A 56889-nucleotide genomic window follows, 5' to 3' on the forward strand; every position below is an offset into this window, starting at 1 on the left:
TGACCGCGCTCACCGTCGACCACCACCGCGGCAGCGAGGAGCAGCAGCCCGGCTGGGACTACCACGACCCGGAGACGGTCGACCCCGAGCTCGGCCTGATGGACACGCTGCCCACGTTCCGCCGCACGCTGCACCGGGCGGGACTGGAGGAGCACGTGGTCGCCCTGGTCGGCCGCTCCCCGCAGATCGCGCGGTTCTGGAACTCCCCCCTCGCCCTCGTCTTCATCGACGGCGGCCACACCGACGAGCACGCGACCGCCGACTACGAGGGCTGGGCGCCGCATGTCGCCGAGGGCGGTCTGCTGGTCATCCACGACGTGTTCCCGGACCCGGCGGACGAGTTCACCGGCCAGGCCCCGTACCGCGTCTACATCCGCGCCCTCGCCTCCGGCGCCTTCACGGAGGTCTCGGCCACCGACTCGCTGCGTGTGCTGCGGCGCTCGGGGGCGGGGATCTGAGCGGTCCCGCGAAGGGATTCGCCAGCCGAACGGCGCAGGCCACCACCCATTGGGCCGCACACGGGCCGTGGGGTGGCGTGCCCGGCAGCTAGGGTGGCAGACGTGTCGTACCGAGGCCCCGAATTCGATGACCTCCAGCCCCGACGCCCCCGCCGCGGGGCGCTGACCGTCGCCGTCGCGGCGCTGGTACCGGGCGCGCTGCTCGGGTGGCTGGTGTACGAGGCGGTGGGTGACTCCGAGGGCTCCGGCGGTACGCCGGGACAGGCGTCCGGGGCCTCGGCGAGCGCACATCCCTCCTCGCCCGCCTCCCCGGCCGATGCGCCCGCCTCCCCGACCGATACGTCGGTCTCCGACGCCAAGGAGCCGAGCGCCTCCCCGACGCCCACGGCCGCCGGTCCCCTCAAGGGCAAGGTCGTCGTCATCGACCCCGGTCACAACCCGGGCAACTTCCAGCACACGGCCGATATCAACCGCAAGGTGCACATCGGTACGAACTGGAAGGAGTGCGACACCACGGGCACCTCCACCAACTCCGGGTACACCGAGGCAAAGTTCACCCTGGACGTCGCCCACCGCCTGCGCACACTGCTGCAGCAGCAGGGCGCCACGGTGAAGCTGACCCAGGACGGCGACCGGCCGTTCGGGCCCTGCATCGACGAGCGGGCGCGGATCGGGAACGCCGCGAAGGCCGACGCCGTGGTGTCCATCCACGCGGACGGGTCCGGCGCCGGGAACCGCGGGTTCCATGTCATCCTCCCGGCGTCCGTCCACAAGGGCGCCGCCGACACCCGGCCGATCGTCGGGCCGTCCCGCGACCTCGGCGAGCGGATCGCGGGAAGCTTCGTACGGGCCACCGGCAGCGCACCGTCCAACTACGTTGGCAACGGCACCGGTCTCGTCACGCGTCAGGACCTGGGCGGTCTCAATCTGTCAACAGTTCCGAAGGTGTTCCTCGAGTGCGGCAACATGCGCGATAGCAAGGACGCGGCACTGCTGACCAGCGGCGCGTGGAGGCAGAAGGCGGCGCAAGGGATCTCTGATGGAATCGTGAGTTTCCTGCGCGGGTAGTCATCAGCGGGCTGATCCCGGCGGACAGCGCGATCGTACGGACGATAGTGTCATCCGTACGATGAGGGGCCACCCCCGCGCTTCACACCGCGGCCTGACGGCGACATGGTGACAGCGACGCCTCCACCGATGACGAGACGACCTACGAAGGACCTGAAGTGAATATCCGCTCCCTCACTCGAGGCGACGGCGTGGTGATCGGAGCAGCGGTGTTGCTGTTCGTCGCGTCGTTCCTCAGCTTCTACTCGTCCGACGGTGCTCCGGACGGCTTGGACATGCCCAGCCTGTGGGGCAGCGGCCCGGTGCTGATGAGCGTCGTACTGGCGGGTCTCATCGGCGCCGCGCTCGTCGTCGTCGGCCGCGGGCTGCCGCAGGCCCCGAAGGTCGCAGGGCTCGACCTCGGCCAGTTCGGCGTCGCCTTCACGGTGTTCGCCGCATGGAGCGCGCTCGGCAACGTCTTCGATCCGGCGAGCGCCGCCAACAACTTCGGCGGTGACTCCTCCGACGGCCCCGACGCCGGCACGGGTCTGATCCTCGCCCTCGTGGCCACCCTGCTCATGGCCGCCGCCGCCGTCGCCACCCCCCTGGTCCCCGCTCTCAAGGGCACCCTCCTCCCGGCCCCGCGCCCGGCCGCCCCGCAGCCCTACGGCGGTCAGCCGCAGGGTGGTTACGGCTACCCGGGCGCCCAGCAGCCCGCCGGATTCGGCGGTCAGCCGCAGCCGGGTCAGCCCGGTCAGCCCTACGGCGGCCAGCCGCAGCAGGCCCAGCAGCCGCAGCCGCCGGCCGGGGACTTCTCCCCGTTCTGGTTCGCGGTGCCGGTGCCGCGGCCGCTGTTCCCGGAGGACGGCTCGCCGACGCCGATCGCCGAACTCGCCCCGGGCACCTGGTACCTGGCCGTCGAGCAGCGCGGTCCGGCGCTGGTCGCGCAGACGCAGGACGGCCGCCGGGGTGTCCTGCAGGACACGACCGGTATCCAGCGCGGCTGACGTCGAGCCCGTAGCCGCACGGCCCCTCGCCCTTCCGGGCGGGGGGCCGTTGTCGTACAGTCGCCCCTCGGGAAACTGACACCTCGTCAGGAGGCGGTATGCGGCTCGGTCTCGCCCTCGGCTACTGGGGCCGCGGCCCCTCCCCCGACCATCTGGCGCTTGCGCGGGAGGCGGAGCGGCTCGGGTACGACTCGGTGTGGACGGCGGAGTCCTGGGGCTCGGACGCGTTCACGCCGCTCACCTGGATCGCCGCCCACACCTCAACCATCAAGCTGGGCACGGCGGTTGCCCAGATGGCGGCCCGCTCGCCGACGACCACCGCCATGCACGCCCTCACCCTCGATCATCTCTCCGGTGGCCGGATGCTGCTGGGGCTCGGGCTGTCGGGGCCGCAGGTGGTGGAGGGGTGGTATGGGCGGCCGTTCCCGAAGTCGCCGCTGACCGCAACACGGGAGTACGTCGATGTCGTACGGCAAGTGCTGCGGCGCGAGGCGCCCGTTGAGCTCGACGGGCGTTTCCACCCCCATCCGTACCGCGGGCCGGACGCTACCCGTATCGGCAAGGCGCTGAAGCCGATCACCCATCCCCTCCGGCCCGACCTCCCCGTCCTCATCGGCGCCGAGGGGCCCAAGAACGTCGCGCAGACCACCCGCATCGCCGACGGCTGGCTGCCGTTGTACTGGTCGCCGTCCCGGCCCGAGGTGTACGGGGAGGCCGTCACCGACCTTCCCGAGGGCTTCCTCGTCGCCCCGATGGCCCGCGTCCAGGTCTGCGACGACGTCTCCGAAGGGCTCCTCCCCGTCAAGGCCATGCTCGGCTTCTACATCGGCGGCATGGGGCACGCGGCCCGTAACTTCCACGCCGACCTCATGGCGCGCATGGGGTACGAGCAGCAGGCCCACCGGATCCAGGATCTGTTCCTGTCCGGCCGCCGGGAGGAGGCGATACTGACCGTCCCGGACGCCTTCGCCGACGAAATCTCCCTCGTCGGACCACGCGAACGCATTGCCGAGCGGCTGGAATTGTGGCGGAAAGGCCCGGTGACCGACCTGCTCGCCCTCGCTGCGGACCCGCACACGCTGCGGGTGCTCGCGGAGCTCAACGCAGATCGCGGCTGACGCAATAGTTCGTTGCTCTCGCCCCAGGAGACGCAAATCAAATCGAATGCGTGACCTTTGCGGGTGGGCACCGTTGGGTGCGATGACGGGTTTTCGGGAGTGGAGTCGGGCGGGGTGACGGGGTGGGCGGGCTGAGGGAGGTGGCGAAGCCATTCGTCGCGCCCGGCCCGACCGGTGTCGCGGTTCGCACCCGCCTCAAGCACCTGACACCCAGCGACGAAAACGTGCTGCGCCTGGTCGGGGCGCATCTGGGTGCGCTCGCCTCGCGCGATCTCAAGCGCCGCTGCCAGGCCGGTCTGGAGCACTCCACCGACACGTGGGCTGCACGCAAGCGGGAGCTGACACCCGTCTCGTCGTCGCGCTGGGCGGGCAGTATCACCAAGGCGTCCCACGATCAATGGGCGCTAGCTCGCCGTGGCCAGCTGGCGCATATCCAGGGCCTGGAAGCGGGCATCCGGACCATCGTGCATAGGCTGTCCCTGCCCATCGGGGAGAAGGGCTCCAACCAGGCGCCGGGCGGCTACCGGTCCCGGCAGGAGTGGTTCGCCAAGTCGCGTCGCCTGCACGTGCTGGAGGATCGGCTGGAGCATGAGCGGGCCGACCGCGAGGCCGGGATCGTACACGTGGTGCGCGGTGGCAAGCAGTTGGCCCGCACCCGGCACCATCTGGACGCCGCCCAGCTCACCGAGCCGCAGTGGCGCCAGTACTGGGAAGCGGCACGCTGGTTTCTCGCCGCCGACGGCGAGTCTGGGAGGCAATGCGGCAACGAGACCATCTGCGTCAGCCCGGAGGGTGAGGTGAGGATCAAGCTGCCCGCACCGCTCGGGCATCTGGCGAATGCCCCGCATGGTCGGTACGTACTCGCCTGCCACGTCACCTTCCCGCACCGCGGCACCGAATGGGCCGACCGCGTCGAAGCCAGACGGGCCGTGGCCTACCGCATCCACTACGACACAGGCCGGGACCGCTGGTACCTGACCGCCTCCTGGCAGATCCCGCCCACCCGGACCATTCCCATGGCCACCGCCCTCGCCGATGGCGTGATCGGTGTCGATACCAACGCCGATCACCTTGCCGCCTGGAGCCTGGATGTCCACGGCAACCCGACCGGCGCCCCACGCCGCTTCTTCTACGACCTGTCTGGTACGCGAGATCACCGTGACGCGCAAGTCCGCCACGCCCTCACCCGGCTGCTGCACTGGGCGAAAACCTGCGGCGTGAAGGCAATTGCGGTTGAGGACCTGGACTTCGGCGGGGACAAGACCCGCGAAAAACATGGCCGCAGGAAGCGATTCCGCCAACTCATCTCCGGCCTGCCCACCGGCAGCCTGCGTGCCCGGCTGACCTCGATGGCCGATCAGATGGGCATCGCGATCATCGCTGTTGACCCGGCCTACACGAGCCGCTGGGGCGCCGAGCACTGGCAAAAGCCGCTCACCTCGACTACCAGGAAGACCACTCGCCACGACGCTGCCGCCGTGGCGATCGGAAGGCGCGCCCAAGGACACCCGATCCGGCGACGGACGGCACCGCCCCACGACGACCGGAGCGATCGTCGTGGGCATCGGACCGTCCAGGCCCGACCGGTCATCCCCGGGCGTGAGGGAACCCGCCGCCGCATTCCCGGACCACGGACACGATCCGTGCGCGCCGGATGCGGAGCGAACGCGGAAGACCAGAACGCCCAAGACCGTCCGGGGCGTTCGACTGAGCATGAGTTCTGGCAACAGGACTCACTCCCGCTCAGCCTTTAGGAACGGTACGAGGAGGAGGCGCGGCGGATCCAGGAGCTGTTCCTCGCCGGCCGTCGGGAGGAGGCCGTACGGGCGGTGCCCGACGCGTTCGCGGACGAGATCTCCCTCGTCGGCCCGCGCGAACGCATCGCACAGCGGCTGGAGTTGTGGCGCAAGGGGCCGGTGACCGACCTGCTGGTGCTGTCCCCCGACCCGCACACCCTGCGCGTGCTGGCCGAGCTCAACTCCTGGCAGCTCAGCGGAAGATGGCGACCGGGTCGAGGGTCAGCTTCCCCTTCTCCTCGTCCCAGGCCAGGACCTTGCCCAGGCAGCGGGCCGTGAACTTCCCCGTGTAGTAGTGCTCCTCGCGGAAGTCGCCACGGCCCTGGGACTCGAAGCACATGATCTCCACGTGTGCGCCGGTGCCGTACGAGGCACTCAGACGTACGCCGTTCTCCTCACGTTTCGCGGTGAATCCGCCGGTGACGGAGACGTACGCCAGCCCCAGGGCACTGAGGGGAATCTCCCCGTCGGGGTATCTGCGGCTCAGCCGGTCGGCGCTCTCCCGGTTGAGGACGAGGTCGCCCTCGACGAGGTCGGCGTCCACCACGCGGTCCTCCTTGCGCATGGCGTCCATGACCACCCCGATGACGTTCATGGGGTTGGCCTCGCGGAGGTAGGTGGTGACCTGCTCCCGGGTGACGCCCCGTTCCGCCTTGCCCATCCAGAAGAAGAGCTTGCCCCACAGCCCGTAGTTGTTCTGCACCTGGAGCCGGTGGGCCACCTCCTGGCTCAGGGACTGGGCGAAACCGCCGACCTCGTAGATGTCCATGACCCGCTGCTTGTGCAGGTAGAAGCACATGTCGAGGTGCGTCCCGCCGCGCTTGCGCCGCCGGCGCAGGCGCTGCCACCCGTACCCGAGCACGATGGCCAGGCAGGCCGCCGTGCCGGCCCAGACGAGCAGCCACGGCCACCACAGGCCCCACCACTGACCATCAATGACACCCACGGATCTCCTTGAACGCGTCGGAGAGGGAGGAGAGGTTGGCGTCGACCATGCGGCCGCCGGTCGCCGTGGCGGCGCGCTCAAGGGCTGCCGCGTCGGCCTCTCCGAAATGGACGGGGAAGGTGGGCACCGCCTTCGCGTCGCTGCCGAGGGAGCTGTGGCGGCGCAGGAACTCGTCGTAGGTGATGCCGGCGTTGTTCTCGCCGTCGGTCATCAGCACGATCGCGACGGGGCGTGCGGGCTCGTCGCGTACGGCGGCGGTGGCGATGCGGTAGCCGCGGTCGAGGGCGGTCCATACGGCGGTGGCGTCGTCGTAGCCGCCGTCGGCGACCGTCTGGTCGAGACTTCGCAGATCGGCGTCGCCGCGTACCGTGACGGTGCGTTCCTCCAGTACCCGGCCGCCGAACCGGACGACCGTGAGGCGCTCGCCCCGGTAGAAGCGGGCGAACTTGCCGGTGGAGGTCTCGTCGGCGCCGCTGAGTCCGGCGAAGGCGGCGCGCAGGTCGGCCATCCGCTCGCCGCGCATCGAGGTGGAGAAGTCGAGGACGAAGACGACCTGGTCGGCGGTGCGGCTCTTGGGGTCGCCGTAGTCGGTGATCAGTTGCTCGACGATGGAGAGGCTGCCGGGGAAGGAGAGCGCGTTGCCGACGTCCGCCCGCAGCGGCTCGGAGGGTTCGACGTCCTGGTTGACCGGGCGCCGGAAGGTGCGTTCCATGAGCTTTCGTTGCGTGTCGGCGCTCAGCAGCCAGTCCACCACCCTGCCGTACGCCGACCGCTGCTCCTGGTCGAGCAGCAGCAACGGGAAGTCGGAGAGCACCATGCCGTCGTCGGGGTGCACGATCTGCAGTGGACGGCCCCGCCTGTCGTCGGCGTTGAGCGACAGCAGCTCCGCCTCGTGCGCGATCAGCGCGTTGGTGTCGCCCGGCTTGCCGAGATAGGCGGCGATCAGGTCCCGGGAGCTGGCCGCGGTGAGGGTCTGGCCGGAGCGGAAGCCCCGCAACCGGTCACAGGAGACGTCCTCCTCGCGCAGTGCACGTCCGGTGCCGGCGGCGGCGGTGGCGACCCCGACGAGTGCGGCGCGGCCGGTGTCGCTGCGCCGGGGATCAGCCATCCCGAACCGTACGGTGCCGTCGGCGGCGGCGTCCGCCACGTCCGCCCACGAGATCCGGCCCTCGGGGGCGGCCTCGCGCAGCTTGCCGGCGATGTCGGGTTCGAGGCCGACGACGACCGGCGAGCGCATGATCGGGGTGGACTCGGGCCGGGTCAGGCGGCCCTCGGAGTCCTGGACGCGGAGCAGGAAGGAGCGGTCCGAGGCGAGCCACGCCAGGTCGTGGTCCGGGCCGCCCGGGTATTGCCCTGCGAGGTCCGCGTTGGCCTCGTACTCCATCTCCAGCTCGACTCCCGTGTCCTCCTCCAGCTCGCCCAGCAGTGGCGCGATGTCGGCGAGTTCGGGGCTGGCGAGGACGCGCAGGGTGACCGGGTCCTGGTCCTGTGTGCAGGAGGTGAGGCCGGCGAGCAGGACCAGGGTGAGCAAGGCGGTCAGGGCGCGTCCGAGCCTGGTCATGACGGGTCGTCCGGGTTGGGCGGCGGGCAGTCGCCGACGTAGTTGATGATGTCGTCGAGGACCTGCAGGCCGGGTTCCAGTGCCTTGGTCTGGTCGGGGTTCGGGACCGGCACCTGGACGCCGTGGTCGCGCAGGTAGTCGTCCAGTTGCTCGCTGGCGCCGTTCTCGCCGGAGAAACGGATCCGGAAGCCCAGTTCCAGGGCCCGCTGACGCAGTTCTGCGTCCTCCTCGATCAGCTCGACCAGCCGGTCGCCCTGCGGGCTGAGGGAGATGAGCTGCGGCTCGGTGAGCGCGTACGGCTTGGGGTAGAGCAGGACGCGGGTGGTGTCCTGCTTGCCGTCCTTGCGCTGGTGGGCTATCTGGTGGGCCAGGAACTGGTGCTCGTAGATCAGGGCGATGGGCGCAAGGTCCTCACCGAATGCGGAGAAGTAGCTGTCGGCCTGCTCGTCGGCCCACATGCCCTGCAGGGTGACCAGGGGTTTGATCTCCGCGGCGATCCGGTCCACCTCCTCCTTGGCGCGCTTGGGGTTGTTGGGGTGGTTGGAGCCCGGGGTCTTGTCGTCGTTGGCGACGAAGGCGAGCATGCTCAGATAGGTGCCGGCGGAGTTGGACTCGCAGACGTTGGACGTGCGCACCAGGACGCTGCCGCTGTTGCTGCGGTTGCCGGGGGCCACGTCGTCGTAGCCGATCCCGTTCCAGGTGTCCGCCTCTTTGCCCTTGCCGTCCGCGGGGCCGTCCTTGGGGTTGTCCGGGTCGGGGTCGTCCACGCCGTTGAGCAGGGTCATGAACTTTTCCATGTCGAGGTCGTAGTAGAGCGTCCCTTTTCCGCCCTGCCGCTCCGCCACGCCCGCCTTCACCAGGGTCTCCGCGTAGTCGCGGAAGCTGCCGAGGGCCAGCGGGGAGACGAAGGGGCGCACCGTCTGGCCGGTGTCGTCGGGCCGGTCCAGGATCAGCTTCGCCGCGGGCTGGCCGGACGGGAAGACCACGTCCAGGCCCTTCAGGGACCGGGTGGCGATACCCCGGGAGCCGAGGCGGCGGATGTCCACGCGGATGCCGTGCTCGAGTAACAGCCGTTCCACTTCGGGGTCTTTGAAGTAGTCGGACTTGGAGGCCATCCGCGACTCGATGACCGTGATGCGTTCGAACGGCCGGAGCGCGTTGCCCGAGATCGTCAGGGACAGCAGTCCGGCGAGGGCGAGCGGCAGCGCGGCGACGACGAGACGCGGGACGCGGCGGTGTGTGGTTCGGCGGGTGGTGAGTCTCGGTTCCTCGGTCGTGGATGTTCTGTCGTCGGACAACGGCCCTCCTGCCGCTCAAGGGGGCAGGATCATCAAAGACCCCAGAGAACACCCTCCCCTGGAGCGGCCAACTCCACTCGAACGACGGACGAATGACAGCCGACCGCGGTGCGGCGGCAGCCGGGTTTCAGCCAGGCGCGAGTGGCAACCCGGAGGGTATGTCCCCTCGATATCGCAACGGTGCCAACCAGGCCGGTACGGTCATCGCGATCGTCGCCGACATCATGGCCCTCATCCTGGGCCTGTGGATCCTCATGTACCTGCTGGACGCCAACCCCGCCAACGACTTCGTGCAGTTCGTGCACGACGCGGCGCGCTGGCTGGCCGGCTGGTCGCACGACCTGTTCACGTTCGACGAGGCGTGGGCGCGCGTCGTCGCCGGGTACGGGCTGGCCGCGGTCGTGTACCTGTTCGTGGGGCACGCGATCGCGGGCCGCATGCACCGGCAGCACTGAGCACTCAACGCCGTGAGCTGCGCGCCCTCAAAGGGGCGCGGGGCTGTGCCGCTCTGCGGCTCCGCCGCGTGGGCGCGACCAGCCACACGCGACCAGCCGCAGACGGCCCGCACCCGCCACCCGGCAGAACCCACCGGCGCTGTCGGCCTCCCTCAGCCGCAGCAGTCCGGGTCCAACCCCGCCGGCAGGCGATCGCCGCCGAAGACCGCGCAGGTGGCCTCGTGCCCGCCCAGCGCGGCGACGGCGAGCAGCAGGGAGCCGGCCGTCCAGGTGGTGAGCTCGCGCGGCCAGATCGCGTCGTCGTCGAAGACGTAGCCCGTCCAGTACAGGCCGGTCTGCGGATCGCGCAGGTGCTGGATGGACTGCAGGATGTCCAGCGCGCGGTCGGACTCGCCCATCGCCCACAGGGCCAGGGCGAGTTCGGCCGATTCCCCACCGGTCACCCACGGGTTGGGGACGACACAGCGCACCCCGAGGCCGGGGACGACGAAGCGGTCCCAGCCCTCCTCCATACGGGACTTGGCCTCCGCGCCGGTCAGGGCGCCGCCCAGCACCGGGTAGTACCAGTCCATCGAGTAGCGGTCCTTGTCCAGGAACCGCTCCGGGTGCCGGCGTATCGCGTGCCGCAGCATGCCCACCGCCAACTCCCAGTCGGGCTGTGGCTCTTCACGCTGCTCAGCGATGGCGAGTGCGCAGCGCAGCGCGTGGTGGATCGAGGAGCTGCCGGTGAGCAGCGCGTCCGCGGTGGACGTGCCGTCGTCCTCGCGCTTCCAGCCGATCTGCCCGCCCGCCTGCTGGAGGGCCAGCACGAACTCGACCGCCGAGTACACCACCGGCCACATGCGGTCCAGGAAGGTGTCGTCGCCGGTCGACAGGTAGTGGTGCCAGACGCCTACGGCGACGTAGGCGACGAAGTTGGTCTCGCGGCCCCGGTCGGTGACGTCGTGCGGGTCGCCGTCGGCGTATGCCGCGTACCAGGAGCCGTCCTCGTTCTGGTGCGTCGCCAGCCACAGGTACGCCCGCTCGGCGGCCTCGTGCTCGCCCGCCGCGTCCAGCGCCATCGCGGCCTCGACGTGGTCCCACGGGTCGAGGTGGTGCCCGCGGAACCACGGGATCGCCCCGTCCTCGCGCTGCACGGCGAGGATGCCGGCGACGGTCGCGGCGGCCTGCTCGGAGGTAAGGACCCCGGGCAGGACGAGGTGTTCTGTCCGGGGAGTGGTCACTTGGCGTCCACCCGGGGCAGGTGCGGCTTGGTCGCGTACGCCACGAAGCTCTTGCCGATCAGCGGGTTGAGCGCCTGCTCGGCGACCCTGGTCGCGAGCGGTTTCTTCATGATGTCCCAGACCAGCAGCTTGTGGTACGCCCGCACCGGCAGCGCCTTGTCGTTGTCGACACCGAACGCGCACTTCAGCCACCAGTAGGGACTGTGCAGGGCGTGCGCGTGGTGCGTGCCGTACGGCTTGAGGCCGGCCTCGCGGATCTTCGCGAGCAGCTCGTCCGCCTTGTAGATGCGGATGTGGCCGCCCTCGACCTCGTGGTAGGCGTCGGACAGGGTCCAGCAGACCTTCTCGGGGCCGTAGCGGGGGACGGTGATCGCGATCCGCCCCCCGGGCTTGAGCACGCGGACCATCTCGGCGAGGACGCCCTTGTCGTCCGGGATGTGCTCCATCACCTCGGAGATGATCACGACGTCGAAGGACTCGTCCGGGAAGGGCAGCGCGAGGGCGTCGCCCTCCATCGCGGTCGCGGTGGCGCCCTCCGGGGCCTCCCCCGCCTCCTTCATCGCCGCGAACCACTTGGCGACCTCGCGGATCTCCTCACCGTTCTGGTCGAGCGCCACGACCTGCGCGCCGCGCCGGTAGCACTCGAACGCGTGCCGTCCGGCACCACAGCCGAGGTCCAGAACGCGGTCGCCCGGGGCGAGCGGGAACCGGGAGAAGTCGACGGTCAGCACGTGGCCCTGCTTTCGCGGTCGGATACAACGTCAACAACTTCTGCGGCCGCGGAGCGGCCGGGAACCGGGGTCGCGGAGCGGCTCGGTGCCAGGACCGCGGAGCGGCCGGGCTCCTGGCCGGCGGAGCCGGCGATGGCCTCCCGGTAGCGGGCCACCGTGCCCTCCGCGGCCCGCGCCCAGGTGAAGTGCCGCAGCACCCGCTCACGCCCCGCCGCGCCGAGGCGTGCCCGCAGGTCCGCCTCGCCCAGCAGCCGGCTCAGTCCGGCGGCCAGCGCCCCCGCGTCGCCGGGCGGCACCGCCAGGCAGGTCTCTCCGTCCCGTCCGGCGACCTCGGGAATCGCCCCGCCGGTCGTGGCGAGCAGCGGCGTCCCCGTGGCCATCGCCTCGGCGGCCGGCAGGGAGAAGCCCTCGTACAGCGACGGCACGCACGCCACCTGCGCCGAGCGGACCAGGCCGACGAGTTCGGCGTCGGAGATGCCCTTGACGAACTCGACGGCACCCTCGAGGCCGTACCGCTGGACGGCCTGCGCGACCGGCCCCTCCTCGGGCCGCTTGCCGACGACGACGAGATGGGCGTCGGGATGCTCGGTGCGGACCTTCGCCAGCGCCTCGACGAGGAAGACCAGGCCCTTCAGCGGGACATCGGCGCTGGACGTGGTGACGATCCGGCCCGGGATCTGCCGTACCGACGGATCCGGCGAGAACAGGTCCGTGTCCGCGCCGATGTGGACCACGTGGACACGGTCCTGCCGTACGCCGAGGTGGTCGACGATCTCCTGGCGGGACGTACCGGAGACGGTGAGGACCGACGGCAGGCGGCGCGCCACGCGCTTCTGCATGCGGGTGAAGGCGTACCAGCGGCGTACGGACAACCGCCGCTGCCAGCCCTGAGCCGCGTCGAGCTCCAACTGGCGGTCCACGGTGATGGGGTGATGGATCGTGGTGACGAGCGGGGCGCCCACCTCACCCAGCAGCCCGTATCCGAGCGTCTGGTTGTCGTGCACGACATCGAACTCGCCCCGCCGGGCGCGCAGATGACGGCGGGCGCGCAGCGAGAAGGTCAGCGGCTCCGGGAAGCCGCCGGTCCACATGGTCGCCACTTCGAGTGCGTCGATCCAGTCCCGGTACTCGTCGCGCTTCGGCGTGCGGAAGGGGTCGGGCTGGCGATAGAGATCGAGGCTGGGCAGCTCGGTGAGACGCAGTCCGTCGTACCCCTCGTCGAGGACGGGGTAGGGCTGGGCGCCGACGACCTCGACGCGGTGGCCGAGGCGGGCGAGTTCGCGGGAGAGGTGCCGGACGTAGACGCCCTGGCCGCCGCAGAACGGGTTTCCCTTGTAGGTGAGGAGTGCGATACGGAGCGGTCGCTCGCCGTCGGCGGCCAGGTCCCCGGGGGACTCCGCCTGACTGGCCTCAGCGGTCACTCTGGGCCCCCTTCTCACTGCACTGTCCCGCGAGATTACGCCGGGACGCTAATCTAGAACAAGTTTCAGACTTGATCGTTCAAGAGGCTCTGAATCTACCGGCAGGTAGGGCCGCCGTGAGCGGTGGATCAGGTGATTCACGCCACGACGGGCACGACCCGGCCGGGCCTGCCATGCTGACTGATTGCACGCCCTCACGGACTGTCACGGAAACGGGATCCATGCCTGCGGAAGCCAAGGTGGAAGCCAGGAGCGCGCGGTCCGCCGCGCCCGCGACCCCGCCCCTCACCGAGCGGCAGGAGGCGCGCCGGCGCCGCATCCTGCGGGCGAGCGCACAGCTGGCCAGCCGGGGCGGTTTCGACGCGGTGCAGATGCGCGAGGTCGCGGAGTCCTCGCAGGTGGCGCTGGGCACGCTGTACCGCTACTTCCCGTCGAAGGTGCATCTGCTGGTCGCCACGATGCAGGACCAGCTGGAGCACATGCACGGCACGCTGCGCAAGAAGCCGCCGTCGGGCGAGACGGCGGCCGAGCGGGTCGCGGAGACGCTGATGCGGGCCTTCCGCGCCCTGCAGCGCGAGCCGCATCTGGCCGATGCGATGGTCCGTGCGCTGACCTTCGCGGACCGCAGTGTGAGCCCCGAGGTGGACCAGGTCTCCCGCCAGACGACGGCGATCATCCTGGACGCCATGGGCCTGGCCGACCCGACCCCCGCGCAGCTCTCCGCCGTCCGCGTCATCGAGCACACCTGGCACTCGGCGCTGATCACCTGGCTCTCGGGCCGCGCCTCCATCGCCCAGGTGAAGATCGACATCGAGACGGTGTGCCGCCTGATCGACCTGACGGACCCGGACACCGGGGCATAGGCACACGAAGGACCGTAGACACACGAAAAACCTACGAGACGGGTTCCCTTCGCCGGTATTACCCGGATCAGGTAATGGGGGTCGCCGTCCGGCCCGACTACTGCCTTCCGGCCTCTCAGCCCGACCGTCGACGTCGGCCACGGCGGATGCCGAAGCATCTCGCCACAGTCGGCTACTCCGGTCGAACTCCCTCACTCGTCCCGTAGGCCACTACCAGGATATAACGCCCAACGCTATACGGAACCCCGCAAGGGGGACTTTTTTCAGCCCTCCGGTGGAACCTCAGCCCTCCGGCGGAAACACCGGCTCCCCGCTCCCCAGCAGCGTGATCATGATCGCTTCGACCGGGCAGCCTTCCGCCGCCGCCAGGACCTTCTCGTTGGCGTCGGTCTCCGGTTCGACGGGGTGGGACTGGCGGCCCGCGTCGAGGCGGAAGGAGCCGGGGGCGTGGTGGAGGCACTGGGCGGAGCCGATGCACAGGGCGCGGTCCACCTCGACCTGCCAGCGGTCGCCCATGGCCTACGCCTCCCAGCCGGCCGGCAGATGGATCATCTTGTGCTCCAGGTACTCGCCGTATCCCTCCGGGCCGAACTCCCGGCCCAGGCCCGAGTTCTTGTAGCCGCCGAACGGGCCGAGCATGTCGAGGCTGAAGGTGTTGACCGAATAGGTGCCGGTACGGACCCGGCGCGCGATGTCGATACCGTGCTCGACGTCGGCCGTCCAGACACTGCCGGACAGTCCGTAGTCGGAGTCGTTCGCGATCTTCACGGCGTCGGCCTCGTCGTCGTACGGGAGCAGGCAGATCACCGGGCCGAAGATCTCCTCGCGGGCGATCCGCATCGAGTTGTCGACGTCGCCGAAGAGGGTGGGTTCCACGTACCAGCCGCGCTCCAGGCCCGTCGGCCGTCCGCCGCCGGTGAGGATCTTCGCGCCCTCCTCCTGTCCGATGCGGATGTAGTCGAGGTTGCGCCGCTGCTGACGCCGGGCGACCAGCGGGCCCACCTGGGTGGCCGGGTCCAGCGGGTCGCCGACGACCAGTGCGCTCGCGGCGCTCGCGAAGGCGTCCGCGAACTCGTCGTAGCGGGAGCGGGGCAGCAGGATGCGCGTCTGGGCCACGCAGGCCTGCCCGTTGTTCATCCAGGCCGCCGGGACGATGCCCGCGACGGCCGTGCCGACGTCCGCGTCCGGCAGCACGACGGCCGCCGACTTGCCGCCCAGCTCCAGTGTCACGCGGGTGAGGTTGCGGGCGGCCACCTCCATCACCCGCTTCCCCGCGGCCACCGAGCCGGTGAAGGAGACCTTGTCGACACCCGGGTGCCCGACGAGGTACTCGCTGACCTCGCGGTCCGCAGGCAGGATCGACAGCACGCCCTCGGGCAGCCCGGCCTCCTTCGCGATCTCGCCGAGGAGGTAGGCGTCGAGGGGTGACTCGGGGGACGGCTTCAGCACCACCGTGCAGCCGGTGAGCAGCGCGGGCGCGAGCTTGGCGGCGGCGACGAACTGCGGGACGTTCCAGGGGACGACGGCCGCGACGACCCCGACGGGCTCGCGCCGCACGAGGATGCGCCCGAGGACGCCGTCGCGCGTCTCCTCGTATGTGTAGTTCCGGGCGACCGTGATCGCCGCATCCCAGACCATCATCGCGCCGAGCGCCTGGGCGAGGACGCTCCAGGAGTACGGCGATCCGTTCTCGGAGGAGATCACGCGGGCGAGCTCCTCGTGGCGGGCGGCGATCCCGTCCTTGATGCGCGTGACGACCTCGATCCGCTCGTCGAGGCTCATCCGCGGCCAGGGCCCCTCGTCGAATGCCTTCCGCGCCACCGCGACCGCCCGGTCCACGTCCGCCGGCGAGGCGTGCGGCACCCGCCCGATGACCTCTTCCGTGTGCGGCGAGATCACCTCGATGACGTCCTTGCCCAGGGGGTCGGTCAACTCCCCGCCGATGTACAGCTGTCCGTGTTCCACGAGCTCGGTCATGGGCGACTGCCTCCCCGGGAGCTGACTCTGACGGTTCATCAGATATCGGAACTGATACCAGTTCCATTCCGAGGAGTCCACAGGGCGGTCAGGCCCGCAGGCCGGAAGGGTCCGCACGGGAAGGTGACTTGGGCTCCCATCGAAACCCGTTCTAGTTATAGTGGCGAGAACGCGGCGACAGGGGAGCCCATGACACAGGTCAGCGACCACGGCGGAGGCGTCCGGTCTCTCCGGGTCCCCATCCCGGACAACCCCCTGGGCCACACGCTCGTGTACGTCGTCGACACCGACCGCGGTCCGGTACTGATCGACACGGGCTGGGACGACCCGGCGTCCTGGGACACCCTCGCCGAGGGGCTGACCCTGTGCGGTACCTCGCCGGACGAGATCCACGGCGTGGTCATCACCCACCACCACCCCGACCACCACGGACTGTCGGGCCGGGTACGGGAGACGTCCGGCGCCTGGATCGCGATGCACGCGGCGGACACCGCGATCGTCCGCCGCACCCGCGAGACCCAGCCCGGCCACTGGTTCGCCTACATGACAGCCAAGCTCACCGCGGCCGGCGCACCCGAGGAGCACGTGGCCCCCCTGCGCAGCGCCCGCCGCGCACCCTGCCGGCCTCTCCCCCGCCCTCCCCGACCGGAGATCGTCCCCGGCGAACTCCTCGACCTCCCCGGCCGCCGCCTGCGCGCGATCTGGACCCCCGGCCACACACCGGGCCACGTCTGCCTGCACCTGGAGGAGCAGCACCCCGCCCGCCTTCCGGGCCACGGCCGCCTGTTCTCCGGCGACCACCTGCTGCCCGGGATCACCCCGCACATCGGCCTGTACGAGGACCCGGACGACGCCACTGTGACCGACCCCCTCGGCGACTACCTCGACTCGCTGGAACGCGTCGGCCGCCTCGCCCCCGCCGAGGTCCTCCCGGCCCACCAGCACGCGTTCGCCGACGCACCGGCCCGCGTACGGGAGTTGCTCACCCACCACGAGGAGCGGCTCACCGGCCTGCTGAACCTCCTGACCGCCCCGCTCACTCCCTGGCAGCTCGCCGAGCGCATGGAGTGGAACCGCCCGTGGGACCAGATCCCGTACGGATCGAGGAACATCGCGGTCTCGGAGGCGGAGGCCCATCTGCGGCGGCTGGTGAAGCTGGGGCGGGCGGAGGCGGTGCCGGGGAGCGAGCCGGTGGCGTACGTCGCGGTGTGAACCCGGCCCGGATTCCGGGGCCGGCCTCCGGGGCTGTACGGAGCATCCACAGGCACCCCTCAACCCCTTCCGTACGGCCCGGTAGAGTGGCCGAGTCGTCATCACACCTGTATGGGGGGAAGCCGGTGCAATTCCGGCGCTGACCCGCAACCGTGAGCCGCTCCTGAAGGGCGGTGAGCCGGACTGCCCCGCACGGTCGTGACCGGCTCACGTGCACCGGCAACCGGCCGGTGTGCGGGCACCGTCGAGGCATACGGAGCCGAGCCGCCCGGGGTGTCCCGTGCTGCCCGGCTCCCAGCAGGGAAAGGCACCCCGCCGATCATGAACGTCCGCCGCAGTGCAGCGGTCCTGGCCGCCACCGCCGTGATCGGCGTCGCCGCGACCCCGGTCGCCCAGGCCGCCGACCCGTCCCCGTCGCCGTCGGTGGTCTTGCCCTCCGGCCTGTACGGCACGTCCGACCCGACCTACGACGGCGTCTGGCGGCAGTCGCTCGCCCTGCTCGCCCAGGACACCGTGGGCCTCGAGCCCACCGGGAAGGCCACGGACTGGCTGGCCCGGCAGCAGTGCGACAACGGCGGCTTCGCCGCCTTCCGGGCCGAGCCCGCCAAGGACTGCGACGCCAAGACCATGGTCGACACCAACAGCACGGCCGCCGCCGTCCAGGCCTTCGCCGCGGTCGGCGACTACGACGCCGCCACCGGCAAGGCGGTCGACTGGCTGAAGTCCGTGCAGAACGAGGACGGCGGCTGGGGCTACACCCCCGGCGGCCCCAGCGACGCCAACTCCACCGCCATCGTCATCGGTGCCCTCACCGCGGCGGGCGAGAAGCCGGACTCCGTCGTCAAGGACGGCAAGTCTCCCTACGACGCCCTGCTGAAGCTGGCCATCCCGTGCGACGCGAAGGACGGCGGCGCCTTCGCCTACCAGCCCGACAAGAAGGGCAAATTGGCGGCCAACGCGGATGCGACCGCGGCGGCCGTCCTGGGCGCGCTGGGCAAGGGCCTCGCGGCCGAGGCGGGCAAGAAGGCGGAGTCCACCTGCGCCGACGCCAAGACCCCCGAGCAGGCCGCCGCCAACGGCGCCGCCTACCTCACCAGGACCCTCGCCAAGGACGGCCACCTCACCTCCGCCCTCCCCGGCTCCGAGGACCAGCCCGACTACGGCAACACCGCCGACGCCGTGGTCGCGCTGGCCGCGCAGGGCGGCGCCGCCCAGGCCGCCAAGCCGCTGACCTGGCTGGAGCGGAACTCCGCCGACTGGGCCGAGCAGAGCGGCCCCGCCGCCTACGCCCAGCTGATCCTCGCCGCCCACGCGGCCGGCGCCGACCCGAAGGACTTCGGCGGCACCGACCTGGTGGCCCAGCTCAACGCGACCGGCCCGACCCCGCAGCTCCGGTCCGAGGACCGGGCCGTGGCGAAGGCCGAGGAGAAGGACGACGAGGACGAGGGCCTCACCTTCGGCGTGTGGTGGTACGTCGGTGTCTTCCTCGTCGTCGGCATCGGCATCGGCTTCCTGCTCAGCGGCCGCAACAAGAGGCGGTAGCCGTGAGGTTCCGCCGTATCGCCGCCCTGCTCCTGGCCGCGCTGTTCCTCCTGCTGAACACCGGCCAGGCGCAGGCCACCGGCTACCGCTACTGGTCGTTCTGGGAGCACGACGGCGACGCGTGGACGTACGCCACCCAGGGCCCGTCCACCGCCCGTCCCTCCGACGGCGACGTCCAGGGCTTCCGCTTCTCCGTCAGCGAGGACTCCCAGGACTCCGCCCAGCCCCGCAACACGGCCGGCTTCGCGAGCATCTGCGCGAAGACGCCCGCGCAGGAGGGCCGGAAGCGGGTGGCTCTCGTCATCGACTTCGGTACGCCCACGGACGCCCCGTCCGGCGAAACCCCACCGCCCACCCGCACGGCCTGCGCGGCTGTCGCCCCCGACGCGACGACAGCCGAGGCCCTGGCCACGGTCGCCAAACCCCTGCGCTACGACACCAACGCCCTGCTGTGCGCGATCGCGGGCTATCCGGAACGGGGGTGCGGGGAGCAGGTGAAGACGGAGGATGCGCCGACAGCATCCGAGAAGAAGGACACGGACGAGTCGGGGGGCCCGTCGCTCGGCGTATGGGCAGCCATCGCCGCGATAGCAACACTGGGCGCAGCAACGGGGTGGCAGGCGCGCCGACGTAGAAATGGCTGACCGCCACCGCAGCTGCGGGCAGTCGTGCCGCCGTAGCTGCGGGCAGTCGTGCCGCTGGGCGATGGGGTCCCCCCGCTCGAGCGAAGTCGAGAGTGGGGAGGGTGGCGCAGCGGCCGCAGCGCCGGCTCTGCACCCCACCCCCGCCCAGCCCCACGCCGGCACCGCAACAAGCAACGGTGCATCCAGGAGCGTGGTGGCTCTGGTCCCTCTCCCTCGGCACCGCAGCCCCCGCACCGCCAACCCCCTCCTCCTCACCCTCCTCATCACGGTCTCGGCCTACGTCGTGATCACCCGCCGCCCGAAACCCCTTGTCCCGTTCCTACGGCGCGTTCCTGAAACTGGCCCTGGCCGTCCTCCTCATCCGCCTGGTCTTCGCCGTAGCCCTCGGCTCCCCATCCCCGCACGCACACTCTCCTCACCCTCCCCGAAGTCCCCCTCCCCCACTGGCACAAGGCATCCGCCTGGGCGGCAGGGTGACCGCCGAGACCCTGGTCTTCGCCCTGTACGACGGCCTGAAGCTGGCCACACTCCTCATCTGCGTCGGCGCAGCAAACGCCCTCGCCAGCCCCTCCCGCCTGCTCAAGTCCCTCCCCGGCGCCCTGTACGAGACCGGCGTCGCAGTGGTCGTGGCCCTGACCTTCGCACCGAACCTCATCGCCGACGCCCAGCGCCTGCGCGCCGCCCGTCGGCTGCGCGGTCGCCCGGACCGAGGCGTACGCGGCCTGCTGCAGGTGGGACTGCCCGTCCTGGAGGGCGCCCTCGAACGCTCCGTCGCTCTCGCCGCCGCGATGGACGCCCGCGGCTACGGCCGTACCGCCCAGGTCCCGGCCGCCGTCCGCCGTACGACGGCCGCGCTCACCCTGACCGGCCTGGTCGGCGTGTGCGCGGGAACGTACGGACTGCTGACGGCGGAGGGCGGCACGTACGGCCTGCCCGTGCTGCTCGCCGGACTCGCCGCCGCGCTGGCCGGGTTGTGGCTCGGCGGCCGTCGTTCCCTGCGCACCCGCTACCGCCCCGACCGGTGGGACCTGCGCGCCGGTCTGGTCGCCGCGTCCGGCGCCGTCGTCGCCGCACTGCTCGCGCTCGCCGCCGCCTCGGACCCGGCGGCGATGCACCCGGGCGTGGTCCCCCTGGTCGCCCCGACGCTGCCCCTGTGGCCGGCGGCGGCCGTACTCCTCGGTCTGCTCCCGGCGTTCATCACGCCTCCTCCCGCCGGTCCCGTCCCCAAGGAGCCCTCATGATCCGCTTCGAGGACGTCTCCGTGACGTACGACGGGGCAGCCGAACCCACCGTCCGGGGCGTCGACTTCGAGGTCCCGGAGGGTGAACTCGTCCTGCTCGTCGGTCCATCGGGGGTCGGCAAGTCCACCGTTCTCGGCGCGGTGAGCGGGCTCGTCCCGCACTTCACCGGCGGCACCCTGCGGGGCAGGGTCACCGTGGCCGGCCGGGACACGCGTACGCACAAGCCGCGCGAACTCGCCGACGTCGTCGGCACCGTCGGCCAGGATCCGCTGTCCCACTTCGTGACGGACACCGTCGAGGACGAACTCGCCTACGGCATGGAGTCGTTGGGCCTCGCCCCGGACGTCATGCGCCGCCGCGTCGAGGAGACCCTGGACCTGCTGGGCCTCGCCGATCTGCGGGACCGCCCGATCGCCGCCCTCTCCGGCGGTCAGCAGCAGCGTGTCGCGATCGGCTCGGTCCTCACCCCGCATCCGAGTGTGCTGGTCCTGGACGAGCCGACCTCCGCGCTCGACCCGGCCGCCGCCGAAGAGGTCCTCGCCGTGCTCCAGCGGCTCGTCCACGACCTGGGGACGACGGTCCTGATGGCCGAGCACCGCCTGGAACGGGTCGTCCAGTACGCCGACCAGGTCGTCCTGCTGCCCGCGCCGGGCGCCGCCCCGCTGCTGGGCACCCCGGCCGAGGTGATGGCCGTGTCGCCGGTGTACCCGCCGGTCGTCGACCTGGGCCGGCTCGCGGGCTGGTCCCCGCTGCCGCTGACCGTCCGCGACGCCCGCCGCCGGGCGGCCGACCTGCGCGCACGCCTCGACGGCCGGGAACCCGACGGCACGCCCGCCCCGCCCCCTCCGTCGAGCGCGACGCGCAGACCCCCCGCCCCCCGCCGGCTGTTCCGCAAGCGCAGCACACCCGACACCCCACCCACCCCTCACCTCGCCAACGTGCGCTCCCTCGCCGTCCGCCGGGGCCGCATCCCCGCCCTGCGCCACGTCGACCTCGCCGTCTCCCCCGGCGAGACCATCGCCCTGATGGGCCGCAACGGCGCCGGAAAGTCCACCCTCCTCTCCGCCCTGGTCGGCCTCGTCGAACCGGCGGCCGGCACGGTCCGCGTCGGCGGCGCGACCCCGCACCGCACCGCGCCCCCCGATCTCGTACGCCGCGTCGGCCTCGTACCGCAGGAACCACGGGACCTCCTCTACGCCGATACCGTCGCCGCCGAGTGCACGGCGGCCGACGCCGGCGCGGGCGCCGCACCCGGCACCTGCCGGGCCCTGGTCTCGGACCTCCTCCCCGGCATCACGGACGACACCCACCCCCGCGACCTCTCCGAGGGCCAGCGCCTGACCCTCGCCCTGGCCGTCGTACTGACCGCCCGCCCTCCGCTGCTCCTCCTGGACGAGCCGACCCGTGGCCTGGACTACGCGGCGAAGGCCCGCCTGGTCGCCGTCCTGCGCGAGCTGGCCGCCGACGGGCACGCCATCGTGCTGGCCACGCACGACGTCGAACTGGCCGCCGAGCTCGCCCACCGGGTGGTCCTGCTGGCCGAGGGCGAGGTGATCGCCGACGGCCCGACGGCCGACGTGGTCGTCTCCTCCCCCTCCTTCGCACCACAGGTCACCAAGATCCTGGCGCCGCAGAAATGGCTCACGGTCACCCAGGTCCGCGAGGCACTGACATGACGGCCCCGTACTCCTCCCACATCCGCCAGGCCCGAGCCGTCCGTCTCGGCCCCCGCTCCCTCGCCGCCCTCGCCCTGGTCAGCGCGGTGGGCGGAGCCGCCTTCTTCTGGCCCTTCCTCGCCCCGCCGACCTCACAGATCGCGGCGCACGCGCAGGACGCCCCTTGGCTCTTCGCGGCCCTGCTGGTGCTGCTGGTCGCGGTGGTGGCGGCGACGATCTCCGAGTCGGGGCTCGGCCCGAAGGCCGTGGCCATGCTCGGGGTGCTGGCCGCGACGGGTGCGGCGCTGCGGCCGATCGGTGCGGGGACGGCGGGCATCGAGCCGATGTTCTTCCTGATGGTGCTGAGCGGCCGGGTTCTGGGCCCGGGCTTCGGTTTTGTGCTCGGCGCGGTGACGATGTTCGCGTCCGCGCTGCTCACGGGCGGGGTGGGCCCGTGGATGCCGTTCCAGATGCTGGCGATGGGCTGGTTCACGATGGGCGCGGGCCTGCTGCCGGGCCCGGACCGCCTGCGCGGCCGACCCGAACTGCTCCTGCTGGCCGCCTATGGCTTTCTCGCCGCCTTCGCCTACGGCACGATCATGAACCTCGCGGGCTGGCCCTTCATGAGCGCCCTCGCCTCGAACGTGGCCTTCGACCCGGACGCGACGGTCCCCGCCAACCTGGCCCGCTTCCTGGCCTACTGCCTGGCCACCTCGCTCGGCTGGGACCTCGGCCGAGCAGTCGTCACCGTCGTCCTGACCCTGTTCCTCGGTCCGGCGGTCCTCAAGGCACTGCGCCGCGCCACACGCCGGGCCGCGTTCGAGACGCCGGTCACATTCGACGCACCCGCTGAGTGAACGACGACGAACCCACCGTCACTCAGCGGGTGAAGCACCCCACATGACCCAGATCACCTACTACCCTATTTAGTCGGGCAAATCGGACGCCATGACCATGTCATAATCCCCCCTGACCTGCACATTGAGAGCCACGTCACACAAAAGACCTTCACCCCAGATGCGACCACAACTAGTAAAAGGGGTCATTGCGGACCCCTTCCTGGCCTGCTTCTCTGGATGACGTCGCACGGCGCCGACGAGCCCACAGGGCCGCGGCGCCAACGCATGCCCCCGCCGCGCACCGCGTGGTTCCGGCATGCCGCGACCGCTCCGTCCCCGACGAAAAAGGTTCAACGTGTCCGTCTCCTTCCTCCGCCGCATCGCCGCCCCCAAGAAGGCCCTCACCGGCGTCGCCGTCGCCGCCGCCACCGCTGGAATGGCTCTGTCCGCCACCCCGGCCCAGGCTGCGACCACTGCTTCCCCCACCCAGGCCAAGGCGATCGCGAAGCAGATGGTCCCCGCCGAGCACTTCAACGCGTTCAGCAAGATCATCGAGCACGAGAGCGGCTGGGACGTCGACGCCACGAACCCGTCCTCCGGCGCCTACGGCCTGGTCCAGGCCCTGCCGGGCTCGAAGATGGCCGCCGCCGGCGCGGACTGGAAGACCAACGCCAAGACCCAGATCAAGTGGGGTCTGGACTACATGAACTCCCGCTACGGCAGCCCGACCGGCGCCTGGAGCTTCTGGCAGGCCAACGGCTGGTACTGATCAGCCCCAGCAGCACCCAAGAACGAGGCGGCGGCCCCCGATCCCCGGGGCCGCCGCCTTCGGCATTCCTCCACGCCGTCAATCCACTGGATACCTGCTCATGTCCCGCCGCTCCGGGAAATCGAAGTTGGCATCCAGGTACTCCTCCAGGTCATGGACAAGGAGGAGCTCGCATTTCGAGAGCCCGTCGAGTCGGCGAAAGACGTATCGAGCAAGCTCTTCGGAGTTCCCCCAATCCGGGCATTCCCCTGCCGCATCCGCCTCGACGTCCAGCGGCGAGGCATAAATTTCGAAATCTTCCATGCGTCGCTCCACCTCTGCGCCCCACCGACCTGCACACCACACATCTGGTCGCGCCAGCGTCGCATGCGACCCGGAGGCGCTGATCCTGCCGCCGCCGATCGACACGACCCACACCCGCCCGGCCTGTTACAGCGGCGTCGGCTTCACTCCGGACCCGCAAGCGGCGGCCGAGCGCGGCGAAGTGGTCCTCGTGGATCTGGGACGCCCGTACGGAGGGGGGTGAAGGAAGGCGAGTCGAGGCTGGTCGAGGCCGGCGGCTCGCCGGAGCCGGTGAAGGACCGGACTCCGGGCTGACGTCTTCAGCCGGAAGGGCATGACGGGTGGAACGGGACGTCGGGGGCGTGCACCTGCCACTCCCAGTCCTCGAGGCCGCCACCGGTGATACGGCAGGCCATGCCGATGGTGTCCGCGGCGATCTTCGGGTAGTCCCCCAGGTCCCACAGGTACGCGATGCCGCCGCTGGAGGTGACCAGCGTCTGTCCGTCCGGGCCGAAGAGCACGTCGTCCACCGTGTCCGGGTGCCTGGCGAGTTGGCCCGCCAAGTGCGGTTTCGTGCGGTCGGCCACGCTCCACAACCAGGTGGTTCCGTCCTCGCCTGCGGCTGCGACCAGGTTTCCTTCGGGGTGGAAGGCCACGCGATTGAACCCGACCTCCTTCTCGTCCTCACGGCCCACGCTGCTCATGTGTCGAGGGTGGCGGGGGTCGCTGACGTCGAAGAGGACCAGGGCTGCCTCTTCGAGGCCGTACATGACCGGGTCCGCGACCGCCACGAGGGTGCCGTTCGGGCTGAACGCCGTAGTGCCGGTGAGGCCGATCCGCGGATGCTGCGGGGAGGGCAGCATGACGAAACCCTTGTCGCCGGCCGACAGGTCCCACAGGCTGACGCCTGGGGAGACGTCGCCCGGCGATGTCAGCAGACGGCTGCCGTCGGGGCTGAACGAGACATCGGCGTAGGGGGGGGCTCGGGGAAGTGAGCGGTCCTGGTCGGCCGGGCGGGGTCCGCGATGTTCCAGAGGCCGAGATCCTCGCCGTGAACCGCGAGGAGCGGCGCGTCGGGCGCGAAGGCGAGGGCCATCCCGTTCGACTGCTCCGTGGTGATCCTGCCGGCGACGCGCGGACGGTTCCGGTCGGACACGTTCCAAAGCACGACCGTCCCGTTGATGTGGGCGCTCGCCAGCAGTGTCCCGTCCGCGCTCAGGGCTATGGCGTCGACGAGGCTCTTGGTGTCGAGCAACACGGACTTCACCTTGGGGCGGGTGGGCTTGGACACGTCCCACAGGCTTGTGCCGGTACCTCCGCTGATGGCCAGCGTCCTGCCGTCGGGCGTCAGCGCCACCCGTGCCGAGGATCCGCCGCCCGGTACCTTCCCCACGACACGGACCTGCTGAGTGCTTCCCAGGTTCCAGTGGATGACCTCGGACGAATCCTCGTAGGTATTCACCGAGACCAAGGTGCGGCCGTCAGTTCCGAACCCCAGGGCGCGGATGTTCACGCCGTTGTTGATCTTCCCCTGTGCGGTCGCATGCCCCACCAGGCGGTCCTGCTGCTTGGGGGCACGCCGGTCGCTCAGGTCCCACACGGCTACGACTCCGTCCTCGCCGGCGGTGGCCAGTCGGCGGCCGTCCCGGGAGAAGGCGAAGCCCTCCACGTCGTCGGCGTGGACCGGCCATTCGACCACCTCCTCCGGGGCCGTCGGCTCGGCGATGTCGATCAGCTTCGCGGCTCGGCCGTCGATCGTGGCCAGGAGCCTGCCGTCCGGGCTGAAGGCCACGTCACCATCGGACCCGGTCACCATGTCGCCGCGTCGGGGCCGACGCGGGTCCGAGACGTCCCAGGTGCGCACGCCGGAGGTCGCGAAGGCGTTCCCCACATCGAGGAATCCGCGGGCCCGGAGTCCGTCCCCGGCGGCGGCGAGCGTACGGCCGCCAGGGGCGAACGCCAGGCCGTCCGTCTCGTACATGCCCTTCGTGACCGAGGCGCGCCGAGGGCGCCGCGGGTCGGAGACGTCCCACAGGACGAGTGCGCCGCCCTCCTCCGCCGCAACGTTCTCGTCCTCGTCCCACCAGCCGGTCGCGGCCAGCTTCGTGCCGTCATCGCTGAGGGCGAGGGTCTCCAGTGAGCCCGGCAGACCGTCGACGTGCAGCGTGGTCAGGTGTCGCGGCTCCGTGCCGGTGCGCAGGCCCGTGAGGTCCCAGAGGGAGAGGGTGTCTTCCTTGCAGCGGGCGGCGAGGATCCTGCCGTCCGGGCCGCCGAAGGACACGTCCTGGGCAGAGGAGGGCTCGCAGTCCAGCCGGGCCAGCGGGGTGCGGCGGGCGGACCCGCGGCCGACGTCCCACAGCGTCATACCGTCCTCGCCGTCCACCGTTGCCAGCGTCCGCCCGTCGGGGCCGAGCACGGTTTCATAGGCGTCCGTCGGCAGCACGGTGCCGCCCCGGAACGGGCTCCCCGCCAGCGTCTCGAAGAGCACCCGCCGGGACTCACCGGTCGGACGCAGCGCATGCGCGGCCAGTCCCAGGTCCAGCGACGTGCGCGGATCGGTCCCGCGCAGGTTCTCCGCCTCGGCCAGCAGCGCCCGGTACGTGGCCAACTCCCGTTGTTTCTGGGCGCTCCTGCGCTGCTCCTGCGCCTTCTCCTCCTGGCGTATCGCCACCACGGCCGACCCGATCGCCACCACCAGGCCGATCACCAGCGCCACGACCGCCGTCTTCAGCACCGTGACCCGCCGCCGCTCGCGTCGGCGCGCGCTCTCGGCGGCCTCCTCGCTCGCGGTCAGGAACTCCGACTCCCGCTCCGGCAGCGGACCGTGGCCGCCGGGATCCCGTAGCTCCAGCGCGGCTTGCAGCCGGCTGCCCGTGAGCAGGAACGCGGCGTCCCGGTCGGCGGCGCGCCAGTCGCCGGCGGCCGTGCGCAGCTGTTGCCGCCGCAGCAGCGTGGCGGCGTCCTCCTCGATCCAGTCGTGCAGCCGGGGCCAGGCGCGCAGCAGTGCCTCGTGGGCGATCTGCGCGGTGTCCTGGCCCACGGTGATCAGCCTGTCCTCGGCCAGCCGGTCGCGGATCTTCCGCGCGGCGGGAGGAAGGCCGTCCAGCAACGAGTCGAGCGGGACCGGACGCCGGATCCCCGCCCGGGCGCCGGTGCCGTCCGGAGGCAGGTGCACCATCCGCAGCAGCAGGTCCCGCAGGGCCCCTCGGCCATCGTCGTCCAGCGACTCGTGCAGGGCTTCGCCGGTCTTGGCCACCGACTGCCAGATGCCCCCCGTGGCCTGGTATCCGGTGAGGGTGAGCCGAGTACCGCTGCGCTCCCGCCAGGTTTCGCGCAGGGCGTGGGCCAGGAAGGGCAGCGCGCCCGTTTCGTCGTCGCCGAGGCGGCCCTCGTTCAGGTCGTGCAGAAGCCGGTCGGTCAGTCCGCGTTCCAGGCCGAGCCCGACCGCGGCGGCGGGTTCCTCGACGGCGGCTCGCAGGTCCCGCTCCCGCATCGGCGGTACGTTCACCTGGCCGTGTTCGAGGGCGCTCTCCAGTTCCGGGTGGGCCAGGCAACTGCCGTAGTGGTCGGCGCGCAGTCCGAGCACGACCCGGGGGCGGGCGGCGCCGGCGTCAGCCGTCAGCACCGCGACGAACGCGTCGCGTTCCGCGATGTCCTGGCAGTGCGTGAACAGTTCCTCGAACTGGTCGACGACCAGTAATCGGCACGGCTCGCGGCCTGCCCGCGGCGGCGGGAAGCGGCCTGCCTCCAGTGCCGTGCGTACCTCGTGCGTCTCGCGCCCCGTGGCGTCGGCCCATGCCTCGGACAGCGCGTCCATCGGGTGGGCTCCGGGCGTCGGGAGCAGCAGCGCGGGCCAGAGGTCCTCGCCGCCGTCGGCCGCGTGGCGGCGTTCGAGGCTCGCGAGCAGCCCCGCCCGCAGCAAGGAGGACTTGCCCGCTCCCGAGGCACCGACCACCACGACCGGCTCACCCGGTTCGCTCCCGGGCCGTGCGACAGCCGTCAGCAGCTGTTCCACCAGGTCGTCACGGCCGAAGAAGTGGCCGCTGTCCTCTGCCCGGAACGGTGCCAGACCCGGGTAGGGGCAGGGCACGTCGGCGGGCGGCTCGACGGCGTCACCGCCCGGGACTCGGTAGGCGCGGTTGCGGGCGATGACCAGTCCGCCCAGCGTCCCCTCGCTCTGCCGGGCCGGGCGGACGCGCGTGTCGTCGGCGAACTCCCGGTCCAGCGCCGTGTGAAGGCGGTCCGCGGTCAGCCACGGCGGCCCTGCGGGGTCACCTTCGGTGAGCAGGCGCAGCAGTCGCCCGCTGAACAGGGTGTGCCGCTCGCCCTCGGGCGCGAAGGACAGCTCGAAGTTCGAGGCCGAGCTGAGCAGGAAGCTGCCCCGCGGCAGGGCGGAGACGAACGGCTGCCGCATGCCGCCGTCCGACCGTGGCACCTTGCCCCGTCCGGAGAAGCAGCAGTCGAGGACGACCAGGCTGCCCCCTCCCACCTCCCCCAGCAGATCGCGCAGGGTCCGGTACGGGACGGCGTGCGCGATGTTCCGGGCGGAGCTGCTGGAGCGAGTGGCCAGGTACAGCTCGTCGCCGGGGCCGAGCAGGCCGTGTCCGACGTAGTAGAGCAGCAGCGGCCCTGCCGCCTGCGCGGCGGCTTCCTCGACTGCGGCCACCACCTCGGCGGCGTCCGCACCGCCCGGGACCCGCGTCACGCGCTCGGGCTCCATGCCGCAGACCTCGTGCAGCGCCTTCTGCAGATCGTCCAGCGTGGCATCCACGGCGGGCAGGTCGGAGAGCTTCGATCCGGGGACGTGCCTGCCCGTGCCGATCAGCACCGCGCAGGCACCGGAAGTCGCCAGGTGGCCGGTCACGCCGGTGGGTCTTCCTCCGGCGGCCGCGCAAGCCGTTCCGCCAACTCGGCGAGTTCCTGCGGACTGAGGTTGCGGGTCTGCCGAGTCGTGATCTCGATCGTGCTTCCGTCGGAGCGGGTGACGGTGATGGTGTGATTGCTGCGGCGGCTCTGCACCCAGGCGACGGTGGCCCCGGCGAAGACCGCAGCAACTCCACCTGGTTCCAGCAGGGCGATCAGCGCGTCGGTCGCCGGTCCCATGGCGCCGGACCGCGGTGTCGCGGGCTCGTCCCGATGGATCCGGCCGCGCAGCTCCGGCGCGTCCAGCAACCAGCCCCGCAGTTCCTCGGCCCCGTCCGGCCACACCGTGATGACGGTACGCATGTGCCCCCGTGCGCTCGTCGTCTTCCCACCGCGATCCGCGGTTCCTGGCGATGAGAGGCTACCCATCCCAGGGACCGCGTTCCAGATCACCGACCACATTCGAACCACACGGTCTTGCCGCCTCTCGCCCGGCGATCCACCCCCCACTTGTCGACCATCGCGTCCAGCAGGACGAGGCCCCGACCGCACTCGGCGTCCGGTGACAACTCGCCAGGCAACAGCGGGACTTGTGGCGAGCTGTCCGTCACCTCCACCCTCACGCCCTCCGTCCGCCGCAGAACCAGCAGCGTGCAGCGGCGGTTCCGGACGTGGCGCACGACGTTGGCGACCAGCTCCGTCACGGCGAGTTCCACGGCGTCGGCCAGCTCCGGCATGTCCCACTCCGCCAGGAGCGAGCGGACGATGCGGCGGATGTGGCGCGCCGAGTGCTCGCTGACCGTGAGGCTCATGCGGTACTGGACGGGGCGGGGGGCCAAGTAGGCGGGGGGAATGTATTCGTTCACACGACGAGACTGACCTGCCGTCACTACGCTGGGCTACGGAACGGATACAACAGGTCCCGAAGTGGACCGAGTTGCGTGAGAGGGGCCGCCGCGTGACCCACATCAACACCCTCGACCCGGGCGCCTCGCCACTCGACTACTACGGCTTCGAGCTACGGCGGTACCGCGAGGCCGCCGGCCTGACCCAGAAGCAGCTCGGGAGCATCGTCTACTGCACCGGCTCGCTGGTCGGCCAGATCGAGACGGCCCGGAAGCTGCCGACGTTGCAGTTCAGTGAGCGGGCGGATATTGCGCTGGGGACGGGTGGGTTACTGTCCCGGTTGCTTGAGCTGGTGATGCGTAGTCAACTTCCGGCCTGGTTTCAGCAGGTGGCGGAGTTGGAGGCGCGGGTGGTCGAGATCGGCACCTTCCAGACGCACATGGTGCATGGACTCCTGCAGACCAAGGAGTACGCACGTGCCGTGCTCGGCGTGCTGGACGACACCGACCTCGACGACCGCACCGAGGTGCGGCTGGCTCGTCAGCGCATCTTTGAGAAGGTGGAACCACCGGTCTTCTGGGCGATCCTCAGCGAGGCCGCGCTGTACCAGGAAGTTGGCGGGCCGGAGACCATGCGTGGCCAACTGGCCCACCTGTTGTCCTTCGAGAGCAATCCTCGGATCAACATCCAGGTGCTGCCGTTCTCGGCTGGAGCGCACGCGGGACTAACAGGCTCATACACACTCTTCCGCTTCGCGAGCGACCCGGACATCGTCTACATGGAGGGCTACGGGAGCGGGCATCCGACCGCCAACCCGGACACCGTCAAGAACTGCTCGCTCCGTTACGATCATCTTCAGGCCGCCGCCCTCTCCCTCAGGGACTCGGCGGAGCTGATCCGACGCGTGATGGAGGAACGCTATGGAGAGCAACGCGATCCCGATGGGGACTCGGTGGCGTAAGTCCAGCTACAGCAGCGACCAAGGCGGCGAATGCGTCGAATGCGCGCCGCTCGGGCCCCTGGCCTGGCGCAAGTCTTCGTACAGCAGCGATCAAGGCGGATCCTGCGTCGAAATCGCCGAAGCCCCCCACACCACCCTCGCCATCCGCGACTCCAAGAACCCGGCGGGACCGATCCTCACCCTCGGCCCCGCCGCGTTCACCACGTTCGTCGGCTGGACGGCGACTACAGCCGCTGAATGATCGTGCCGGTGGCCAGTCCGCCCCCCGCACACATCGTCACCAGCGCGAACTCCTTGTCCGCCCGCTCCAGTTCATGAAGCGCGGTCGTGATCAGCCGGGCCCCGGTGGCCCCCACCGGGTGCCCGAGCGCGATCGCACCGCCGTTGACGTTGACCTTCTCCAGGTCCTGTTCGAAGACCTGCGCCCAGCTCAACACGACGGACGCGAAGGCCTCGTTGATCTCCACCAGGTCGATGTCCTTCAGGGACATCCCGGCCTTCCCCAGCACCGCCTTCGTCGCGTCGATCGGCCCGTCGAGATGGAAGTGGGGGTCGGCCCCCACCAATGCCTGCGCCACGATCCGCGCCCTCGGCCTCAGCTTCAGCGCACGCGCCATCCGCTTCGACGCCCACATGATCGCCGCCGCGCCGTCGCTGATCTGCGACGAGTTGCCCGCCGTATGGACAGCCGTCGGCATGATGGGCTTGAGGCTTGCCAGCGCCTCCATGGACGTGTCGCGCAGCCCCTCGTCCTTGTCGACGAGCCGCCACATGCCCTGCCCGGCGCGCTGTTCCTCCTCGGTCGTGGGGACCTGGACGGCGAACGTCTCCCTCTTGAACCGCTCCTCGGCCCAGGCGGTGGCGGCCCGTTCCTGCGAGACCAGGCCGAGGGAGTCGACGTTCTCCCGGGTCAGCCCCCGGTGGCGGGCGATGCGCTCCGCCGCCTCGAACTGATTGGGGAGGTCGACGTTCCACTCGTCGGGGAACGGCTTCCCGGGCCCGTGCTTCGACCCCGACCCCAGCGGCACCCGCGACATCGACTCGACGCCGCACGAGATCCCGACGTCGATGACGCCTGCCGCGATGAGGTTGGCGACCATGTGTGACGCCTGTTGCGACGAACCGCACTGACAGTCGACCGTTGTGGCCGCCGTCTCGTAGGGCAGGCCCATGGTCAGCCAGGCCGTGCGCGCGGGGTTCATGGACTGTTCGCCGGCGTGGGTGACCGTGCCGCCGACGATCTGTTCGACGCAGTCGGCGGGGATGCCGGTGCGGCCGAGGAGTTCGCGGTAGGTCTCGCCCAGGAGGTAGGCGGGGTGGAGGTTGGCGAGCGCGCCGCCGCGCTTGCCGATGGGGGTGCGTACGGCTTCGACGATCACGGGTTCGGCGGCCATGGAGGCGGGTCCTCTCGTCCGGAACCAGGCAGAACCGGTCCAGAACCAGTAACTAGTACGTGTTCTAGTTCCGAGTGCAGTCTGCTGACGTGATGTACATCACCGCAAGGGTCTTGCACGCGATTGGGCTCCAATTCGGGGTGCCGTACCTCTTGCGAGTTGTAGAACCCGTTACTACCTTCACGGCGATTCCGTGTTCTGATGCCCCGTCAGATCAGCTCGCATCGTCAGATGGCTGGAGCCGCCGATGCCCTGTCCAGCGCTTCCCGAAGGGTTCGACTTCACCGACCCCGATCTGCTGCACCACCGTGTGCCCCTCCCGGAGTTCGCCGAACTGCGCCGCGTCGAACCGGTCCGCTGGATCGCTCAGCCCGCGGGGCTCGCCGGCTTCCAGGACGAGGGCTACTGGGCCGTCACCCGGCACGCCGACGTCAAGTACGTCTCCACCCACCCGGAGCTCTTCTCCTCGTACCTCAACACCGCGATCATCCGCTTCAACGAGCACATCGAGCGCGACGCGATCGACGCCCAGCGGCTGATCCTGCTGAACATGGACCCGCCGGAACACACCCGGGTCCGTCAGATCATCCAGCGCGGGTTCACGCCCCGGGCCATCCGGGCGCTGGAGGAGCGGCTGCGGGCGCGGGCGCACTCCATCGTCGAGACCGCCCGGGGGCACTCGGGCCCCTTCGACTTCGTCACCGAGGTCGCCTGCGAACTGCCCCTGCAGGCGATAGCCGAACTGATCGGCATCCCGCAGGACGACCGGGCGAAAATCTTCGAGTGGTCGAACAAGATGATCGCGTACGACGACCCGGAGTACGCCATCACCGAGGAGGTCGGCGCCGAGTCGGCCACCGAACTCATCGCGTACGCCATGAACATGGCCGCCGACCGCAAGCAGTGCCCGGCGAAGGACATCGTCACCACGCTGGTCGCGGCGGAGGACGAGGGCAACCTGGGCTCGGACGAGTTCGGCTTCTTCGTGCTGATGCTGGCCGTGGCGGGCAACGAGACGACCCGCAACGCCATCACGCACGGCATGCACGCCTTCCTCACCCACCCCGACCAGTGGGAGCTGTACAAGAGGGAGCGGCCGGAGACGGCGGCCGAGGAGATCGTGCGCTGGGCGACCCCCGTCGTCTCCTTCCAGCGGACGGCCACGCAGGACACCGAACTCGGCGGCAAGCTGATCCGCAAGGGCGACCGGGTCGGCATCTTCTACTCCTCCGCCAACCACGACCCCGAGGTCTTCACCGACCCCGGCACCTTCGACATCACCCGCGACCCGAACCCCCACCTCGGCTTCGGCGGGGGCGGCCCCCACTACTGCCTGGGCAAGTCGCTGGCCGTCCTGGAGATCGAGCTCATCTTCAACGCGATCGCCGACGCGATGCCCGACCTGCGGCTCGCGGGCTACCCACGACGTCTGCGCTCGGCGTGGATCAACGGCGTGAAGGAGCTCCGGGTCACCGCCGGCTGATGTGCTCGAGGGAGGCAGAAGCAACCCCATCCCTCACGCCCCGCCTCTGCCTCCCTCGAACTCCGCGATGTCGCAGCCGACCGGGGCACGGCTGGTGGCGGGGCGGGATGCGACCCGCAACCATGTGGCGGGACGGCCCCCTGCTGCTCTACGTCCGGTCGGCGATCGGCCGCAGCTCGACCCGCAGGTCGTTCTGGCCGATCGCGCGGACACTGTCCACGGTCACATCTTCCACCAGCGACTTCCCAGGCGCGATCTCTTCCCCGGAGTCGATGATCCCGTCGTAGAGGTTCACCTCATGTCCGTCGGGGCTGGCGAACACCAGCAGCTGGGCGCGGATCCGCCGGGGAGTGGTGTCGGTGTTGGTCACCACCACCGGCAGTCGTGCCGTGCGCATCTCCCGGTCTTCCCACACGGCCTTGTGCACGCGGATGCCGGGATTCTTCAGGGAGGCCACCACCTGCCCCAGCGCGGCTTCCTCGTTCCCGTTCAGGCGTTCCCCGATGGGTGTCGCCGACGGTGACGGTGGCGAGCCCGCCGCAGTGGCGGCGTAGTCCGCTTCGACGCTGCGGGCGAACTCCACGGCGCCCCACGCAGCGCCCCCAGCCAGGACACCGCCGATGATGAGCATGCCCACGACTCCGGTCCGTCCAGCCCGTCCCTGATCACCTCCCGTGCCCCGCACTGCGCACCCTCCCCATCCCCGGCCCCTCCCCGAGGCCGCTATGTTCATGACAGGGCGAAGCTGATCACGTCGGCAGGCCGGCGTAAAGCCCCTTCGGTCACACAACCGCGGGTGGCACCAGCCATCAGCTCACGGCGGGGTGCTTCACCTCTGCCACAGGCTCCGCATCGGCCTCTGCCACCGCGACCGTTGTCCGCGCCCGCGGCCCCTGGAACACGTATGCCAGGCCGAACCCGGCGCCCACGACCAGGGCGCCGCCCACCGCGTCCAGAACCCAGTGGTTGCCGGTCGCGACGATCGCCGAGAGCGTGAAGAAGGGGTGCAGCAGGCCCAGGGCCTTCATCCACCCCTTCGGCGCGACGATCGCGATCACGACCCCGCACCACAGCGACCATCCGAAGTGCAGTGACGGCATCGCGGCGTACTGGTTGGTGAGCGCTGTCAGGGTGCCGTAGTCCGGCTGGGAGAAGTCCTGGACGCCGTGGACCGTGTCGATGATGCCGTGGTCCGGCATCAGGCGGGGCGGGGCGAGGGGGTAGGCCCAGAAGCCGACGAGTGCGAGGAGTGTGGTCAGGCCCAGGGTCGAGCGGCCCCAGCGGTAGTCGACCGGGCGGCGCCAGTAGAGGACGCCGAGGACGGTCAGCGGGACGACGAAGTGGAAGGACGTGTAGTAGAAGTCGAAGAACTGCCGCAGCCAGTCGATCTTGACGACCGCGTGGTTGGCCCAGCGTTCGATGTCGAGGTGCAGGATCCGCTCCAGCGAGAGGATCTGCTCGCCGTGGTGCTCGGCACGCTCCCTGCCCCCGGAGATCGTGCCGCCCGTCGCCGCCAGCCGGACCTGGGAGTACGCGGCGTAGGTGACGCGTATGAGGAGCAGTTCCAGCAGGAGGTTCGGGCGGCCGAGCACCCGGCGCAGGAACGGCAGCAGCGGGATGCGCTGCCAGCGGGCCGGGACCGGCGGCGCGTACTGGGTGGGGATCGGGGAGCGGTAGTACGGCGACGTACGCGACAGGAACGGTACGACCGTGGCGGCGGCGATCGCCGCGAGCAGGACGACGTTGTCGCGCAGCGGGTGGAGGGCGGCCATGTTCGGCAGGATCATCTTCGCCGGGAGTGTCATGACCACGACCACGGCCACCGGCCACACCAGCCGGTCGGAGGCCCGTTTGCCGACCCGGCCGACGACCGCGAGGAGGACCCAGAGGAGCTGGTGCTGCCAGGCGGTGGGAGAGACCACTATCGCCGCGCAGCCCGTGATCGCGACGGCGAGCAGGAGCTGCCCGTCGTGGGCGTAGCGGACGGCGCGGCGCAGGCCGAGGGCGGCGATCCCGGCGCCCAGCACCAGGAAGACAGCGATCTCCAGCGGGCCGGACAGGCCCAGGCGAAGCAGGGCGCCGTGCAGGGACTGGTTGGCGAGATCGTCGGCCCGGCCGCCGAGACCGACGCCGGCCAGGTGGTGCACCCAGTAGGTGTACGAGTCGTGCGGCATCGCCGCCCAGGCGAGCGCGGTGCAGGCGGCGAAGGTCGCGCCGAGCCAGGCGGCGGCGTTGCGGCGGCCGGTGAACCACAGCAGCGGGGCGAACAGCAGCACGGTCGGCTGGAAGGCGGCGGCGACACCGATCAGGGCGCCGCCGGCCCGCTCTCCGCGTACGGCGAAGCAGCCGAGCAGGACGAGCAGGACGGGGATGATGCTGGTCTGGCCGAGCCAGAAGGCGTTGCGCACCGGCAGCGACAGCATCAGCAGGCAGATCGCCACGGGTGCGGCGAACAGCGAGCTGCGGCGGCTCACCGGCTGCGGCAGGGCGCGCGCGGCGACCAGGCCGAGCGCGACGACGAGCAGCAGCGTGCCGAAGGTCCAGCCCCAGCCGAGTGTCTGTTCTGCGGAACGGGTGAGGGGTTTGAGGACGAGGCCGCCGAAGGGGGTGCCGGTGAAGCGCGTGGAGTCGTACAGCGAGCCCTCCACGTGCAGCACACCGTCCGGGCCGACCCAGGTCTCCAGGTCCGTCAGCCGCTCTCCCCTGGGCGTGCTGAGGACGACGGCCAGCTGCCGTACGGCGAGGATCGCGGCGACCAGCCACAGTCCCAGCCGCGCCGCGCGCTGCCGTGCCCCGGCCGTGCCGACGGCCGCCGCCCCGAAGGCTCCCCCCGGTCTCCCGGTGCGCTCCGCATTCGCCACGCCTCGCGGCCCTCCCGCCCCGTTCGTCCCACGTGTCCCACGCATGGGTCCCTTTGCGATCCTCATGAGGCTCGCACCACCCCCGAAGGGGGGGACGCAGGCAACCCCCGCTTCACCTGACGTCCGCTCTCCTTTTGTCCGGAAGACGATAGTCGGAGGGGGGTCGGGTTGCCTCCATCGGGCGCGAGATGGATCACAGTCGGCGCCGGAATGACGGGTTCCGGGGCGGGCCGACGCTCCTGGACATACGGCTTTTACCTACCCCATACAGCGAAACGACCACGGTACGTAATCAGGACAAGTGACCCTATGGTCGCTTTTTGGCCTGCCGCCGTCGACGCCGGACGGGCCCGCCCCTGTCCCCGTCGAAAGGTAGGCGAGCGAAGTTTTGACGACCGTCACAGTCGCCGCCCCGCATCCGTCCCCGACCACCGCCCCCGCCGCGGACGTCACCGTCACCGACCCGGCCCTCGTGAAGCGCGCCGTGAAGGCGGCCGCGCTCGGCAACGCCATGGAGTGGTTCGACTTCGGCGTCTACAGCTACATCGCTGTGACCCTGGGCAAGGTCTTCTTCCCCACGGGCAACGCAACGGCTCAGCTGCTGTCCACGTTCGGCGCCTTCGCCGCGGCCTTCCTGGTCCGTCCGCTGGGCGGCATGGTCTTCGGCCCGCTGGGCGACCGTATCGGCCGCCAGAAGGTCCTCGCCCTCACCATGATCATGATGGCGATCGGCACGTTCGCCATCGGCCTGATCCCGTCGTACGCGGCGATCGGCGTCGGCGCGCCGATCCTGCTGCTGGCCGCCCGCCTCGTGCAGGGCTTCTCCACCGGCGGCGAGTACGCGGGCGCGTCCACCTTCATCGCCGAGTACGCACCCGACCGGCGGCGCGGCTTCCTCGGCAGCTGGCTGGAGTTCGGCACGCTCGCCGGCTACATCGGCGGTGCGGGCCTGGTCACCCTCATGACCGCCCTCCTGTCCTCCGAGGACCTGCTGTCCTGGGGCTGGCGGGTCCCGTTCCTGATCGCGGGCCCGATGGGCCTCATCGGCCTGTACCTGCGGATGCGTCTGGAGGAGACCCCGGCCTTCGCGGCGGAGGTCGAGAAGGCGGAGTCGGCCCGGCCGAAGGTGCCGCTGCGCGAGATGGTCTCCGGCCAGTGGAGGGCCCTGCTGCTCTGCATGGGCCTGGTGCTGGTCTTCAACGTCACCGACTACATGCTGCTGTCGTACATGCCGAGCTACCTCACGAGCGAGCTCCACTACGACGAGACGCACGGTCTGCTGGTCGTCCTGGGCGTGATGGCGCTGATGATGATCGCCCAGCCCTTCACCGGCGCCCTGACCGACCGCATCGGCCGCCGCCCCGTGATCGCGGCGGGCTGCGCGGGCTTCCTGGCCCTGTCCGTCCCCGCGCTGCTGCTGATCCGCCAGGGCAGCCTCGCCGCTATTGCTCTGGGCATGGGCGCCCTGGGTCTGCTGCTGGTCTGCTTCACGGCGGCGATGCCCTCCGCCCTGCCCGCCCTGTTCCCGACCCGGGTCCGCTACGGCTCCCTCTCCATCGGCTTCAACATCTCGGTCTCCCTCTTCGGCGGTACGACGCCGCTGGTGGTCACGGCGCTGATCGGCGCGACCGGCGACATGATGATGCCCGCGTACTACATGATGGCGGCGGCTGTGATCGGCGGTGTCGCGGTGTGGTTCATGACGGAATCGGCGGGGCGCCCGCTGCCGGGCTCGGCACCGGCTCTGGAGCCGGCGGAGGCGGTTGGGCGCTGACGTGCGGCTGCGGTACCCGGTAGCGCGGGTTGCGCAACCCGCGCTACCGGGTACCGCCCGTGCGTACGGTAACGAGCCGCCGCTTTCCAGGCGCCCGGCGTGGGAGCTGGCCGAGGTGGGTCGCGCAGCCCGGCGCCGACGGGGTGCCGCCCGCGCCCACCCGTGCCGCCCTGGGGGTCCCCCCTCTGGGGGAGGCACGCATGCCCGCGGGCTGACGGCCGTCGGCGTGCCGCTTTCGTCGTGGAACCCCGTGGCGACTACCTTCGTTAGGGCAACTAGTTAGAGGCTCTAATTACGGAACCGCTTCGCACACGAGAGGCAGAGCGCATGAGCGAGTCGCAGACCTGGGACGCCGTGGACGACTACTTCCGTACCCATCTCTCCCCCGACGACGAGCCCCTCCAGGCCGCCCTGCGCGACAGCGAGGCCGCCGAACTGCCGCACGTCAACGTCACGGCCCCCCAGGGCAAGCTGCTCCAACTCCTCGCCCAGATCCAGGGCGCCCGGACGATCCTGGAGATCGGCACGCTCGGCGGCTACAGCACCATCTGGCTCGGCCGTGCCCTCCCCGCCGAAGGCCGCCTCATCTCGCTGGAGTACAGCGCCAAGCACGCCGAGGTCGCCACCCGCAACATCGCCCGCGCGGGCCTCGACAAGCTCGTCGAGGTGCGGGTCGGCCCGGCGCTGGAGTCCCTGCCCCAGCTCGCCGACGAGAACCCGCCGCCCTTCGACCTGGTCTTCATCGACGCCGACAAGGCCAACAACGCCCACTACGTGGAATGGGCCCTCAGGCTCACCCGCACCGGCAGCCTGATCATCGTCGACAACGTCGTACGCGGCGGCCGCGTCACCGACGCGGCCAGCACCGAGCCGGACGTCCGGGGCACCCGCGCCGCCATCGAGCTGATCGGCTCCCACCCCAGGCTGAGCGGCACGGCGATCCAGACGGTGGGCAGCAAGGGCTACGACGGCTTCGCGCTGGCCCGGGTCCTGGCATAGGACTCCGGCGCCGCTCAGAGCTCGTGGTAGAAGCCGACGTTGACGCTGCGCGGCGCGGTGCGGTCCTGGATGACGATCTCTCCGTTGCCGCCCCGCGGCAACGGCACGGTACCGCCGTAGGCGAGGGGCTGGGCGTACCCGCCGGCCATCAGCCGGACCTCGGAGGACGGGTCCGGCTGCGAGCCGCGCAGCCAGGTCACCTGCCAGCTGCCGTCCGGGCCGCACAGGAACTCCAGATGGACCCGCGAGACGAACAGCCAGTCGTCGGGCGTGGCGAGCCGGCACACGGACTTGTCCCGGCCCACCCGCAGCACGGCGCCCGGCTCGCTGGGCGCGTCGGCCATGAGCATGCCGGCCGTGGCGCCCGCCTCCGCCCCGGAAACGGTGGCCATGGTGAGTTCGAGCACGTGCGCTCCTTTTGTCACGTCCCTGCGCGGGGCTCAACGTCCTTGCCCGGCGGACTGGTTGGCCCACCGCCGCCGAATGATAAATCGCCCGGCGCGACGGCGTCCGGCACAATGGCCTCATGACCGAGCGAAAGCCACCGGGCGTGAGCTTCGAGTCCTGGACCGACAAACAGATCCGCGACGCGGAGGCGCGCGGCGACTTCGCGCATCTGCCGGGCGCGGGCAAGCCACTGCCGAGAGACGTCGAGGCGACGTACGACGAACAGTGGTGGATCAAGCGCAAGTTGGCCCGCGAGGGCGTGTCGGTCCTGCCGCCGACGCTCGCCCTGCGCAAGGAGGCGGAGGACGCCCTTGTGGCCGCCGCGAAGGCACCGTCCGAGCGGGCCGTGCGCAAGATCGTCGAGGACATCAACGTCAAGATCCGCGACATGATGTTCAAGCCGCCGCCCGGCCCGCCGCTGGGTCTGAAGCCGTACGACGTCGAAGATGTCGTACGACAGTGGCGGGAGCGCCGGACGGCGGCCTCTTAGCAGGTCACGGCGGCCTCTTGGAAGGTCAGGGGCGCAGCAGCCGTTCCGCCAGCTCGCGGTAGTCCTGCAGGGCCAGACGGAGTTGCTCGGTGTCGGTGGTCGCGGGCGTGCCCTCGTCCGTCGACTGCCAGGACCTGCGCAGGGTACGGCGCCGCTGGGTCACCGCGTCCGTGAAGCGGGCGGCGATCTCCTCCAGCACGTGGTCCGCCTCTTCGACGGCGGCCCGCGGGCCGTCCACGAACCCGGAGACCGCCTGCTGCATCCGCAGTCCCAGTTTGTCGGTCTCGTCGTGCGGAAGCAGCGGGGCCGTACGAGCCGTGGGGGCGGCCGGGTCCGCGGGTCCCGAGGGACCAGGGCTCGGGACGGGCGCCGCACCGCGCGCGGTGCCGCCGGTGCCGCCGGTCTCGCGGGCCGTCGCGGAGGCCGCCTCGTGGCCGGTGAGGTCCTCGCGGCGCCCGGTGCGGTCGGGCTCGCCTTCCGCGCCGCCGCCCGTGGGTCGTGTCACGTCGGTCATGCCTCAACTCCCCTTCGCGTGCCGCCTGAAGCCCCACAGCAGGTGCGGGCGGCCACCGGCGTGGGCCGGCCGCCCGGTCTTCTGCTCGGCGACGGGGCGCCCGTCGTCCTTGCGGGCCGGGCGTACCAGGTCGTCGAACAGGGCGCGGGCCTCGACCATGGCCTCACGCATCTCCTCGGTGGCGGCGGGCCCGTCCTGCGCGGCGTCCGTCCGCCCTTCCTGGGCGCCGCCGACCTGTGCGCGTGCGATGCGGTGGACGCGCCGGTAGCCCTGCACGTGGTCCGCGTGGTGCACGGACAGCGCGGCGAGCTGTTCCTCGTACTGCCCGCCGTCCGGGAAGCCGCGCGCCCCGGCCAGCTCCGCGAGCAGCCGGTCCGCCTCACTCACCGCGTCCTGCGGCGAGTCGACGAACCGCTCCTGGGCGGCCGTCCAACGGGCTTCGAACTGCTCGCGCTGCACGGACTCGAGGGGCTGTTCCCGCAGGTTGCCGTGGCGCTCGAGGCGTTCGGTGAGTTCGCGCTCGGCGGCCCTGGTGTCGCCGTCGTGCCGGGCCACGGCCCGGTCGTACTCGGGCCCGAAGCGTCGCCGCAGGTCCCGGCCGCCGGTCGCACCACGGCCGCGCAGGGCCAGGGCGGCCGCGATGAGGACGACCACCGCCGCAATCACGATCAGAGCAATGATCCAGCCAGACATGAATGCCTTCCGGGTTCTCGACCCGACCGGCCCTTCATCGGGCCGGTCCGCTGACCGGGTTGCCCACCAACCCCCGCCCAAACGAACCCATATTCGCTTGCGGGCCCCGCACACCGTCTCCCGACAATGAGCGGCATGACCTGGACCGCCGCTCCCGAACCCGTCGACTCCGCGGACGCCACCGCGCTCTGGCGGGCGTACTACACGGAGGTCAGCGACCGCTGGTACCTGCTGCACCGGGGCCGCCGGACCGACCCGGCCGAACTGGAGCGGGAGATCGCGGCGAACGCGGGCGACCACCTCACCCCGCCCGCGGGATGCCTGCTCGTGGCACGGTACGACGGCACAGCCGCCGGCACCGCGGGCGTACGGCTGACGGAGGATCCGTCGACCGCCGAGCTCCAGCGCGTGTTCCTGCTGCCGCAGTGGCGCGGAAAGGGCGGGGCGGCGCTGCTCGTCGCCGCCGCCGAGGACGCCGCGCGGGAGCTGGGCGCCGAGCGGATGATCCTCGACACGCGGAGCGACCTGGTGGAGGCGCGGGCGCTGTACGCGCGGCTCGGTTACGAGGAGACCGCGGCACACAACTCCGACCCGTACGCCGAGCACTGGTTCGGCAAGCGGCTCATCTCGAGCGGGTGACCGGGCGCTCTGCGTGCGGCTCCTCCCGGTCCGAGCCGCACAGCTCCTCGTTCAGCTCTCTGACCAGCTGCACCAGGTCGGTGGGCCGGTCCGGGCCCCACCAGTCGCCGAGCAGCCCGGCCAGGGACTCCTCACGGGCGTGCGCGAGCCGTTCGGCGACCACGCGGCCCTGCTCGGTGAGGACGAGGTCGAGGCCCTCCCGGACGGCCAGCCGCCGTTCCTCGATCTGCCGGGCGGCCTCCAGGACGGCGCCCAGCGGGACGGTGGCGCGCTCGGCGAGCACGCCCGGCTCCACGGAGCCGTACCGCTTGATCCGCAGCAGCAGCCAGCTCGCCGCCGGCAGCAGGTCGTAGCCCGCGCGTGCGGTGATCTTCCGGTAGACCTCGCGCCGGCCCTCGCGGGTGCCGAGCACCGACAGGGCGCGGCACACCTCGTCGTACGACGACCGGTGCACGGGGTTGCTGGCCAGCGTCTCGGTGACGTCGGGTGCCGTGACCGAGCCGCGCAGCCGGTCCTCCTTCAGGAACCACGCCAGCACGAAGCCGAGGAGAGCGACGGGAGCGGCGTACAGGAAGACGTCCGTGATGGACGAGGAGTACGCGTGCAGGGCCGGCGGGCGCAGCCCCGGCGGCAGGTCGGCGATGCCGCGCGGGTCGGCTTCCAGGGAGTCGATCGACACGCCGGGCGGGAGCTGTACGCCGCGGAAGGCGGACGCCAGAGCGTCGTCGAGGCGGCCGGCGAAGATCGTGCCGAAGATGGCGACTCCGAAGGCGGCTCCGATGGAGCGGAAGAACGTCGCGCCGGAGGTGGCGACGCCCAGATCCTGGTACGAGACGGCGTTCTGCACGATGAGCACCAGCACCTGCATGACCAGGCCGAGTCCCAGGCCGAAGACGAAGAGGCAGCCGCTGATCACGGCGTCGGAGCTGTGCTCGTCGAGTTCCTTGAGCAGGAGCAGACCGAGGGTCGTGACACCGGTGCCCATGATGGGGAAGACCTTCCAGCGGCCGGTGCGGCTGACGATCTGGCCGGAGGCGGTGGAGGCCAGCAGCAGGCCCAGCACCATCGGCAGCATGTGCACGCCCGACCAGGTCGGCGTGATGCCGTGGACGACCTGCAGGAAGGTCGGCAGATAGGTCAACGCGCCGAACATGGCGAAACCGATGATGAAGCTGATGGCGGCCGTGAGGGTGAAGGTGCGGATACGGAACAGCTTCAGCGGCAGGACGGGTTCCGCCGCCCTCCGCTCGACCAGCACGAACGCCACGGCGAGCAGGACGGCGAGCACCGCGAGCCCGACGATCTGCGGCGAGCCCCAGGCCCAGGTGGTGCCGCCGAGGGAGGCGACCAGCACCAGGCAGGTGGCGACGGCCGCGATGAGGAAGGTGCCCAGGTAGTCGATGACGTGCCGGGTGGCCGTGCGCGGCAGGTGCAGCACGGTCGCGATCACGACGAGCGCGACGACGCCGATCGGCAGGTTGATGTAGAAGACCCAGCGCCAGCTCAGGTGCTCGGTGAACAGCCCGCCGAGCAGCGGCCCCAGAACACTCGACGTGCCGAAGACCGAACCGAACAGCCCCTGGTAGCGGCCACGGTCGCGGGGCGGCACGAGGTCGCCGACCATCGCCATCGAGAGCACCAGCAGCCCGCCGCCGCCCAGGCCCTGGAGTCCGCGGAAGGCGATGAGCTGCGGCATGTTCTGGGCCATGCCGCACAGGGCGGAGCCGACCAGGAAGATCACGATGGCGGTCTGGAACAGCCGCTTGCGCCCGTACTGGTCGCCGAGCTTGCCCCACAGCGGGGTCGCGGCGGTCGACGCCAGCAGATACGCGGTGACCACCCAGGACAGGTGCTCCAGACCGCCGAGGTCGCTGACGATGGTCGGCAGCGCGGTCGACACGATCGTCTGGTCGAGGGCGGCGAGCAGCATGCCGAGGAGCAGCGCGCCCAGCGACACGAGGACACCGCCGGGCACGCCTTCCTGGGCGCCGGAGCCCGGGACGTCCCTCGTCCTGCCGCGCGTATCCCCCGCCATGAGACCTCCCGAGGGCTGCCGTGGTTACGCCATCCATCGTGGGTGGTCTGCCCGGTTATGGCCTGTCGAGTCCGCTTGGAAGGTGTGGTTCCGCTGTGACTCCGGAGGCTTCGGGAACAGGACCTCCACGAGATCTGCATAATCTCTGGGGTCGCGAGGAGTCGCGAGGGGAGGGGACGGACGCGCAATGGAGCCGAAGAGGCATCAGTGCCCGGAGTGCGGGGCGCCCAGGGGGGCGGACAACACGCCGTCCTGCGCCTGCGGCCGGCGCGCGTCCGACGCGCTGCGTGACGCCCGTACGACGGAACAGGCGGCGGCGGAGGACTTCGATCCGCTGCGCATCCGGCCGTACGTGGACCTCGACGGGGAGGAGGCGTCCCAGGCCCACCCGGACGCCGAGGTCACGATGCCCCTGCGCGCCGTCGAACCCGACGCGCTCCCCACGCCCAGCGTCACCGACCTACGGCTGTTCGAGGCCCCGGATCCGGACGCGCCCACCCCGGACGCCGGCCCGGAGCGGCCCCGCAACCATCGCCGTACGGCACTGCTCGGGGCGGCCGGCGCCGTCGTCGCCGTCGTGGCGGCGGCCGGGTTCGCGAGCGGGCTGTTCTCCTACGAGACGCCGTCGCGCGACGACGCGCTGTCGCAGGACGTACGGGAGGCCGTACCCGACGCACGCACCAGCGAGGCGTCCCGAACACCGTCCACGACCGCACCCTCGGCGACACCGACATCCACGACGCCGTCACCGACGACCAGCACGTCCCCGTCCCCCCGACCCGATCCGCGCCGACCACCTCCCCGACCCCGCCCCAGTCGGCCACACCCACCCACACCGCGACAACGACCCGAGCCACCGCCCCCGAGGCCCCGACACCGAACCCGCCGAGAACACCCCGTCCTGGGCCCGGGCGACGACGGCCCCGAGGTCGTCGAACTCCAACTCCGCCTGCGCCAGCTGTACCTGTACAACGACGAACCCCACGGCCACTACAACCACCGCGTGGAGGAAGCCGTACGCAACTACCAGTGGGCACGCGGCGTACAGCCGGACGAACTGGGGGTCTACGACGAGAAGACAAGGGAGCGCCTGGAGTCGGAAACGTCGGAACCATAAGACAAGCCGAGCGTCGGCCCGCAGGCGCTTCCGCGGGCACGCGCATGCCGCGTCGAGCCGCGGACAGTCGTGCCTCCCCCAGAGGGGGGGACCCCCAGGGCGATGGGGGTCCCCCGCTCGAGCGAAGCCGAGAGTGGGGGAGGGTGGGCGCGGGCGCACCCGTCAGCGCCGGGCCGCGCGATCCACCTCGGCCCGCCCCAGCGCCCCGCACCCTCAGACGTCAGCCACAAACCCGACGTCCGCCACTACCCCACGTACACCGCATCGCCCCGTCAACCCCCGCCTCCACCCGCACACCCCTCAGATCCGCCACCAGCACATCCGGCCGATGAGCCCCGCCCGCGGCCCACCCCCACAACCCGCATCCCAGCCGCCCGCCCCGCCGCAATCCCGGCCCCCGAATCCTCGAAGACGAGACAGTCCGCAGGCGCCACCCCCAGTTCCGCGGCCCCTTCAGGAACCCTCCGGATCAGGCTTGCTCGCCCCCACCGACTCCGCGGTCACCCGAACATCAGGCATCCCCAGCCCCGCCGCAGCCATCCGCGCCGTGGACAACGCAACGTCCGCGGAGGTCACCAGCGCATGCGGAAGCCCCCGCAGGGACGCCAGAAACTCCGAAGCCCCCGGCACCGGCACGACGCCGTCCATGTCCGCCGTCTCCTCCGCGAGCATCCGCGCGTTGTCCGCATGGTTCTGCTCCATCGGCCGGTCCGGCAGCAGCACGGCCATCGACGCGTACCCCTGCCGTCCGTGGACGACCTTCATGACCTCGTCCCCGTCCAGCCCGTGCCGCTCGGCCCAGCGCCGCCAGATGCGCTCCACCACGGCGTCGGAGTTGACCAGGGTGCCGTCCATGTCGAGCAGGAGGGCGCGGGCGGTGAGCACGGTGGTGGCCGTCATCGGCAGCTCCAGGACGCGGGTGCGGGGCGGTGGCCCCGAAGGCACAAGGTGACCCTCGAAGGGACAAGGTGGCCCCCGGAGGGACAAGGTGGCCCCGCCCGCCGGTCAGGGAAAACGGGCGGGGACCACTTTGTTTCTCTACGGTACAAAACAAGACCGGCATGACGCCACCGTCTTCGACGACCGTTCATCGGGCGTTCAGCTCAGCCGGTCGCGGCCTCCCACAGGCTCCACACCCCGAGCCCCAGCATCAGCAACGCCGCGATCTTGGTGATGAGCCCCAGCGGCACCCGCTTCATCAGCGCCTTTCCACCGAGAATGCCCAGCCCCGCCACTGACCACAGGGCCAGCACCGCACCCAGCCCGACGGACAGCGGATCGTCGTAACGCGCCGCGAGGTTCGCCGTCATGATCTGCGTGAGATCCCCGAACTCGGCGACGAGGATGAGCATGAACCCGGCCCCGGCGACCTTCCAGAAGGACTGGTCCTCCGGCTTGCGGATCTCCTCCTCTTCCTCGCCCTTCTTCCACAGCAGCATCGCGGCGCCCCCCAGGAAGAGCACACCGGTCACCGCATGCACGACCTGTTGCGGCAGCAGCGTCAGCACACTGCCTGCCGCGACGGCGAGCGCGACATGCAGCGCGAACGCGGCGGCGACACCGGCGAAGACGTAGGAAGCGCGGTAGCGGGTGCCGAGGACGAGGCCGGCGAGTGCAGTCTTGTCCGGCAGTTCGGCGAGGAAGACGACGCCGAAGACGAGCGCCGTGACGGTGATGCTGATCAAGGTTCCTCAATCGGTCGGAGCTGCCCCACCGAGAGTCGTACGTCGTCAGCGACACCTCGGCACGGCAGCACACATGGCACCCGTGCCGTACGGCTCGGGTGTGCACTGCTTGCCGAAGGTCTCGCTGGCCGGCCTCACCTTCGAGGCCCGCCTCCGGGCGCCGGCTCAGACGAGCTGAGCAGTATGTCGACGGTCCGGCGAAGAGCTACTCCCCTTCTGCGCCGTCCATCGTACGCGACACGCCTGGAGTGAAAAGTTCCGTCTTGAACCTTGTCCTGTCATGCTCGCGTCACTAACTTGCCATCGCACGCACACGCGTACGCAACACGGCACCGCGAGCATTCCCTCGCTCGCACGCCAACACCCCCACATCCCCAAGGGAGTTCGCATGCCCAGGTTCTACGCGCGTCGACGGCTGAGCATAGTCGCGGCGTTCAGCGCCCTCATGGCCTCCGTGGCCCTCTTCAACGCCCCCACCGCCTCCGCCGCCCTCCCCACCCCGGTCAGCGGCGCCACCGCCCGCAGCTACCTCGCCCAGCTCACCGTGGCGACCGAGGACCGCACCGGCTACAACCGGGACCTCTTCCCGCACTGGATCACCATCAGCGGCTCCTGCAACACCCGCGAGACCGTCCTCAAGCGCGACGGCTCGGGCGTCGTCACCGACTCCGCCTGCGCCGCCACCAGCGGCAGCTGGTACTCCCCGTACGACGGCGCCACCTGGTACGCCGCCTCTGACCTCGACATCGACCACCTCGTGCCGCTGGCCGAGGCCTGGGACTCCGGTGCCGACAACTGGACCACCTCCAAGCGCCAGTCCTTCGCCAACGACCTGACCCGTCCGCAGCTCCTCGCGGTCACGGACAACGTCAACCAGGCCAAGGGCGACCAGGACCCGGCCACCTGGATGCCGTCGGTCTCCTCGTACCGCTGCACCTACGTGCGCGCCTGGGTCCAGGTGAAGTACTACTACGGCCTCTCGGTGGACTCCGCCGAGAAGAGCGCGCTGCAGAACTACCTCGCCCCCTGCTGATCCGCTTTCCCTGGCGTTCATGAACGGAACCTCGCCACCGGCCTCCGTCGTTCCGTACCGTACGGGGCGACGGAGGAGGGTGATCACGTGGCGGGACTGCGCCTGGGTCCACTGCTGAGGTACGCCGACGGCTCGTCCGCGACCGTCTGGGTCGAGGCGAGCCGTCCGTGCACCGCCGAAGTGCGCTGCGCCGACGGTGCCCGCGGTACGGCCCGCACCTTCCAGGTCGCGGGCCATCACTACGCCCTCGTGCCGGTCGGCGGCCTCACCGCGGGCACGGCGACGGAGTACGAGGTGTTCCTCGACGGCACGCGCGTGTGGCCGCTGCCGGACTCCCCGTATCCGCCCTCGGTGATCCGCACGGGGGTGACCGGCGACGCCGTCCGCGTCGCCTTCGGCTCCTGCCGCTGGGCCGCGCCCCCGGCCGACGAGAAGGACCCGGTCGGCCCCGACGCCCTGGACACCCTGGCCGCCCGCATCGCGGCCGACCCCACGGCCGAACGACCCGACGTGCTCCTGCTGTTGGGCGACCAGGTCTACGCCGACGAGGTCTCCCGGGCGACCCAGCGCTGGCTCGCCGCCCGCCGCGACCTCAGCGAGCCGCCGGGCCGGGAGGTGGCCGACTACGAGGAGTACACCCGCCTCTACTACGAATCCTGGCTCGACCCGGAGGTGCGGTGGCTGCTGTCCACCGTCCCCAGTTGCATGATCTTCGACGACCACGACGTCATCGACGACTGGAACACCTCCGCCGCCTGGCTCGCCGACATGCGGGCCACCGACTGGTGGCGCGAACGCCTGCTGAGCGGCCTGATGTCGTACTGGGTCCACCAGCACCTGGGGAACCTGTCCCCGGCCGAGCTGGCCACCGACGCCCTGTACGCCGCCGTACGCGACACCCCGGACGCCACCGACCTCCTGCGCGCCTTCGCCGCCAGGGCCGATGCCGACCCGACGTCCGTGCGCTGGAGCTACCGGCGCGACTTCGGCCGCGTACGGCTGCTGATGGTGGACACCCGCGCCGCCCGCGTCCTCGACGAACAGGCGCGCTCGATGCTCGCCCCGGGCGAGACTCAGTGGCTGCGCACCCAGGCGCTGGACGAGCCGGGCTCGTACGACCATCTCCTGATCGGCACCTCCCTGCCGTGGCTGCTGCCGCACCTGGTGCACGACGCGGAGGGGTGGAACGCGGCGCTGTGCCGGGGCGAGAAGGGCGAGCGCTGGGCGCGGTTCGGGGAGAAGGTGCGGCGGGCGGCGGATTTGGAGCACTGGGCTGCCTTCCCCGGCTCCTTCGACGCGCTGGCCGCGCTGATCGCCGAGGCGGGTTCGGGGGACGGGGCACCGGCGACGGTGTGCGTGCTGTCGGGGGACGTGCACCACGCCTACGTGGCCGAGCCCGTCTGGCCCTCGGCCGGCCCCGACGCCCGGGTCCTCCAGCTCACCTGCTCCCCCGTCCACAACTCCATCCCGCTGTCGATCCGGCTCGGCTTCCGCTTCGGCTGGAGCGGCTTCGCCCGCTTCCTCGGCCGCCGGATCGCCGGGCACGGCCGTGTCCCGCGCCCGCCGATCGACTGGCGGCGCACGGGTGGCCCGTGGTTCGGCAACCAGCTCATGACGCTGACGCTGCAGGGCCGTTCGGCGCGGCTGCGGCTGGACCAGGCCAAGGCGGACGGGCGGGGCGGAGCGCGGCTGACGACGGTGGAGGAGTCGGTCCTCACCACCGCATGAGGCACATCCGGGACCTGTGGGACGCGCGTTGGCTTCTGTGGCGCCCGAAGGCATGATGAGGCGGACCGTCCGCTTCCTGCGGGTGGTTCGCCGCTCTGCGCCCCACACGCCCGGGAGTCACCGCTTTGTCTGCACCGACCGCGGAGTCCGCATCGGAGTCCTCCATACCGGGGTCCCCATCGGCCCCGGTTTCCGTCGCCCTGGTCGGTGCCGGGCCGCGCGGCACCAGCGTCCTGGAACGTCTCTGCGCCTCCGCCCGTGAACTCCTCCCGCCCGGCACCTGGCTGACGGTCCATGTGATCGACCCGGCGCCGCCCGGCCCCGGCCGCGTCTGGCGCACCGCGCAGTCGGCCGAGCTGCTGATGAACACCGTGGCCTCGCAGGTGACCCTGTTCACCGACGACAGCGTGGACTGCTCAGGGCCGATCCGACCGGGGCCCAGCCTGCACGAGTGGGCGGGCGGCGAGCTGGGGCCGGACGAGTATCCGACCCGGGCGCAGTACGGCCGTTACCTGGAGTGGGTGTTCGCCGAGGCGGTGCGGCAGGCCCCGCCCGAGGTGCGCGTCGAGACCCACGCCGCCCGCGCGACACGGCTCGACGACGGCCCTGACGGCCGTCAGGTGCTCGCCCTGGACAACGGCCGTACGCTGACCGGCCTCGCGGCCGTCGTCCTCACGCAGGGCCATCTGCCGGCCGCCCCGGACGCGGAGCAGCGGCGCCAGGCTGCCTACGCCGACCGTCATGGCCTGCGGCACATCCCGCCCGCCAACCCGGCGGACGTGGACCTGTCCGCCCTCTCCCCCGGCGAACCGGTGCTGCTGCGCGGCCTGGGCCTCAACTTCTTCGACCACATGGCCCTGTTGACCACCGGCCGCGGCGGCCGTTTCCTCCCCTCCGGCACAGGGCTGCGCTATGTCCCCTCCGGCCGCGAGCCACGCCTGTACGCCGGCTCCCGGCGCGGCATCCCGTACCAGGCGCGCGGTGACAACGCGAAGGGGCCGTACGGCCGTCACACCCCGCTCGCGCTGACCCCGGAGGTGATCGCGGGCTTCCGCAAACGTGCGGACTCGGGCGACGCACCCGACTTCCTGTCGGAGATATGGCCGTTGGTGGCGAAGGAGGTGGAGACGGTCTACTACACCACGCTGCTACGCCGCCCCGACTTCGCCGAGCACTATCTCGCCGTCCCCCATCGCGGCCCCCAAGAGGCCCGTCTGCTCGACGAGTTCGGCGTCCCGGCGGCCGAACGCTGGTGCTGGGAACGGATCTCCCGCCCGTACGCGGGCCGCGCTTTCGACGGCCCCGGTCAGTGGCGGGACTGGCTCCTGTCGTATCTGCGCGAGGACGCCGCGCAGGCCGCCCTCGGCAATGTGCACGGCCCGCTCAAGGCCGCCCTGGACGTGCTGCGCGACCTGCGCAACGAGATCCGGCTGATCGTCGACCACGGCGGACTGTCCGGCGTCTCCCGCCGGGACCATCTGGACCGCTGGTACACGCCGCTCAACGCCTTCCTGTCCATCGGCCCGCCCCGGCGCCGCATCGAGGAACTGGCCGCGCTGGTGGAGACGGGTGTGGTGGAGGTGCTCGGGCCGCGCCTGGAGGTGCGGTGCGCGGACGGGGCGTGGGTGGCGCACTCGCCCGACATACCGGGCTCGGCGGTCCGCGTGACGACGCTCATCGAGGCCCGGCTGCCGGAGCCCGACCTGCGCCGGACCGCCGACGACCTGCTGGCCGGGCTGCTGAAGACCGGACAGTGCCGCCCGCACACGGTCGACGGTCACGAAACGGGAGGGCTGGACGTCACGCCCCGGCCCTATCGACTGGTGGACCGTCAAGGTGAGCCACACGCCCGGCGGTTCGCCTTCGGGGTGCCCACGGAGGGCGTGCACTGGGTGACGGCGGCGGGGGCCCGGCCCGGGGTGGATTCGGTCACGTTGTCGGACGCGGACGGGGTGGCTCGGGCCGTGCTGCGTACGGCGGCGGAGCCGCGGGCGACAGCAAACCGACAGGTTGTTGAACTTGCAAGCATTGATTAGGGCTGCCTACGCTCGACTCTCGTTCGATTACGTCACCGGCAGGCCATCCGTGTGGCCTGCCTGACCGTAGGAGCCCCCCACAATGACCGCACGCCTCAACAGCGCGCAACCGTACGTCCTCGCCCTGTTCCGGATCGTGATCGGCCTGCTCTTCTTCTGCCACGGTGCCTCCAAGCTCTTCGGAGTCCTCGGTGGCGCCGACGGCCAGGGCGGGACGGTGTCCGCGGGCACCTGGCCCGGCTGGTACGCCGCCGTCATCGAGCTCGTCGGCGGCGCCCTGGTCATGCTCGGCCTCGGCACCCGCGTCGCGGCGTTCATCGCGTCCGGCGCCATGGCGTACGCGTACTTCAAGGTGCACCAGCCGGGCGCCCTGTGGCCGATCCAGAACGGCGGCGAGGCCGCGGCCCTGTACTGCTGGGCCATGTTCCTGCTGATATTCACCGGCTCCGGCGCCCTCGGCCTGGACCGGCTGTTCGCCGGGCGCTCGACGACGGCGGGGAAGCCGGCGGGCGAGCGGTCCCCGGTGACGGCCTGATCCTGCCGGAACCTTGTACATACGGCGCTCTTTCTCACGCGGGTGAGGGAGGGCGCCGTCGTTCTGGCACCGAACGCACGAACCCCCTGTGACCCTTCTGTCACACCCCAGGCGTACGCTCTATGGCTCACGGGGGAGCAACGGGAGTCGCGGTGCTGGAGAGTGTGGGGTCACTGACAGGCAGTCCATGGATCTACGCCATGGTCGCTGTGTCGGTTCTCCTCGATGTGTTCGTTCCGGTACTGCCGAGCGGCGTGCTGGTCATCATGGCCGCGACGGCCGCGGGCTCCGGTGCGGCGACCGGCCAGGTCCCGGACAACGTCCCCGACATCCTGGCCCTGACGCTGTGCGCGACCACCGCATCCGTGCTGGGCGACCTGGTGGCATACCGCCTGGCCTGGAGCGGCGGCGCCCGACTGGACCGCGCGCTCGCCCGCTCACCCCGCCTGAGCACCGCGCAGGAACGTCTCGGCATGGCTCTGGCCCGGGGTGGTGGCGCCCTGGTCGTCCTCGCCCGCTTCGCGCCCGCCGGCCGCTCGGTCGTCTCCCTCACCGCCGGCGCCGCACACCGCCGCGCCCGCGACTTCGTCCCCTGGTCCGCCCTCGCCGGCCTCGCCTGGGCCACGTACAGCGTCGCCCTCGGCTACTTCGGCGCCCACTGGCTGGGCACGACCTGGCTCGCCACGGGTGTGTCCGTCCTGGCGCTGTTCGCGGCCGGCGCGGCGGCGACGTACCTGATGCGCCGGCGGCCAGAGCCCGGGGAGACGGCGTAACCCGCCTCGCCCTCTCCTAACCTGCCTGCCGAGCCGTCTGCCCCCGCACCTCCAACCCGGCCAACAACTCCGCCGTCGCCTCGGCGATCACATCGACGGCGCGGTCGAAGACCTCCTGGTTGTGTGCGGCGGGCGCCCGGAACCCGGAGACCTTCCGCACGTACTGCAGGGCGGCGGCCCGAATCTCGGCCTCGGTGGCCTCCTCGGGCAACACCGGCGGACGAAGCGTCTTGATGCTGCGGCACATGGGTCCAGTGCATCACAACTGCCGACGCAGCTGCGGGCAGTCGGGCCGCTGGGACGGACCGCCGTCTCCGCCGACACCCCACCCCACGTCTCCCGTCTCACACTCCGAATCCGCCATACCCCTCCCCCACCCCCGCCTGCAATGATCCACTCCGAGGCGGCCACCTCCCCGGGGCCGACCACCGAGAGGAGCCATATTCCATGGCACACGACAAGCTCACCGTCGCGGTCCTGGGCCCCGGAGGCGTGGGAGGCCTGCTCGCCGCCCTCCTCGCCCGCACCGGGCACCGTGTGATCTGCCTGGCCGGCGAGGCCACCACCGACACCCTGCGCACCACCGGCATCCGCGTCCGCAGCGCCCGCTTCGGCGACTTCACCGCCGACGTCGAAGCGGCCACCGAGCTGCGCGAACCGGTCGACGTCTGCCTGATCACCGTCAAGCACACGGCCCTGGACGCCGCGCTTGCCCGCGTCCCGGTCAGCGCCCTGGGCGACGGCCTGCTCGTCCCCTTCCTGAACGGCGTCGAACACCCCTCCCTCCTCCGCTCCCGCTACCGCCCCGACCAGGTCGCCCCGGCCGTCATCCGCGTGGAGTCGACCCGGGTCGCCCCCGGCGTGATCGAGCACACCAGCCCCTTCGCCGAGGTCGATCTGACCGGCGACCCCGTACCCCGCGAGCGTCTCGACACGCTGGCGGCGGCGTTCGCGGCCGCCGGCCCCACCACCCGCGTCCTGGACGACGAGGCGGCGGCCCTGTGGGCGAAGATGTCGTTCCTCGCGCCCTTCGCGCTGCTCACCACCCGTTACGCCCTCCCCCTGGGCGACGTACGCTCCCGGCACCGCGACGAGTTGACGGCCCTGGTGGCGGAGACGGCCGCGGTGAGCCGTGCCTGCGGCGGCCCGGCCGACCCCGGCCAGGCCCTCGCCCGCTACGACGCCTTCCCGCCCGGCACCAAGTCCTCCATGCAACGCGACGCCGAAGCCGGCCGCCCACTGGAACTGGACGCCATCGGCGGCGCGTTGCTCCGCGCGGCCGAACGCCACGGCGTACCGACCCCCGTGACGGCACGGCTGGTCCGAGAGCTGAAGGACGCCGGCCACTGACAGGATCTCCAGCGGGGGTCGTCATCCACGCGCGGCGACAGCAGCTCCACCGCCCTACGTGTCGGCTTCGTCGTCGAGCCGGTCGACGAGGATCATCGCCACATCGTCCGTCAGGCGGCCCCCGGCGTGGCGGATCAACGCCTTGTGCAGTTCGTGCAGGAAGTCCGCCGGGGTGGTGCCTGCGCCCATGCGCTCCATGGCCTCCCGCAGGTCGAAGAAGTCGTCGTCGCGGTTGCGGGCCTCGATCACGCCGTCGGTGTACAGCAGCAGCCGGTCGCCGGGAACGAACGGATAGCTCTCCGGCTTCTCGGGAGGGCCGGTGACGAGGTCTTCCAGGCCGAGAGGCGGCTGTGGCGAGGAGGGCATCAGAGCCTGAACTCTGCCCTGGTGCAGCAGCAGCGGGGGCGGATGACCGCGGTTGATCAGTTGCACCACGGCGTCGTCCGGCACCTGGGCCATGAGCGCGGTGGTGAATCCCTCCATCAGGACTTCCTCGTCGTACGCACCGGGCACGGCCGCCTCCCGCCGCAGCGCGTGCGCGCAGTGGTTCATGACCTCCATCAGCTCGTCCTCGCAGTGCGCGACCACCCGGAACGCGCCCAGCGCCCTCGCGACCGCGCGCATGGCGTTCAGTCCCTTGCCCCGGACGTCCCCCACGATCATCCGGACGCCGTAGCGCGTCTGCACGGCCTCGTACAGATCACCGCCGACCTGTGCCCCGGTCCCGGCCGCGAGGCACAGACTGGCCGCCCGCAGAGGGCCCAGGCGCTCGGGAACGGGCCGCAGTATGACCTCCTGTGCTGCCACGGCGATCCGGTGGACCTGGTCGAGCTCGCTCTGCCTGTACGCACGCACGGCGCTGCTCGTCATGAAACTGGCCAGGGTGACCAGGGTAAGAGCCAGGAAATTGGTATAGACCTGCAGCGTGCCCCAGGCCTGGTTATAGGTAGCGGTGGTCACGCTGATCGCCAGAGCCAGAGCCGCCGCCGAGGTGGTGCCCTTGGGGCCGATCGTCACTGCGGCCAGCGCCGGCGTCGCGACGAGCAGGGGACCGGTGTAGATGAAGTGGGCGGGGGTGAGCTCGATGACCAGCACGCCCAGCGCGATGACGAAGGGTACCCACCTCGCAAGCGTGAGGAGAACCCGACAGTGACCGCCTGCTCCCCGTCGAGGAGGAGTGCGGAGGACCGACCGCATGGGTAAAGCCTGCCTCGCCGAAGTTGAACTCTCCACTTCAACGCCCTTATGCCAGGTCAGGCGCCCAGTCCTACCCGTCGTGACGGAGCACTGCAGGGAACATGCGGCCTAGGAACGTCCCCGCGTCGCCCACGCAACGGCTGTCCCGATCCCCGCGATCAACAGCCCGATCCCACCGAAGATCAGTGGCAGCAGCCACAGCGAGGTGAACCCCTTGATCCGCGCGTCCTCGGGGGAATCCGCGCGGTAGAGCACCTCGACTCGCTCGCCCTCCTCGTACGCCGGTGGATTGGAACCCGTGGAGTCCTGGAACGTCCTCTGCGTGCCATCCGCCGACGTGAACTCGACCACCGGGTACGCCGCGGGCCTGTCGTCCTCCCGCTTCTTGCGGGATACGCCGTCGTGGTCGTTCCGCCACTCCAGGGCGACCACCGTGCCCGGGGCACGCTCCGCAGTCGCCAGGAACGAGACCGACACCCCCGCAAGGATCAGCCCGACGACCAAGAACAGCGCCCCGAACGCGATCGCCCCGAACGTGATCCACCGACGGGCGCCCTGCCCACGCACCTGAACCTGCACGACGTCCCCCTCACTGGTCCGGAGTGAGAGGGACGCCATCCCAGAGATCCCGGTCGCCGTGCGCCCGCCCTGGGAGTTCAGCACCGGGCCGCCGTTCAGGAGTCGCCCAACCCGCCCCCCGGACCGGCCAACTACAACGCACCGTATGGCCAACCATCGCGCTCACTGGCCAACTGGCGCGCCCAGGCACACCCGTTCGCATGAACCACGGGAAGAAACTCGCCACCCAAAATCGAACAGGCGTAGCATTGCGGCGTGGCTACGACCTATGACTTCCCTAGCGACCTCCGCGCCGGTCAGGAGGAGCTGCATCAGGTCCGGGCCGAGTTGTCGGTCCTGCTGAAGCGGCTCCCCTGGTCGGTCGAGCCCCTGGACGGCTTCAGCGACGCCGGCGGCTGGCGCAAGATCGAACGCCCCGCCTCCCCCGGCTGGACGGCCGACGAACAGGCCGAGGTCGAGAAGCTCCGCCAACGCGAGCACGAACTCGCGATCTTCGTCACCACCCACCGCTACTGGTCGGAACTCACCGGCCCGGACCGCGTCGACGCCCGCGCGAAACTCAAGCACGCGCACGAGACGCCGTCGGAACCCGAGCGGAAGGAAACCTGAAAACGATCAAGGCCCAGATCTCCGGGTTCCTACCTGTCTCGGCGTCATCGAGCCACAGTTCGGCGTGCCAGTCCTCGGCGATGAGGAGGCGGTCGTGCGATAGGTTCCCCGCCATGTCTGGACTCGGCCCCGTCGCCTGGCCACCTGCCCCGATAAGGACCGA

At 71.1% G+C, this 56889-nt stretch carries 54 protein-coding genes, 2 pseudogenes and 2 riboswitches (2 of these 58 cut by a window edge); of the genes and pseudogenes, 31 read left to right on the plus strand and 25 right to left on the minus strand.

What is annotated here, in order from left to right; genetic code table 11:
• The 6 genes and pseudogenes from StrepF001_RS26880 to StrepF001_RS26905 all read left to right on the plus strand — a co-directional run.
• Window positions 1-458, plus strand: the 3' portion of a protein-coding gene (locus StrepF001_RS26880; RefSeq protein ID WP_129800800.1) for a class I SAM-dependent methyltransferase. Its footprint begins 193 nt before the window's first position; only the last 458 of its 651 coding nucleotides appear in the window; the start codon falls outside the window, past its left edge; the stop codon is at window positions 456-458.
• Between the two features lie 102 nt (window positions 459-560).
• Entirely contained in the window at window positions 561-1526 is a 966-nt protein-coding gene (locus StrepF001_RS26885; RefSeq protein WP_129800801.1) for an N-acetylmuramoyl-L-alanine amidase, read from the plus strand.
• A 158-nt stretch (window positions 1527-1684) separates the two neighbouring features.
• The gene (locus tag StrepF001_RS26890; protein WP_129800802.1) at window positions 1685-2512 is read left to right on the plus strand and encodes a DUF5336 domain-containing protein; all 828 of its coding nucleotides are present in this window, start codon (window positions 1685-1687) and stop codon (window positions 2510-2512) included.
• 98 nt (window positions 2513-2610) lie between these two features.
• Entirely contained in the window at window positions 2611-3630 is a 1020-nt protein-coding gene (locus StrepF001_RS26895; protein WP_129800803.1) for an LLM class F420-dependent oxidoreductase, read from the plus strand.
• Between the two features lie 140 nt (window positions 3631-3770).
• Window positions 3771-5384 (plus strand): transposase, encoded by a 1614-nt coding sequence (locus tag StrepF001_RS26900; protein WP_240797694.1) that lies wholly within the window; start codon window positions 3771-3773, stop codon window positions 5382-5384.
• Between the two features lie 6 nt (window positions 5385-5390).
• Window positions 5391-5612 (plus strand): annotated as a pseudogene (locus StrepF001_RS26905) (LLM class F420-dependent oxidoreductase); the annotation flags it as partial.
• Window positions 5613-5619: 7 nt separating this feature from the next.
• On the opposite strand, the gene StrepF001_RS26910 reads toward StrepF001_RS26905, so the two are convergent.
• The 3 genes from StrepF001_RS26910 to StrepF001_RS26920 are packed head-to-tail and all read right to left on the minus strand — an operon-like array spanning window position 5620 to window position 9231.
• On the minus strand, window positions 5620-6372 hold the full coding sequence (locus StrepF001_RS26910; protein ID WP_129800805.1) for a hypothetical protein: 753 nt from the start codon (window positions 6370-6372) through the stop codon (window positions 5620-5622).
• Window positions 6359-7933, minus strand: a complete 1575-nt coding sequence (locus StrepF001_RS26915; protein WP_129800806.1) for a VWA domain-containing protein — start codon at window positions 7931-7933, stop codon at window positions 6359-6361. The genes StrepF001_RS26910 and StrepF001_RS26915 overlap by 14 nt, the downstream gene beginning before the upstream one ends.
• Entirely contained in the window at window positions 7930-9231 is a 1302-nt protein-coding gene (locus StrepF001_RS26920) for a hypothetical protein (RefSeq protein ID WP_129800807.1), read from the minus strand. Before StrepF001_RS26920 ends, StrepF001_RS26915 begins: the two co-directional genes overlap by 4 nt.
• Window positions 9232-9389: 158 nt before the next feature.
• On the opposite strand from StrepF001_RS26920, the gene StrepF001_RS26925 reads away from it, so the two are divergent.
• Complete coding sequence (locus StrepF001_RS26925; protein ID WP_129800808.1) at window positions 9390-9686, plus strand: hypothetical protein; 297 nt, start codon at window positions 9390-9392, stop codon at window positions 9684-9686.
• 152 nt (window positions 9687-9838) lie between these two features.
• On the opposite strand, the gene StrepF001_RS26930 is transcribed toward StrepF001_RS26925, so the two are convergent.
• From StrepF001_RS26930 to StrepF001_RS26940, 3 genes are read right to left on the minus strand one after another with little or no spacing between them, the layout of a single operon-like run.
• Complete coding sequence (locus StrepF001_RS26930) at window positions 9839-10909, minus strand: prenyltransferase/squalene oxidase repeat-containing protein (RefSeq protein WP_129800809.1); 1071 nt, start codon at window positions 10907-10909, stop codon at window positions 9839-9841.
• Window positions 10906-11640, minus strand: coding sequence for a class I SAM-dependent methyltransferase (locus tag StrepF001_RS26935; protein ID WP_129800810.1), 735 nt, complete (start codon window positions 11638-11640; stop codon window positions 10906-10908). Before StrepF001_RS26935 ends, StrepF001_RS26930 begins: the two co-directional genes overlap by 4 nt.
• On the minus strand, window positions 11634-13061 hold the full coding sequence (locus StrepF001_RS26940; RefSeq protein WP_129800811.1) for a glycosyltransferase family 4 protein: 1428 nt from the start codon (window positions 13059-13061) through the stop codon (window positions 11634-11636). The genes StrepF001_RS26935 and StrepF001_RS26940 overlap by 7 nt, the downstream gene beginning before the upstream one ends.
• A gap of 221 nt (window positions 13062-13282) precedes the next feature.
• Between StrepF001_RS26940 and StrepF001_RS26945 the strand changes: the two genes are divergently transcribed.
• A complete protein-coding gene (locus tag StrepF001_RS26945) occupies window positions 13283-13924 on the plus strand; it encodes a TetR family transcriptional regulator (protein WP_129800812.1) in 642 nt (213 codons plus the stop codon).
• Between the two features lie 27 nt (window positions 13925-13951).
• A riboswitch (TPP riboswitch) is annotated at window positions 13952-14127 on the minus strand.
• Window positions 14128-14206: 79 nt separating this feature from the next.
• On the opposite strand, the gene StrepF001_RS26950 is transcribed toward StrepF001_RS26945, so the two are convergent.
• Together StrepF001_RS26950 and StrepF001_RS26955 are read right to left on the minus strand one after the other, a co-directional pair.
• Window positions 14207-14440 carry a ferredoxin gene (locus StrepF001_RS26950; RefSeq protein ID WP_129800813.1) on the minus strand — a complete coding sequence of 78 codons (234 nt, stop codon included), beginning with the start codon at window positions 14438-14440 and terminating at the stop codon, window positions 14207-14209.
• 3 nt (window positions 14441-14443) lie between these two features.
• A complete protein-coding gene (locus StrepF001_RS26955) occupies window positions 14444-15901 on the minus strand; it encodes an aldehyde dehydrogenase (protein ID WP_129800814.1) in 1458 nt (485 codons plus the stop codon).
• 189 nt (window positions 15902-16090) lie between these two features.
• On the opposite strand from StrepF001_RS26955, the gene StrepF001_RS26960 reads away from it, so the two are divergent.
• From StrepF001_RS26960 to StrepF001_RS26990, 7 genes are all read left to right on the plus strand, one after another.
• The gene (locus StrepF001_RS26960; RefSeq protein WP_129800815.1) at window positions 16091-17113 is read left to right on the plus strand and encodes an MBL fold metallo-hydrolase; all 1023 of its coding nucleotides are present in this window, start codon (window positions 16091-16093) and stop codon (window positions 17111-17113) included.
• A gap of 75 nt (window positions 17114-17188) precedes the next feature.
• A riboswitch (cobalamin riboswitch) is annotated at window positions 17189-17324 on the plus strand.
• A gap of 110 nt (window positions 17325-17434) precedes the next feature.
• The gene (locus tag StrepF001_RS26965; RefSeq protein WP_129800816.1) at window positions 17435-18655 is read left to right on the plus strand and encodes a prenyltransferase/squalene oxidase repeat-containing protein; all 1221 of its coding nucleotides are present in this window, start codon (window positions 17435-17437) and stop codon (window positions 18653-18655) included.
• A 2-nt stretch (window positions 18656-18657) separates the two neighbouring features.
• Window positions 18658-19299, plus strand: coding sequence for an SCO2322 family protein (locus StrepF001_RS26970; protein ID WP_129800817.1), 642 nt, complete (start codon window positions 18658-18660; stop codon window positions 19297-19299).
• 308 nt (window positions 19300-19607) lie between these two features.
• A complete protein-coding gene (locus StrepF001_RS26975; RefSeq protein ID WP_240797695.1) occupies window positions 19608-20540 on the plus strand; it encodes an energy-coupling factor transporter transmembrane protein EcfT in 933 nt (310 codons plus the stop codon).
• A complete protein-coding gene (locus tag StrepF001_RS26980; RefSeq protein WP_129800818.1) occupies window positions 20537-22216 on the plus strand; it encodes an ABC transporter ATP-binding protein in 1680 nt (559 codons plus the stop codon). Before StrepF001_RS26975 ends, StrepF001_RS26980 begins: the two co-directional genes overlap by 4 nt.
• The gene (locus StrepF001_RS26985; RefSeq protein ID WP_129800819.1) at window positions 22213-23052 is read left to right on the plus strand and encodes an ECF transporter S component; all 840 of its coding nucleotides are present in this window, start codon (window positions 22213-22215) and stop codon (window positions 23050-23052) included. Before StrepF001_RS26980 ends, StrepF001_RS26985 begins: the two co-directional genes overlap by 4 nt.
• 337 nt (window positions 23053-23389) lie before the next feature.
• Window positions 23390-23803: a transglycosylase SLT domain-containing protein gene (locus tag StrepF001_RS26990; protein WP_129800820.1), complete on the plus strand. Its 414-nt coding sequence runs from the start codon at window positions 23390-23392 to the stop codon at window positions 23801-23803.
• Window positions 23804-23881: 78 nt separating this feature from the next.
• Here StrepF001_RS26990 and StrepF001_RS26995 read toward each other — a convergent pair whose 3' ends face one another.
• The 5 genes from StrepF001_RS26995 to StrepF001_RS27015 all read right to left on the minus strand — a co-directional run bounded on the left by StrepF001_RS26995 (window position 23882) and on the right by StrepF001_RS27015 (window position 29760).
• On the minus strand, window positions 23882-24106 hold the full coding sequence (locus StrepF001_RS26995; protein WP_129800821.1) for a hypothetical protein: 225 nt from the start codon (window positions 24104-24106) through the stop codon (window positions 23882-23884).
• 299 nt (window positions 24107-24405) lie between these two features.
• Complete coding sequence (locus StrepF001_RS27000) at window positions 24406-24948, minus strand: WD40 repeat domain-containing protein (protein WP_129800822.1); 543 nt, start codon at window positions 24946-24948, stop codon at window positions 24406-24408.
• Between the two features lie 68 nt (window positions 24949-25016).
• Window positions 25017-28949, minus strand: a complete 3933-nt coding sequence (locus tag StrepF001_RS27005) for an AAA family ATPase (protein WP_129800823.1) — start codon at window positions 28947-28949, stop codon at window positions 25017-25019.
• The gene (locus tag StrepF001_RS27010; RefSeq protein ID WP_129800824.1) at window positions 28946-29311 is read right to left on the minus strand and encodes a hypothetical protein; all 366 of its coding nucleotides are present in this window, start codon (window positions 29309-29311) and stop codon (window positions 28946-28948) included. Before StrepF001_RS27010 ends, StrepF001_RS27005 begins: the two co-directional genes overlap by 4 nt.
• Before the next feature lie 86 nt (window positions 29312-29397).
• Window positions 29398-29760: an ATP-binding protein gene (locus StrepF001_RS27015; RefSeq protein ID WP_129800961.1), complete on the minus strand. Its 363-nt coding sequence runs from the start codon at window positions 29758-29760 to the stop codon at window positions 29398-29400.
• A 146-nt stretch (window positions 29761-29906) separates the two neighbouring features.
• On the opposite strand from StrepF001_RS27015, the gene StrepF001_RS27020 reads away from it, so the two are divergent.
• Both StrepF001_RS27020 and StrepF001_RS27025 read left to right on the plus strand, forming a co-directional pair.
• A complete protein-coding gene (locus tag StrepF001_RS27020; RefSeq protein WP_129800825.1) occupies window positions 29907-30755 on the plus strand; it encodes a helix-turn-helix transcriptional regulator in 849 nt (282 codons plus the stop codon).
• A complete protein-coding gene (locus StrepF001_RS27025) occupies window positions 30715-30996 on the plus strand; it encodes a DUF397 domain-containing protein (protein WP_129800826.1) in 282 nt (93 codons plus the stop codon). The genes StrepF001_RS27020 and StrepF001_RS27025 overlap by 41 nt, the downstream gene beginning before the upstream one ends.
• Here the strand turns inward: StrepF001_RS27025 and StrepF001_RS27030 are convergent.
• A complete protein-coding gene (locus StrepF001_RS27030) occupies window positions 30980-32149 on the minus strand; it encodes a steroid 3-ketoacyl-CoA thiolase (protein WP_129800827.1) in 1170 nt (389 codons plus the stop codon). The two genes, StrepF001_RS27025 and StrepF001_RS27030, sit on opposite strands and share 17 nt — an antisense overlap.
• 247 nt (window positions 32150-32396) lie before the next feature.
• On the opposite strand from StrepF001_RS27030, the gene StrepF001_RS27035 reads away from it, so the two are divergent.
• On the plus strand, window positions 32397-33632 hold the full coding sequence (locus StrepF001_RS27035) for a cytochrome P450 (protein WP_129800828.1): 1236 nt from the start codon (window positions 32397-32399) through the stop codon (window positions 33630-33632).
• 148 nt (window positions 33633-33780) lie between these two features.
• Here the strand turns inward: StrepF001_RS27035 and StrepF001_RS27040 are convergent, their stop codons facing one another.
• Both StrepF001_RS27040 and StrepF001_RS27045 read right to left on the minus strand, forming a co-directional pair.
• Window positions 33781-34269, minus strand: coding sequence for a hypothetical protein (locus StrepF001_RS27040; protein WP_129800829.1), 489 nt, complete (start codon window positions 34267-34269; stop codon window positions 33781-33783).
• 172 nt (window positions 34270-34441) lie between these two features.
• Window positions 34442-36493 (minus strand): bifunctional glycosyltransferase 87/phosphatase PAP2 family protein, encoded by a 2052-nt coding sequence (locus StrepF001_RS27045; protein WP_165396378.1) that lies wholly within the window; start codon window positions 36491-36493, stop codon window positions 34442-34444.
• Window positions 36494-36881: 388 nt separating this feature from the next.
• Here StrepF001_RS27045 and proP point away from each other — a divergent pair, with 388 nt between their 5' ends.
• Window positions 36882-38267, plus strand: a complete 1386-nt coding sequence (gene proP / locus StrepF001_RS27050) for a glycine betaine/L-proline transporter ProP (protein ID WP_129800831.1) — start codon at window positions 36882-36884, stop codon at window positions 38265-38267.
• A 327-nt stretch (window positions 38268-38594) separates the two neighbouring features.
• Window positions 38595-39266 (plus strand): O-methyltransferase, encoded by a 672-nt coding sequence (locus StrepF001_RS27055; RefSeq protein ID WP_129800832.1) that lies wholly within the window; start codon window positions 38595-38597, stop codon window positions 39264-39266.
• A 14-nt stretch (window positions 39267-39280) separates the two neighbouring features.
• On the opposite strand, the gene StrepF001_RS27060 is transcribed toward StrepF001_RS27055, so the two are convergent.
• Complete coding sequence (locus StrepF001_RS27060; RefSeq protein WP_129800833.1) at window positions 39281-39673, minus strand: FHA domain-containing protein; 393 nt, start codon at window positions 39671-39673, stop codon at window positions 39281-39283.
• 119 nt (window positions 39674-39792) lie between these two features.
• On the opposite strand from StrepF001_RS27060, the gene StrepF001_RS27065 reads away from it, so the two are divergent.
• Window positions 39793-40203 (plus strand): DUF1992 domain-containing protein, encoded by a 411-nt coding sequence (locus StrepF001_RS27065; protein ID WP_129800834.1) that lies wholly within the window; start codon window positions 39793-39795, stop codon window positions 40201-40203.
• 25 nt (window positions 40204-40228) lie between these two features.
• Here StrepF001_RS27065 and StrepF001_RS48315 read toward each other — a convergent pair whose 3' ends face one another.
• Together StrepF001_RS48315 and StrepF001_RS27075 are read right to left on the minus strand one after the other, a co-directional pair.
• Entirely contained in the window at window positions 40229-40717 is a 489-nt protein-coding gene (locus StrepF001_RS48315) for a hypothetical protein (protein WP_240797696.1), read from the minus strand.
• A gap of 3 nt (window positions 40718-40720) precedes the next feature.
• Complete coding sequence (locus tag StrepF001_RS27075) at window positions 40721-41410, minus strand: hypothetical protein (RefSeq protein WP_129800835.1); 690 nt, start codon at window positions 41408-41410, stop codon at window positions 40721-40723.
• 135 nt (window positions 41411-41545) lie between these two features.
• On the opposite strand from StrepF001_RS27075, the gene StrepF001_RS27080 reads away from it, so the two are divergent.
• On the plus strand, window positions 41546-42049 hold the full coding sequence (locus tag StrepF001_RS27080) for a GNAT family N-acetyltransferase (protein WP_206306952.1): 504 nt from the start codon (window positions 41546-41548) through the stop codon (window positions 42047-42049).
• Here the strand turns inward: StrepF001_RS27080 and StrepF001_RS27085 are convergent.
• Window positions 42033-44084: an MFS transporter gene (locus tag StrepF001_RS27085; protein WP_129800837.1), complete on the minus strand. Its 2052-nt coding sequence runs from the start codon at window positions 44082-44084 to the stop codon at window positions 42033-42035. The two genes, StrepF001_RS27080 and StrepF001_RS27085, sit on opposite strands and share 17 nt — an antisense overlap.
• A gap of 187 nt (window positions 44085-44271) precedes the next feature.
• Between StrepF001_RS27085 and StrepF001_RS27090 the strand changes: the two genes are divergently transcribed.
• Window positions 44272-45201, plus strand: a complete 930-nt coding sequence (locus StrepF001_RS27090; protein ID WP_129800838.1) for a peptidoglycan-binding protein — start codon at window positions 44272-44274, stop codon at window positions 45199-45201.
• Window positions 45202-45421: 220 nt separating this feature from the next.
• On the opposite strand, the pseudogene StrepF001_RS27095 reads toward StrepF001_RS27090, so the two are convergent.
• Both StrepF001_RS27095 and StrepF001_RS27100 read right to left on the minus strand, forming a co-directional pair.
• Window positions 45422-46101: pseudogene (locus StrepF001_RS27095) on the minus strand (HAD-IA family hydrolase).
• 203 nt (window positions 46102-46304) lie between these two features.
• Window positions 46305-46886, minus strand: coding sequence for a TMEM165/GDT1 family protein (locus StrepF001_RS27100; RefSeq protein WP_129800839.1), 582 nt, complete (start codon window positions 46884-46886; stop codon window positions 46305-46307).
• A gap of 388 nt (window positions 46887-47274) precedes the next feature.
• Between StrepF001_RS27100 and StrepF001_RS27105 the strand changes: the two genes are divergently transcribed.
• The 5 genes from StrepF001_RS27105 to StrepF001_RS27125 all read left to right on the plus strand — a co-directional run bounded on the left by StrepF001_RS27105 (window position 47275) and on the right by StrepF001_RS27125 (window position 52991).
• Window positions 47275-47919 (plus strand): HNH endonuclease family protein, encoded by a 645-nt coding sequence (locus tag StrepF001_RS27105; RefSeq protein WP_129800840.1) that lies wholly within the window; start codon window positions 47275-47277, stop codon window positions 47917-47919.
• An 87-nt stretch (window positions 47920-48006) separates the two neighbouring features.
• A complete protein-coding gene (locus tag StrepF001_RS27110) occupies window positions 48007-49647 on the plus strand; it encodes an alkaline phosphatase D family protein (protein WP_129800841.1) in 1641 nt (546 codons plus the stop codon).
• 125 nt (window positions 49648-49772) lie between these two features.
• Entirely contained in the window at window positions 49773-51683 is a 1911-nt protein-coding gene (locus tag StrepF001_RS27115) for an FAD/NAD(P)-binding protein (RefSeq protein ID WP_240797697.1), read from the plus strand.
• Window positions 51684-51765: 82 nt separating this feature from the next.
• Window positions 51766-52218, plus strand: a complete 453-nt coding sequence (locus tag StrepF001_RS27120) for a DoxX family protein (RefSeq protein ID WP_129800842.1) — start codon at window positions 51766-51768, stop codon at window positions 52216-52218.
• Window positions 52219-52370: 152 nt separating this feature from the next.
• Entirely contained in the window at window positions 52371-52991 is a 621-nt protein-coding gene (locus StrepF001_RS27125; RefSeq protein ID WP_165396379.1) for a VTT domain-containing protein, read from the plus strand.
• Between the two features lie 16 nt (window positions 52992-53007).
• On the opposite strand, the gene StrepF001_RS27130 is transcribed toward StrepF001_RS27125, so the two are convergent.
• Window positions 53008-53238, minus strand: a complete 231-nt coding sequence (locus StrepF001_RS27130) for a DUF2277 domain-containing protein (RefSeq protein WP_129800844.1) — start codon at window positions 53236-53238, stop codon at window positions 53008-53010.
• Between the two features lie 200 nt (window positions 53239-53438).
• Here StrepF001_RS27130 and StrepF001_RS27135 point away from each other — a divergent pair, with 200 nt between their 5' ends.
• Window positions 53439-54341: a 2-dehydropantoate 2-reductase gene (locus StrepF001_RS27135; RefSeq protein WP_129800845.1), complete on the plus strand. Its 903-nt coding sequence runs from the start codon at window positions 53439-53441 to the stop codon at window positions 54339-54341.
• Between the two features lie 54 nt (window positions 54342-54395).
• On the opposite strand, the gene StrepF001_RS27140 is transcribed toward StrepF001_RS27135, so the two are convergent.
• Both StrepF001_RS27140 and StrepF001_RS27145 read right to left on the minus strand, forming a co-directional pair.
• Window positions 54396-55436, minus strand: a complete 1041-nt coding sequence (locus StrepF001_RS27140) for a PP2C family protein-serine/threonine phosphatase (RefSeq protein ID WP_346656966.1) — start codon at window positions 55434-55436, stop codon at window positions 54396-54398.
• A 210-nt stretch (window positions 55437-55646) separates the two neighbouring features.
• Window positions 55647-56117, minus strand: a complete 471-nt coding sequence (locus StrepF001_RS27145; protein WP_129800847.1) for a DUF3592 domain-containing protein — start codon at window positions 56115-56117, stop codon at window positions 55647-55649.
• 255 nt (window positions 56118-56372) lie between these two features.
• Here StrepF001_RS27145 and StrepF001_RS27150 point away from each other — a divergent pair, with 255 nt between their 5' ends.
• Both StrepF001_RS27150 and StrepF001_RS27155 read left to right on the plus strand, forming a co-directional pair.
• Window positions 56373-56726, plus strand: a complete 354-nt coding sequence (locus StrepF001_RS27150; RefSeq protein WP_129800848.1) for a hypothetical protein — start codon at window positions 56373-56375, stop codon at window positions 56724-56726.
• A gap of 113 nt (window positions 56727-56839) precedes the next feature.
• Window positions 56840-56889 carry the start of a GNAT family N-acetyltransferase gene (locus tag StrepF001_RS27155; protein WP_129800849.1) on the plus strand. The gene runs 490 nt beyond the window's last position, so the window shows 50 of its 540 coding nt (coding positions 1-50); it begins with the start codon at window positions 56840-56842; its stop codon lies beyond the right edge, outside the window.

The sequence above is a fragment of the Streptomyces sp. F001 genome (assembly GCF_004187715.1).
Taxonomy (GTDB): Bacteria; Actinomycetota; Actinomycetes; order Streptomycetales; family Streptomycetaceae; genus Streptomyces; species Streptomyces flavusporus.

Coding starts and splice junctions, on each gene's coding strand:
- StrepF001_RS26895 (WP_129800803.1), top strand. CDS start 2,611: ATGCGGCTCGGTCTCGCCCTCGGCTACTGGGGCCGCGGCCCCTCCCCC.
- StrepF001_RS26915 (WP_129800806.1), bottom strand. CDS start 7,933: ATGACCAGGCTCGGACGCGCCCTGACCGCCTTGCTCACCCTGGTCCTG.
- StrepF001_RS26925 (WP_129800808.1), top strand. CDS start 9,390: ATGTCCCCTCGATATCGCAACGGTGCCAACCAGGCCGGTACGGTCATC.
- StrepF001_RS26945 (WP_129800812.1), top strand. CDS start 13,283: ATGCCTGCGGAAGCCAAGGTGGAAGCCAGGAGCGCGCGGTCCGCCGCG.
- StrepF001_RS26950 (WP_129800813.1), bottom strand. CDS start 14,440: ATGGGCGACCGCTGGCAGGTCGAGGTGGACCGCGCCCTGTGCATCGGC.
- StrepF001_RS26955 (WP_129800814.1), bottom strand. CDS start 15,901: ATGACCGAGCTCGTGGAACACGGACAGCTGTACATCGGCGGGGAGTTG.
- StrepF001_RS26960 (WP_129800815.1), top strand. CDS start 16,091: ATGACACAGGTCAGCGACCACGGCGGAGGCGTCCGGTCTCTCCGGGTC.
- StrepF001_RS26965 (WP_129800816.1), top strand. CDS start 17,435: ATGAACGTCCGCCGCAGTGCAGCGGTCCTGGCCGCCACCGCCGTGATC.
- StrepF001_RS26980 (WP_129800818.1), top strand. CDS start 20,537: ATGATCCGCTTCGAGGACGTCTCCGTGACGTACGACGGGGCAGCCGAA.
- StrepF001_RS26985 (WP_129800819.1), top strand. CDS start 22,213: ATGACGGCCCCGTACTCCTCCCACATCCGCCAGGCCCGAGCCGTCCGT.
- StrepF001_RS26995 (WP_129800821.1), bottom strand. CDS start 24,106: ATGGAAGATTTCGAAATTTATGCCTCGCCGCTGGACGTCGAGGCGGAT.
- StrepF001_RS27000 (WP_129800822.1), bottom strand. CDS start 24,948: ATGCTGCCCTCCCCGCAGCATCCGCGGATCGGCCTCACCGGCACTACG.
- StrepF001_RS27010 (WP_129800824.1), bottom strand. CDS start 29,311: ATGCGTACCGTCATCACGGTGTGGCCGGACGGGGCCGAGGAACTGCGG.
- StrepF001_RS27015 (WP_129800961.1), bottom strand. CDS start 29,760: ATGAGCCTCACGGTCAGCGAGCACTCGGCGCGCCACATCCGCCGCATC.
- StrepF001_RS27025 (WP_129800826.1), top strand. CDS start 30,715: ATGGAGAGCAACGCGATCCCGATGGGGACTCGGTGGCGTAAGTCCAGC.
- StrepF001_RS27030 (WP_129800827.1), bottom strand. CDS start 32,149: ATGGCCGCCGAACCCGTGATCGTCGAAGCCGTACGCACCCCCATCGGC.
- StrepF001_RS27035 (WP_129800828.1), top strand. CDS start 32,397: ATGCCCTGTCCAGCGCTTCCCGAAGGGTTCGACTTCACCGACCCCGAT.
- StrepF001_RS27055 (WP_129800832.1), top strand. CDS start 38,595: ATGAGCGAGTCGCAGACCTGGGACGCCGTGGACGACTACTTCCGTACC.
- StrepF001_RS27065 (WP_129800834.1), top strand. CDS start 39,793: ATGACCGAGCGAAAGCCACCGGGCGTGAGCTTCGAGTCCTGGACCGAC.
- StrepF001_RS48315 (WP_240797696.1), bottom strand. CDS start 40,717: ATGACCGACGTGACACGACCCACGGGCGGCGGCGCGGAAGGCGAGCCC.
- StrepF001_RS27075 (WP_129800835.1), bottom strand. CDS start 41,410: ATGTCTGGCTGGATCATTGCTCTGATCGTGATTGCGGCGGTGGTCGTC.
- StrepF001_RS27080 (WP_206306952.1), top strand. CDS start 41,546: ATGACCTGGACCGCCGCTCCCGAACCCGTCGACTCCGCGGACGCCACC.
- StrepF001_RS27085 (WP_129800837.1), bottom strand. CDS start 44,084: ATGGCGGGGGATACGCGCGGCAGGACGAGGGACGTCCCGGGCTCCGGC.
- StrepF001_RS27090 (WP_129800838.1), top strand. CDS start 44,272: ATGGAGCCGAAGAGGCATCAGTGCCCGGAGTGCGGGGCGCCCAGGGGG.
- StrepF001_RS27105 (WP_129800840.1), top strand. CDS start 47,275: ATGCCCAGGTTCTACGCGCGTCGACGGCTGAGCATAGTCGCGGCGTTC.
- StrepF001_RS27120 (WP_129800842.1), top strand. CDS start 51,766: ATGACCGCACGCCTCAACAGCGCGCAACCGTACGTCCTCGCCCTGTTC.
- StrepF001_RS27130 (WP_129800844.1), bottom strand. CDS start 53,238: ATGTGCCGCAGCATCAAGACGCTTCGTCCGCCGGTGTTGCCCGAGGAG.
- StrepF001_RS27135 (WP_129800845.1), top strand. CDS start 53,439: ATGGCACACGACAAGCTCACCGTCGCGGTCCTGGGCCCCGGAGGCGTG.